Origin of the sequence: Tahibacter sp. (assembly GCF_032229445.1) — a bacterium.
Lineage (GTDB): Bacteria > Pseudomonadota > Gammaproteobacteria > Xanthomonadales > Rhodanobacteraceae > Tahibacter.
This window is the reverse complement of the sequence record NZ_JAVTWC010000018.1, coordinates 1-57,671: the sequence shown is the minus strand read 5'-3', so window position 1 is coordinate 57,671 and position 57,671 is coordinate 1. Positions and strand designations below refer to the sequence as shown.

44 protein-coding genes, 1 tRNA gene, 1 pseudogene and 1 riboswitch (1 of these 47 running past the window's edge) are annotated in these 57,671 nt (G+C 66.9%); of the genes and pseudogenes, 10 read left to right on the top strand and 36 right to left on the bottom strand.

The genetic code is table 11. The annotated features are described in order from the left end of the window. The 6 genes from RUU78_RS04095 to RUU78_RS04070 all read right to left on the bottom strand — a co-directional run. Nucleotides 1–302: the beginning of a hypothetical protein gene (locus RUU78_RS04095; protein WP_313913932.1), read on the bottom strand. Its footprint begins 1,225 nt before the window's first position; the window shows 302 of its 1,527 coding nt (coding positions 1–302); its start codon is at nucleotides 300–302; the stop codon falls past the left edge of the window. A gap of 423 nt (nucleotides 303–725) precedes the next feature. Further along, nucleotides 726–1,901, bottom strand: coding sequence for an ABC transporter permease (locus RUU78_RS04090; protein ID WP_313913930.1), 1,176 nt, complete (start codon nucleotides 1,899–1,901; stop codon nucleotides 726–728). A 157-nt stretch (nucleotides 1,902–2,058) separates the two neighbouring features. After that, nucleotides 2,059–2,790: an ATP-binding cassette domain-containing protein gene (locus RUU78_RS04085; RefSeq protein ID WP_313913929.1), complete on the bottom strand. Its 732-nt coding sequence runs from the start codon at nucleotides 2,788–2,790 to the stop codon at nucleotides 2,059–2,061. Then, the gene (locus RUU78_RS04080) at nucleotides 2,787–4,274 is read right to left on the bottom strand and encodes an alpha/beta hydrolase (RefSeq protein WP_313913927.1); all 1,488 of its coding nucleotides are present in this window, start codon (nucleotides 4,272–4,274) and stop codon (nucleotides 2,787–2,789) included. The genes RUU78_RS04085 and RUU78_RS04080 overlap by 4 nt, the downstream gene beginning before the upstream one ends. A 131-nt stretch (nucleotides 4,275–4,405) precedes the next feature. Next, entirely contained in the window at nucleotides 4,406–5,176 is a 771-nt protein-coding gene (locus RUU78_RS04075; RefSeq protein ID WP_313913925.1) for a hypothetical protein, read from the bottom strand. 224 nt (nucleotides 5,177–5,400) lie between these two features. Next, on the bottom strand, nucleotides 5,401–5,697 hold the full coding sequence (locus RUU78_RS04070; protein ID WP_313913923.1) for a hypothetical protein: 297 nt from the start codon (nucleotides 5,695–5,697) through the stop codon (nucleotides 5,401–5,403). 57 nt (nucleotides 5,698–5,754) lie between these two features. On the opposite strand from RUU78_RS04070, the gene RUU78_RS04065 reads away from it, so the two are divergent. Continuing rightward, nucleotides 5,755–6,315 carry an ECF-type sigma factor gene (locus tag RUU78_RS04065; protein ID WP_313913921.1) on the top strand — a complete coding sequence of 187 codons (561 nt, stop codon included), beginning with the start codon at nucleotides 5,755–5,757 and terminating at the stop codon, nucleotides 6,313–6,315. On the opposite strand, the gene RUU78_RS04060 is transcribed toward RUU78_RS04065, so the two are convergent. Next, nucleotides 6,312–9,017 carry a serine/threonine-protein kinase gene (locus tag RUU78_RS04060; RefSeq protein WP_313913920.1) on the bottom strand — a complete coding sequence of 902 codons (2,706 nt, stop codon included), beginning with the start codon at nucleotides 9,015–9,017 and terminating at the stop codon, nucleotides 6,312–6,314. The genes RUU78_RS04065 and RUU78_RS04060 overlap by 4 nt on opposite strands. 259 nt (nucleotides 9,018–9,276) lie before the next feature. Between RUU78_RS04060 and RUU78_RS04055 the strand changes: the two genes are divergently transcribed. Then, entirely contained in the window at nucleotides 9,277–11,706 is a 2,430-nt protein-coding gene (locus tag RUU78_RS04055) for a right-handed parallel beta-helix repeat-containing protein (protein WP_313913918.1), read from the top strand. A gap of 113 nt (nucleotides 11,707–11,819) precedes the next feature. Here RUU78_RS04055 and RUU78_RS04050 read toward each other — a convergent pair whose 3' ends face one another. From RUU78_RS04050 to RUU78_RS04005, 10 genes are all read right to left on the bottom strand, one after another. Further along, nucleotides 11,820–12,827, bottom strand: a complete 1,008-nt coding sequence (locus tag RUU78_RS04050) for a pyridoxal-phosphate dependent enzyme (protein ID WP_313913916.1) — start codon at nucleotides 12,825–12,827, stop codon at nucleotides 11,820–11,822. A gap of 212 nt (nucleotides 12,828–13,039) precedes the next feature. Beyond that, nucleotides 13,040–13,279 carry an ACT domain-containing protein gene (locus tag RUU78_RS04045; protein WP_313913914.1) on the bottom strand — a complete coding sequence of 80 codons (240 nt, stop codon included), beginning with the start codon at nucleotides 13,277–13,279 and terminating at the stop codon, nucleotides 13,040–13,042. Further along, nucleotides 13,276–14,958: an acetolactate synthase 2 catalytic subunit gene (gene ilvG / locus RUU78_RS04040; protein WP_313914042.1), complete on the bottom strand. Its 1,683-nt coding sequence runs from the start codon at nucleotides 14,956–14,958 to the stop codon at nucleotides 13,276–13,278. Before ilvG ends, RUU78_RS04045 begins: the two co-directional genes overlap by 4 nt. A gap of 43 nt (nucleotides 14,959–15,001) precedes the next feature. Next, on the bottom strand, nucleotides 15,002–16,045 hold the full coding sequence (gene ilvC, locus RUU78_RS04035; protein WP_313913911.1) for a ketol-acid reductoisomerase: 1,044 nt from the start codon (nucleotides 16,043–16,045) through the stop codon (nucleotides 15,002–15,004). 178 nt (nucleotides 16,046–16,223) lie between these two features. Next, complete coding sequence (gene ilvD / locus RUU78_RS04030; RefSeq protein ID WP_313913909.1) at nucleotides 16,224–17,873, bottom strand: dihydroxy-acid dehydratase; 1,650 nt, start codon at nucleotides 17,871–17,873, stop codon at nucleotides 16,224–16,226. Between the two features lie 192 nt (nucleotides 17,874–18,065). Next, the gene (gene leuB, locus RUU78_RS04025) at nucleotides 18,066–19,139 is read right to left on the bottom strand and encodes a 3-isopropylmalate dehydrogenase (protein ID WP_313913907.1); all 1,074 of its coding nucleotides are present in this window, start codon (nucleotides 19,137–19,139) and stop codon (nucleotides 18,066–18,068) included. Further along, nucleotides 19,136–19,735, bottom strand: a complete 600-nt coding sequence (gene leuD, locus RUU78_RS04020) for a 3-isopropylmalate dehydratase small subunit (RefSeq protein ID WP_313913904.1) — start codon at nucleotides 19,733–19,735, stop codon at nucleotides 19,136–19,138. The genes leuB and leuD overlap by 4 nt, the downstream gene beginning before the upstream one ends. Further along, entirely contained in the window at nucleotides 19,732–21,144 is a 1,413-nt protein-coding gene (gene leuC, locus RUU78_RS04015) for a 3-isopropylmalate dehydratase large subunit (protein WP_313913902.1), read from the bottom strand. The genes leuD and leuC overlap by 4 nt, the downstream gene beginning before the upstream one ends. Continuing rightward, a complete protein-coding gene (locus RUU78_RS04010; RefSeq protein ID WP_313913900.1) occupies nucleotides 21,144–22,091 on the bottom strand; it encodes a branched-chain amino acid transaminase in 948 nt (315 codons plus the stop codon). Before RUU78_RS04010 ends, leuC begins: the two co-directional genes overlap by 1 nt. A 9-nt stretch (nucleotides 22,092–22,100) precedes the next feature. Then, nucleotides 22,101–23,690: a 2-isopropylmalate synthase gene (locus tag RUU78_RS04005; RefSeq protein ID WP_313913898.1), complete on the bottom strand. Its 1,590-nt coding sequence runs from the start codon at nucleotides 23,688–23,690 to the stop codon at nucleotides 22,101–22,103. 522 nt (nucleotides 23,691–24,212) lie between these two features. On the opposite strand from RUU78_RS04005, the gene RUU78_RS04000 reads away from it, so the two are divergent. After that, nucleotides 24,213–25,262, top strand: a complete 1,050-nt coding sequence (locus RUU78_RS04000; RefSeq protein ID WP_313913896.1) for a LacI family DNA-binding transcriptional regulator — start codon at nucleotides 24,213–24,215, stop codon at nucleotides 25,260–25,262. Here RUU78_RS04000 and RUU78_RS03995 read toward each other — a convergent pair. From RUU78_RS03995 to RUU78_RS03985, 3 genes are all read right to left on the bottom strand, one after another. Beyond that, entirely contained in the window at nucleotides 25,213–26,856 is a 1,644-nt protein-coding gene (locus RUU78_RS03995) for an alpha-amylase family glycosyl hydrolase (RefSeq protein ID WP_313914040.1), read from the bottom strand. The genes RUU78_RS04000 and RUU78_RS03995 overlap by 50 nt on opposite strands. An 86-nt stretch (nucleotides 26,857–26,942) precedes the next feature. Further along, nucleotides 26,943–28,424, bottom strand: a complete 1,482-nt coding sequence (locus tag RUU78_RS03990; protein WP_313914038.1) for an MFS transporter — start codon at nucleotides 28,422–28,424, stop codon at nucleotides 26,943–26,945. Between the two features lie 137 nt (nucleotides 28,425–28,561). Next, nucleotides 28,562–31,306 carry a TonB-dependent receptor gene (locus RUU78_RS03985; RefSeq protein ID WP_313913894.1) on the bottom strand — a complete coding sequence of 915 codons (2,745 nt, stop codon included), beginning with the start codon at nucleotides 31,304–31,306 and terminating at the stop codon, nucleotides 28,562–28,564. 426 nt (nucleotides 31,307–31,732) lie between these two features. Here RUU78_RS03985 and RUU78_RS03980 point away from each other — a divergent pair, with 426 nt between their 5' ends. Continuing rightward, the gene (locus tag RUU78_RS03980; RefSeq protein WP_313913892.1) at nucleotides 31,733–33,334 is read left to right on the top strand and encodes an alpha-glucosidase family protein; all 1,602 of its coding nucleotides are present in this window, start codon (nucleotides 31,733–31,735) and stop codon (nucleotides 33,332–33,334) included. Between the two features lie 209 nt (nucleotides 33,335–33,543). Here the strand turns inward: RUU78_RS03980 and RUU78_RS03975 are convergent. From RUU78_RS03975 to RUU78_RS03930, 10 genes and pseudogenes are all read right to left on the bottom strand, one after another. Beyond that, nucleotides 33,544–33,837, bottom strand: a pseudogene (locus RUU78_RS03975) (low molecular weight protein tyrosine phosphatase family protein); the annotation flags it as partial. 82 nt (nucleotides 33,838–33,919) lie between these two features. Further along, on the bottom strand, nucleotides 33,920–34,291 hold the full coding sequence (locus RUU78_RS03970; protein WP_313913891.1) for a hypothetical protein: 372 nt from the start codon (nucleotides 34,289–34,291) through the stop codon (nucleotides 33,920–33,922). Then, complete coding sequence (queF, locus tag RUU78_RS03965) at nucleotides 34,288–35,112, bottom strand: NADPH-dependent 7-cyano-7-deazaguanine reductase QueF (protein WP_313913889.1); 825 nt, start codon at nucleotides 35,110–35,112, stop codon at nucleotides 34,288–34,290. Before queF ends, RUU78_RS03970 begins: the two co-directional genes overlap by 4 nt. A 47-nt stretch (nucleotides 35,113–35,159) precedes the next feature. Beyond that, the gene (locus RUU78_RS03960) at nucleotides 35,160–35,582 is read right to left on the bottom strand and encodes an acyl-CoA thioesterase (protein WP_313913887.1); all 423 of its coding nucleotides are present in this window, start codon (nucleotides 35,580–35,582) and stop codon (nucleotides 35,160–35,162) included. Between the two features lie 18 nt (nucleotides 35,583–35,600). After that, nucleotides 35,601–36,560: a ribonucleotide-diphosphate reductase subunit beta gene (locus tag RUU78_RS03955; RefSeq protein ID WP_313914036.1), complete on the bottom strand. Its 960-nt coding sequence runs from the start codon at nucleotides 36,558–36,560 to the stop codon at nucleotides 35,601–35,603. Nucleotides 36,561–36,806: 246 nt separating this feature from the next. Next, nucleotides 36,807–39,161 carry a ribonucleoside-diphosphate reductase subunit alpha gene (locus RUU78_RS03950; protein WP_313914034.1) on the bottom strand — a complete coding sequence of 785 codons (2,355 nt, stop codon included), beginning with the start codon at nucleotides 39,159–39,161 and terminating at the stop codon, nucleotides 36,807–36,809. A gap of 328 nt (nucleotides 39,162–39,489) precedes the next feature. Continuing rightward, nucleotides 39,490–39,699, bottom strand: a riboswitch (cobalamin riboswitch). A 199-nt stretch (nucleotides 39,700–39,898) separates the two neighbouring features. After that, on the bottom strand, nucleotides 39,899–40,459 hold the full coding sequence (locus RUU78_RS03945; RefSeq protein WP_313913885.1) for a type II secretion system protein GspG: 561 nt from the start codon (nucleotides 40,457–40,459) through the stop codon (nucleotides 39,899–39,901). Between the two features lie 228 nt (nucleotides 40,460–40,687). Continuing rightward, entirely contained in the window at nucleotides 40,688–41,995 is a 1,308-nt protein-coding gene (locus RUU78_RS03940) for an amidohydrolase (protein ID WP_313913883.1), read from the bottom strand. A 239-nt stretch (nucleotides 41,996–42,234) separates the two neighbouring features. Further along, nucleotides 42,235–43,320 carry a cell division protein ZapE gene (gene zapE, locus RUU78_RS03935; RefSeq protein ID WP_313913881.1) on the bottom strand — a complete coding sequence of 362 codons (1,086 nt, stop codon included), beginning with the start codon at nucleotides 43,318–43,320 and terminating at the stop codon, nucleotides 42,235–42,237. A gap of 1 nt (nucleotide 43,321) precedes the next feature. Then, nucleotides 43,322–44,002, bottom strand: coding sequence for an alpha/beta fold hydrolase (locus RUU78_RS03930; RefSeq protein ID WP_313913879.1), 681 nt, complete (start codon nucleotides 44,000–44,002; stop codon nucleotides 43,322–43,324). 304 nt (nucleotides 44,003–44,306) lie between these two features. Here RUU78_RS03930 and RUU78_RS03925 point away from each other — a divergent pair, with 304 nt between their 5' ends. Next, complete coding sequence (locus RUU78_RS03925; protein WP_313913877.1) at nucleotides 44,307–46,262, top strand: reprolysin-like metallopeptidase; 1,956 nt, start codon at nucleotides 44,307–44,309, stop codon at nucleotides 46,260–46,262. 63 nt (nucleotides 46,263–46,325) lie between these two features. Here the strand turns inward: RUU78_RS03925 and RUU78_RS03920 are convergent, their stop codons facing one another. Continuing rightward, nucleotides 46,326–46,889, bottom strand: a complete 564-nt coding sequence (locus tag RUU78_RS03920; protein WP_313913875.1) for a hypothetical protein — start codon at nucleotides 46,887–46,889, stop codon at nucleotides 46,326–46,328. Between the two features lie 35 nt (nucleotides 46,890–46,924). Here RUU78_RS03920 and RUU78_RS03915 point away from each other — a divergent pair, with 35 nt between their 5' ends. Beyond that, nucleotides 46,925–47,521, top strand: coding sequence for an ACP phosphodiesterase (locus tag RUU78_RS03915; protein WP_313913874.1), 597 nt, complete (start codon nucleotides 46,925–46,927; stop codon nucleotides 47,519–47,521). Between the two features lie 235 nt (nucleotides 47,522–47,756). On the opposite strand, the gene RUU78_RS03910 is transcribed toward RUU78_RS03915, so the two are convergent. Then, nucleotides 47,757–48,275: a c-type cytochrome gene (locus tag RUU78_RS03910; RefSeq protein ID WP_313914033.1), complete on the bottom strand. Its 519-nt coding sequence runs from the start codon at nucleotides 48,273–48,275 to the stop codon at nucleotides 47,757–47,759. A 277-nt stretch (nucleotides 48,276–48,552) separates the two neighbouring features. Between RUU78_RS03910 and RUU78_RS03905 the strand changes: the two genes are divergently transcribed. Next, nucleotides 48,553–48,629 (top strand) — tRNA-Arg (locus RUU78_RS03905). Nucleotides 48,630–48,824: 195 nt separating this feature from the next. Here RUU78_RS03905 and RUU78_RS03900 read toward each other — a convergent pair. Next, nucleotides 48,825–49,730 carry a ribose-phosphate pyrophosphokinase gene (locus tag RUU78_RS03900; RefSeq protein WP_313913872.1) on the bottom strand — a complete coding sequence of 302 codons (906 nt, stop codon included), beginning with the start codon at nucleotides 49,728–49,730 and terminating at the stop codon, nucleotides 48,825–48,827. Then, nucleotides 49,727–51,265 (bottom strand): thymidine phosphorylase family protein, encoded by a 1,539-nt coding sequence (locus RUU78_RS03895; RefSeq protein ID WP_343232311.1) that lies wholly within the window; start codon nucleotides 51,263–51,265, stop codon nucleotides 49,727–49,729. Before RUU78_RS03895 ends, RUU78_RS03900 begins: the two co-directional genes overlap by 4 nt. A gap of 389 nt (nucleotides 51,266–51,654) precedes the next feature. Between RUU78_RS03895 and RUU78_RS03890 the strand changes: the two genes are divergently transcribed. Both RUU78_RS03890 and RUU78_RS03885 read left to right on the top strand, forming a co-directional pair. After that, a complete protein-coding gene (locus RUU78_RS03890; protein ID WP_313913870.1) occupies nucleotides 51,655–52,098 on the top strand; it encodes an Hsp20/alpha crystallin family protein in 444 nt (147 codons plus the stop codon). A gap of 47 nt (nucleotides 52,099–52,145) precedes the next feature. Beyond that, nucleotides 52,146–52,595 (top strand): CBS domain-containing protein, encoded by a 450-nt coding sequence (locus RUU78_RS03885; RefSeq protein ID WP_313913868.1) that lies wholly within the window; start codon nucleotides 52,146–52,148, stop codon nucleotides 52,593–52,595. A gap of 173 nt (nucleotides 52,596–52,768) precedes the next feature. Here RUU78_RS03885 and RUU78_RS03880 read toward each other — a convergent pair whose 3' ends face one another. Both RUU78_RS03880 and RUU78_RS03875 read right to left on the bottom strand, forming a co-directional pair. Then, a complete protein-coding gene (locus tag RUU78_RS03880) occupies nucleotides 52,769–53,128 on the bottom strand; it encodes a response regulator (RefSeq protein WP_313913867.1) in 360 nt (119 codons plus the stop codon). A 227-nt stretch (nucleotides 53,129–53,355) separates the two neighbouring features. Further along, complete coding sequence (locus tag RUU78_RS03875; protein ID WP_313913865.1) at nucleotides 53,356–53,688, bottom strand: pilin; 333 nt, start codon at nucleotides 53,686–53,688, stop codon at nucleotides 53,356–53,358. A gap of 718 nt (nucleotides 53,689–54,406) precedes the next feature. Here RUU78_RS03875 and RUU78_RS03870 point away from each other — a divergent pair. Further along, on the top strand, nucleotides 54,407–57,268 hold the full coding sequence (locus tag RUU78_RS03870) for a winged helix-turn-helix domain-containing protein (protein ID WP_313913863.1): 2,862 nt from the start codon (nucleotides 54,407–54,409) through the stop codon (nucleotides 57,266–57,268). The last annotated feature ends 403 nt before the right edge of the window (nucleotides 57,269–57,671 follow it).

The following is a 57,671-nucleotide window of genomic DNA, read 5'->3' as shown; positions in this document are numbered from 1 at the left end:
AAGGCGCCGCTGCGCCCGCCGTCGGTGCCGATCGCGCCACTCCAGCTGTCACGCCCGGCGAGGTAGATATTGAGCACGAGCGCGGTGTCGCCGATATTGCCCTCGGCGACACGCAGCTGCACGATCCGGCCTTGGTCGCTGTTGTTGGCCAGCGCAATCAGCGTAGTGTTGCCCGCGCTCGCGGTGTAGTACGGAAAGATCAGTACCTGTCCCTGGTCGCGCACACCCAGTACGACAGCATGCGCGCTCGCGGCAACGCCGAGTCCGGCAGCCAGCAGCAGTCCCTGCAAACCCTTGTGCATCCCCTTCTCCTCGATCACGGTGTCTACGCGACACAGACGATGCCGCGTGCGCGATGACGACTCACGGCGGTATGGGCTGTGACGCACGAACCGGGGATTTCCCCCAGTGTTCCGGGACAGACGCGGAGAACCGCGCAAGATCTGATCAAAAAGATTCCGACTTTTACACACGCACTCGCTGGTCGCGCGCCGGACGCCGGTGGTGCTGCCCGAGCGCTCCGTCGATGGCTGCAAGCGAACGCTCCTTGCGCACGTCGGGGGAGATCACCAAGGCGGTTCGCGACACGGCCGCGGCGCGATGACATCGCGGCACGACGTCACGGCCCCGATCCGCAACGCCGTGCAGCAGATCGTCGAAGCGCGCATGACGACATCGCGTGTCGATGTCCGGATCGCGCGAACCGGCGGGCCGCGCCTGGCGCGTCAGCCCGAGATCGCGAGCCGCTCCGAGCGGTATACCCACGCCGTCAGCAGCGCCGCGACGGCGGCGGTGGCGCAACCGCAGGCCAGGCACAGCAGCAGTTGCTGCGCACTGACCGGTTCGGCGCGGACCAGCCGCGTGATGATCAGGTGCTGGCTCAGCAGCGGCACCGCGAACATCCAGGCCTGCGCCTTGATCGGCAGCACCGCAAGCATCGCGGAGGGCAGCATCGGCACGAGCAGCAGCAGCGACAGGTAGGTCTGCGCCTCGCGATAGCTTTTCGCGAACGCGGCGATCAGCGTCTGCAGGCAGCTCGCGAGCAGCACGAGTGGCACCATCACGAGCAGCGCGATGGCGGCGAAGCGCGGCCCGAAGTCGAGCACCATGCCGATCTTCTCGGTCGGAATGAAGCGGCCGGCCTGAGCGAACGCGAGCAGCGACAGCGCGAGACTCGCCATCGCAAACGCGAACGTGGCGGCGAGCTTGCCCGCCAGGATGCGCCAGCGTGCAACCGGATTGGCAAACAGCGGTTCGAGCGACTGGCGTTCGCGCTCGCCGGCGGTCGTGTCGATGGCGAGATACATGCCGCCCATGAAGGCCGACAGGATCAGGAAATACGGCAGCATTGCGAACAGCAGCGCGCTGCGACCCTGCGGCGTGGACTGGTCGCGCGAAGCGACCACGAGCGGCGAGGCGACCGCCGGTGACAGCCCGCGCGCCATCAGGCGCATGGCACCGCTCTGGCTCGAATAGGCCTGCAGCAACCCACGCAGACGTTCGACCGGCGTAGCGGAGTCGCGCTGCGACGAATCGAACAGCAGCTCGACCTGGGCGGTCTTGCCAGCGCGCCAGGCCTCGCCGTAGCTCGGCGGAATGCGCAGCACCATGTCCTCGTCCTGCGCGCGTACGCGCGCCTCGCCGTCGTCGACCGGCGGCTTCGGACGCACGCCGTTCTGCTTGAGGAACTCGACGAGGTTGGGCGCGTGCTCGACACCGACGATCGACACCTCGATCGGCTTCTCGCCGCGGTCCAGCTCGCGCGTGATCATCAGCGAGGTCAGACCGGCGAACAGCAGCGGGCCGAGCAGCGGGCCGAGGATCAGCGCGTTGGTGATGGTGCGGCGGTCGCGCAGGTTCTCGATGACTTCCTTGAGGAACACGATCATCACGGTATTCATGCGAGTAGTGACTCGGCAGTTCATTGAACGGAGATTTCGGATGGATTTCGCCACGAGACTAGGCGCGGCGAGGAGACGTACGGGATAGTACGGCGACGAGCTGCAACGACGTATCGCGGCGAAAGACGCCGAAATCGTTCGGTGAACTGCCGAATCACTACTCTAGTCCCTCGTCGCTGCCGATGATGCGCACGAACGCTTCCTCGAGGTTGCTTTCGCCGGTTTGCGCGCGCAGCTCGTCGGCGCTGCCGCTGGCCACGACACGGCCCTTCGCGATCACGACGATGCGATCGCAGAGCGCGGCGACCTCCTGCATGATGTGGCTGGAAAACAGCACGCAGCGGCCTTCCGCGCGCAGCTGCAGCAGGAAGCGGCGCATCGCGCGCGTGGCCATCACGTCGAGGCCGTTGGTCGGCTCATCGAGGATGATGTTGCGTGGATCGTGTACGAGCGCGCGGGCGATCGCGGTCTTGACGCGCTGGCCCTGCGAGAAGCCCTCGGTGCGGCGCGCGGCGATATCGCCCATGTCCAGTGCGGCGATCAGGCTGTCGCAGCGCGTCTTCATGGTCGCCTTGTCCAGTCCCTGCAGACGCGCGAAGTATTCGATGTTCTCGCGCGCCGTCAGGCGCTTGTACAGGCCGCGCGAATCCGGCAGCACGCCGAGACGGCGGCGTACCACGTCGGGCTGCTTCGCCGCATCGGTGCCATCGACGCGCACGGCGCCGCGGTCCGGCGTCATCAGGGTGTAGAGCATGCGCAGAGTCGTCGTCTTGCCCGCGCCGTTGGGACCGAGCAGGCCGGTGATCTCGCCGTCGCGCGCGACGAAGCTGACGCCGTCGACGGCCTTTACCGCACCGAACGCCTTGTGGAGATCATCGACCTCGATCATGGGCTGGCTCCGTTGTAGTCGAGGAAGAACGGCGTCGCGCCCATGTCACCGACGCAGCCGGCGTCGAGTGTGTCGGTCTCGAGCTTGTCGATGAAGCGCGCGAGCAGGCGCGGGATGCAGCCGCGGCCGATGACGTTGTGCCCCTGCCCCGGCGCGACCAGATGGCGCGAGCGGCTCAGGCCCTTGGCGACCTGATCGCCATAGCGCGCCGGCGTGACCGGATCGTACTGGCCCGACAGCAGCAGGCTCGGAATGTCCGACTTCAGCGGCTCGTGGAAATCGGCCGGACGCTGGCCGCGCGGCCAGACCTCGCACTGGGTGCGCAGCGCCGCAGTGAAGTCGTCGCCGAGGATCAGCGCTGCCTGCTCGGGCTGCGCCACGAGCAGGTCGGCATCCTCGGCACAGATCACCGACAGGCCCATGCCCGAAGTCAGTGTCGCGCCGAGGTCGGCCGTGATGAGGTTCGCCTGACCCATCAACGGCGCGGCGTTGCCCGCGGCGGCCTCGTGGATCGCGAGCGGCAGCAGCGCCGCGGTTTCCGGCGCGTAGGCATACAGCCGCACGAGGCCGGCGAAGGTGTCCGCGTCGAGCGTGGCACTCAGCAGCGCGAACGTCTGCGGATCGCGCAGAGTGACCGCGAGCGGGCTTTCCTTGAGCCGCGCGCGCAGCGCGTAAAGATCCTTGTATACATCGCCGAAACGTTCACGGCAGGCCGCTGCCGCGTCGCAGAGCGCGAAGCGCGCGCGCAACGCGTCGTCGAGCGAACGCGCGAAATCCGCGCCGAGCACCACCTCGTTCGGCGCCACGCCGTCGAGCACGAGGCTGCGCACGCCCTGCGGATGGCGCCGTGTGTACTGCTGCGCGACGCGCGTACCGTAGGAGATCCCGATCAGGTTGTACTGCACCCCGCCCAGCGCCTGGCGCAGCGCTTCGAGATCCTCTACGGCGATGCTGGTCGTGTACTGCGTCGCATCGGCATTGGCCTGGATGCGGCGCAGGCAGTCCTGCGTCATCGCGCGTGCACCGGCCGCAGCGGGCGCGTGCGCGTGCGCCGCCTTGACGACGTCGCCGCCCTGCTTCGCCGTGTCGTCCTCGCAGCGCAGCGCATTCGATCCACCGGTACCGCGCTGGTCGAGCAGGATCACATGCCGCGCGCGGCGCGCCAGCGCGAGCGCTCCGGCCACCTGCGACCACGATTCGGTCGCCGCCTGTCCCGGCCCGCCGGCAAGCAGGACCAGTGGATCGCTCTTGACCGGAACCGCGTCGCTCCGGATCAGCGCGAGCCGGAACGCGATGCGCGGGCCGTCCGGCTGGGCGCGGTTCTCCGGTTGCGAGAAGTCCGCACACCAGGCCGCCGTCGTCGCTGCCGAGCGCGGTTGGCTCAGCTCGCAGCGGCGGAACTCAAGGCTGCCCAGCGGCAGCACGTCGTTGGCTGCGGCCGGCTGGGCCAGCGACAGCATCACCGCGCCGAGAATCGCGAGCATCTGCATTCCTTGAGAGGCGAGCAGCGAAGTTTAGCCGCTGTCCCCGCTGCCGCCGCATCGGTCGGCAGTCATGTTCCGTCGCAGCGCCATCGGCGCGCGGCCATCCCCGGCGGGTGTCGCGTCGCCGCGAATCAGCAGGCACTCGCCGTCGCCGCGGAACCGATCGCCGACAGGAACAGGTTGACGACGCTCGTACTGGCGCGCGCGCGGTTGAACAGCAGGTCGGCGACCAGCGCACCGACGACCGCGAGATGGACGAAATAGCCCCAGCCAAGGTAATCGCTGAACACGATCGCGTGCAGCCAGTCCTGCTGGAACAGGTACAGATAGCCCACGCTCAGCGCCGTCAGCAGCAGCACGGCGACCGGCAGCAGCAGCTGCGACCGCGCACCGCGACGCACGTAGAGCACGACGCCGAGCAGCGCGAACATCAGCGCGTTGGCGCCGGTGAAGATACGGAACTCGCGCAGCAGTGCGACCCGGACCTCGGCGTACTTGCCCTCGATGAACGTGGTGAGGCGGCCACCGGGCTGCAGCAGGTCGGCGAGTCTCCCGGGCGGCAGCGTCGCATCGAGCATCTGCGAGAGCTTCTGCCGGCACGGGCAGGCTGGGTCGCGCATCTCGGCGACCACGGCCTCGACCAGCGGCACGACGCGCTGCGTCACCTGACGCTTCAGCGAGGCGACCTGCTCGGGATGCTTTTCCGCCAGCCGCTGTGCGAACTGGCCGACGGCCGAACGCTCCACGGCGCTCAGCGAATCACCGACACGCGCGGCGACTTCGCGCTTGAGCAGCTCCTGCGCGAACGCCTCGATGCGGATCGGGCTTGCGAACGACAGCAGCAGCGCCGCGCCGAACAGCAGCGTGCCGACGAGACTGATCAGGCCGACGAACAGACGCATGGTGGAAGCCCCTGGGTGGCGAGGGCCGAATGTACCGGACTCAAGAGCAATTGAGTAAGGGCAGGGAGCAGCGGGAAACGAGTGTGGCAAAGCCCACTCGCCGCGGTCACTCGATGCTCACTCCCCTTGCCGGCTTGCCAGTGGAGAGTAGAGAGGACCGCGAGATCACTGGAAAGCAAAGCCCGTCGCCGCCGCTAATCGTTTCTCACTCCTCTCTACTGTTTCTAGCTCGCAACCACCTGCTCCCCTTGCCAGCGCGCCAGATCGCCGAGCGTCACGACCTGCCCGCCGCAGACCACGGCGACGGCGTGACGCACGCCGGCCAGCGCCCGATGTCGCGCATACAGCGGGACCGGTGCGATGCCGCAGGCGGGCTCGATCATCTGGCCCGGGTCTTCGGCCAAGCGCACGCAGGCGGCCGTGGCCTCGGCGTCGCTGACCGTCAGCGGCGCGACCTCGAACTCGCCGCACTCGGCGATCGACGAACATCGGCTGCCCGCCGCGCGGACGTCACGAGTCATCGCGCCGCGGGCGGCGCGCGCGGCTACACTCAGGGTCCACCGCCGAGCGGAGCGCCGATGAGCCGACCCGAGTTGACCAACCTGCTTGCGGGCCTGGATCGCGGCGATCCTGCGGCGCAGGAGCAGTTGTTCGCGCTCGTGTACGACGAACTCAAGCGTGTCGCGCGCGGACATTTGCGCCGCGCGCAGGGCGGGCTGACGGTGAATCCCACCGCACTGCTGCACGAGGCGTGGATCCGCTTTGCGCGCGGCAACGGCGAGATCCACGGCACCGCGCATTTCTACAACGTCATCGCGCAGGCGATGCGCCAGATCATCATCGACACGTCGATCCGCAAGTCCACGCCGCGGCATGGCGGCGGCCTCGTGCGGACCGAACTGACCGACCGCATCGAGCAGCCGGACAAGCCGCTCGACGAACTGCTCGCGCTCGAAACGGCATTGGTGCAACTCAAGGCGTTCGATCCGGAACTGGCCGAACTCGTGGAATGGCATTCGTTCGTCGGCCTGCCGCTCAACGAGATCGCCCGCGTGCGCGGCGTGAGCGAACGCACGACCAAGCGCCACTGGTCGATCGCACGCGCATTTCTCGGCGATGCGATTCGTCGCGGGGGTTAGCGCAGCGCCGCCCGCAGCGCCGTCAACAGCGGATCGCGCGGCGCAAGACGTTCGAGCTCGGCGATGCTGCGCGACCGCAGCGCGGGCGCTGCGGTACGCGCCGCAGCGTCCGCGCCGGGCGTCAGTCCGTCGAGCGCGAGTTCGGCATCGGCGCGCGCCTGACCCAGCGCGCCGAGCCAGCCCAGCTGCTGCCGCAGCGCCGCCGCGCGTCGATGCGCCTGCAGCGCGGCAGCGATATCGCCGCGGCGCCGCGCCGCAGCACCGGCATAGGCCGACAGATCGACCAGTTCGAATCCGGCGTGGCGTTCGGGCCGCATCAGTTCGCGTATCGCCTCGTCCAGTTGCGCATCGCCGCCCGCGGCGCCAAGCAGCCCGTGGGCATACCAGCGCTGCGCGTGATCGCCGCGACCGTTGGCCAGGAACAGCGCTTCGGACTCGCGCAGCCGGAGCTGCGCCGCGTCCGTATTGCCGAGCGCGAGTTCGATGCGACCGCGAGTGATCAGGCTGCCTGCCACGCTCACCGGACTTCCGCTGCGCATCTGCGCCAGCGCCGCATCGGAGTGCTGCACAGCACGCGCGTAGTCGCTGCGATAGAAGTCGATCGCGGCCCGCACGTGAGCGGTGTTCACGATGCTGGGTGTGGCGATTGCGCCGCTGGGCCGCAGGACGGCGTCGGCATGATCGAGCAGCGCGCTCGCCGCGTCGAATTCGGCGAGATGCGTCAGCGCGAAGGCAAGGCTGCATTCAAGGAATGCCGTGCGCGCGTGCTGCTGGCCGAGGTGTTTGCGTGCCACGTCCAGCGCCCGCCCGAACGCCTCGCGCGATTCGCCGAAGCGGCTCAGATTGAACAGGCCGGTGCCGAGGTTGCCGTAGTCCATGGCGATGTCGGCGCTGTTGTCGCCGGGCAACGCCTGGCGCAGGCCGAGCACGAGACGGTAACGGCGCAACGACGCTTCGGCATCGCCGCGCAGGCTCGCAAGCTTGCCGTGGCTCGTATGCGCCTGGATCATCCGGCGCTCCTGATCGCCGGCGCGTTCCAGCTGTCGCACGGTGTCGTCGAGATGGCGCGCCGCGTCGTCGAGGCGGCCCATTTCGATTTCCAGGCTCGCCAGCTGCTGGCTGACCGCGGCCAGTTCCAGCGGTTCGGAATCGGCGGTCCGGAAACGCAGTTCGTACGCCTCGTTGGCCGCGGAAAGCGCCGCTTCCAGCTTGCCGCGATGCTGCAAGGCCAGACTCAGCTGGCTCAGCACGTCTGCGCGCACCTCGGGCTCGTCGCGCAGGGCCGAACGCGCCTGCGTCACCGCGCGCTCGATCACTTCTGACAGACTGTAGTCGCCGCGGTTGGCATCGCTGAACACGTCGGTGATGTCGAGCGCGGTGAGCAGAAACCGGTTCGCCACTTCCGCGCGATGCGCATGCCGTTTCGCCTCGTGCGCCGCGCGCAGGCTGAACGCCGTGGCGGCCAGCAGCAGCAGCGTCGCCAGCACGCTCGCGGCCACTGCATAGCGATGGCGCTGCACGAACCGCTGCAGCAGATAGGCCGCGCGCGGCGCGCGTGCGCTCACCGGCGTGCCGCGCAGGAACGCAGCGAGATCGGCGCCCATTGCGTCGATCGAGCGGTAGCGGTCGGCCGGCGCCTTGGCCAGCGCCTTGCGCACGATCGCGTCGAGATCTCCACTCAACTGGCGCCGCAGCCGCGGCAGGTTCGGCGCAGCCTTCCACGCATGCGCGGCGTCGAGCGCGCGAGCGAGCGACTGCGGCTCCTGCGTGCTCACCGCTTGCGCCCAGGCCAGGCTGTCGGCGACGCTGGCGCGGTAGGGCAGGTTGCCGGTGAGCACGCGAAAGCAAAGTGCGCCGAACTGATACACGTCAGTGGCGACCGTTACTTTATCATTGTGGAATTGTTCCGGAGCCGCGTATTCCGGCGTCATCGGGCCGAACGCGGCGTGCGTGTCGTCGGCATCGACGCCCACGAGCTTGGCGATGCCGAAATCGAGCAGTTTCACGCGCCCGTCGGCGGTCACGAGGATGTTCGACGGCTTTATGTCGCGATGGACCACGAGGTTCTGGTGCGCATGCGCCAGCGCTGTCGCCACGTCGACGAGCAAGGCCACGCGCGTTTCCAGCGACAGGTCGGCTTCGCGGCAGTAATCGGTGATCGGCACGCCTTCCACGTATTCCATCGTGTAGTACGGCTGGCCCTCGGGCGTCTCGCCGCCTTCGAACAGCGTGCCGATGTTCGGGTGCACGAGGCCGGCAAGAATCTGCCGTTCGCGCTCGAAGCGCTCGCGCATTGACGGCGACGTCATGCCCTGGCGCATCACCTTCAGCGCCACGCGATGGGTGAAGCGCTGGATCTTGCGTTCGGCGCGATATACCGCGCCCATGCCGCCGGTGCCGATGAGTTCGAGCAACCGGTAAGGTCCGATCTGTTCGCCGACGCGGTCGCGATCATCGTCGCGCGCGGTCTGCGCGGGGCCGACCAGACGCGTTGCAGCCAGCGCGATCGGATCTTCCCAGGCACGCGCGTCGGTGCGCACGTGCTCGGCCAGCAGTCGCAGCAGGTCGTCGCGCAGGTCGGCGTCGCCGGCCGGCAGCGCGGCGACGAATGCGGCGTGGTTGGGCAGGTCGAGATCCAGACCGCGGTCAAGCCAGCTGCGCAGCCGCTGCCAGCGCTGCGGGTCCATCGGTAGGGAAGTCATGTGGTACTCGCGAGGCGTTCGGTGTGCGGCACCCCGTCACGTATACCGAAGCGGTGCACGGCGAGGCAATCGTTGCTCATCGGTGAGTACGGGTTTTTTGGCGAAACGGGACAGCGCATCGGGATTTCATCAGGCGTGTCCCCTTCCCGGACAAATCCCGTACTGGAACGACATGGGCAATCCGCCCGGCTCTCGGAACGCAACCATGTCGCCTCGCGTCTTCTTCGCCTCCCGCCACGATTCACGCTCGGCACCTCGAATGCTGACGATGCTGCTCGCACTGGTCTTCATGCTGCTGGGCAACGCCGCCCACGCGATACAGCTGTGCGTCAACTCCAACGCCACGCTCGACACGGCGTTTTCGGTGGCGGGCATCTCCCCGGATGCGACCACGATCCGAATGGCGACGGGCACCTATCAGCTGGGCGGACGCTTCGCGAATCTCGCGCGACCCACGACGCTGCTCGGTGGCTACAACGCCGATTGCAGCGTGCGCAAACCCATCGTCAGCGCGGCGGAAACTGTCATCGACCTCTCGGGCGCGGGACTCACGCTGCAACAGAACACCACGTCCGACAACCTCGTCGCGATCGACGGGCTGAGCATCGTCAACGTCAATCCGCTCAAGATCTACACGGGCACGTTCGGCAGGCAGGGCGCGATCCAGCTCAGCCATACGCATATTCGCGGCATTCCGCCGTCGGCCGGACCCGGCGACCTCGTCGCCTACGGCGGCGGCTCGATCACCCTCGACAATGTGCTGATCGACCAGATGGCTTCGGGCATGCAGATCGGCACCTGCGCCCAGGGTTTCAATCTCGTGGAAGGCGGCGCGCTGCTGGTCAACAACAGCACGATCGATATCGCGCCCAATCGCCAGCTGTGCATGTCCGGCTCGTCGGACAGCGGCGAAGGCTATGCGTCGTTCGCCAACAGCATCCTGTGGTCGTCGGTACAGACATCGGAGATCAGCTCGGTCTTCATGTCCACGATCAACATGATCAACACCACGTACTTCTCGCTCGATCGCAACGGCGCGGGCGGCACGACGGTCGCGCCGGGCCAGACCAACCCGCAGTGGGTGAACGCGGCCAACGGCAACTACTCGCTGCAGAGCACTTCGCCCGCCGTGAATACCGGCGCCGTGGTGTTTCCGGGCGGATTGTCGTCGACAGACATTCTCGGCCACACGCGCTGGCTCGGCAGCTTTCCGGATCGCGGCGCGTTCGAATCGGCGTTCAACGACGCCACGCAGTACTCGGTCATCACCACCGCCGACACCGGCGTCGGTTCGCTGCGCGATGCGATCACGCAGGCGAACGCTTCGGCGAATCCGGCCACGATCACGTTCAACATTCCCGGCAACTGCCCACGCGTGATCGCGCTGGCCTCGACGCTGCCGCAGATCACGACGCCGATCGTCATCGACGGCACGACGCAGTCCGGCTCCAGCGTCAACGGCGACGCCGACAGCTTCGACGCCGACCTGTGCGTGCTCGTGAAGCCCGCGAGCGGCACCTTGTCCTACGGTTTCAACGTGCCGACCGGCGCTACGGCCGGTTCGCTGACATTGCGCGGCCTTGGCATCGGCGGCTTCAGCCAGCCGGTGATGCTGCTCGGGGGCAGCAATCACGTGATCGCAGGCAACCAGTTCGGCGGCAGCGTGACCGGCATCGCGCTGCCCGGCGCGAGTTTTTCGGCGATCTCGATCGGCGTCAATGCCGGCGGCAGCTTGATCGTGGGCGGCAACAGCCTGGCCGACCGCAACGTGATCGGCGGTGCCGAATTGGCCGGCATCAACGTGGCGAGCACGGTGTCGAGCAGCGTCGACCGCTGCCAGTTCGTCAACAACCTGATCGGCGTGGCCGCGAACGGCACCACCGCACTGCCGAACTTCACCGGAATCAATCTCGCTGGCAGCGGCTGTCTGGTCGATCGCAACCGCATCGTCGGCAACACCCGCGACGCGGTCTGGATCAACGGCAGCAGCAACCACGTGGTGCAGCGCAACCGCATCGGCTACACCGTGAACGGCAGCGGATTCCTGAGCGGCGCGGGCGTGCGCGTCAGCGGCAGCAACAACACCATCGGCGCGCCGGCCACCAGCAACGTCACCGGCGGCCTGTACGCCAACACCATCCGCAACATGCTGCAGGGCGGCGTGCTGGTCGAAGGTGGCACGAACAACGCGGTGCGCACCAACCTGATCTACGACAACGGCGCCAGCAACAACGGCATGGACATCGACCTGGACGCCAGTGGTCCGCTGGCGAACGATGCGGGCGACGGCGACGACGGCGCGAATCGTCTGCAGAACTTTCCCACGATCACGGCGCTGGTGCTGATGCCGGTCGCGAGTCCGTCCATCGACGTGAACGCCACGGTCAGCGCCACGCTCGACGCCGCGCCCGGCACGTACCGCATTGACGCGTACTTCTCCCCGAAGTGCGACAACGTGAGTTCGGCCGGCGGCCGCCCGCATGCCGAGGCGTTCATCGGCACCGCACAGATAACACTGCCGGCGTCAGCCGGTGCGCTGAAGGTCAACGTGGTGCTGCCGACGATTTCGGGCAATCCGCTGATCGGTCTTACCGCGACCGACGCGGCCGGCAACACGTCGGAAATCGGCACCTGCTTTGCGATGGGCAATGCCACGTACGACAAGATTTTCCGGGACGGTTTCAACTGATCGCACAGGCGCCACACCGGCAAAACCGGTGCGGCGGCGTCGTAGCCCGACTATCACGCGGCAAGCCTGGCACTTGGCGCAATCCCGCGCCCGGCGCCCCTTTCCCTTCTTGTCTAGTCGGCAGCCGGCTGCTCTCTCTGCCAGCGCGCCAGATCGCCGAGCGTCACGACTTGGCCGCCGCAGACCACGGCGACGGCGTGACGCACGCCAGCCAGCGCCGGATGTCGCGCATACAGCGGGGCCAGCGCGGTGCCGCAGGCGGGCTCGATCATCTGGCCGTGGTCTTCGGCCAGGCGCACGCAGGCGGCCGTGGCCTCGGCGTCACTGACCGTCAGCGGCACGACCTCGAACTCGGCGCATGCGGCGATCAGCGCCGGTGCGATGCGTTTGACGCACAGGCTGGTCGCCAGGCTGCGCGGCGCACTGAGTTCGACGACGTGTCCGCGTGCCAGGCTCGGCGCGAGCGAGGCCGAGCCCTCGGGTTCGACCGCGAACACGCGCGTACGCTGCCAGCCGACACGCCGCAGCCCTTCGAGCACACCGAGCAACAGGCCGCCGCCGCCGACGGCGACCAGGATCGCCTCGGGCGGCGTGACGCACTGCAGCGCGAGTTCGTCCACGAGCGAGGCATGCCCTTGCCACAGCAGCGGATCGTCGAATGGCGGAATGAAGGCCGTGCCGGGTGCTTCGGCGAGCTTCAGTGCCGCCGCATTCGCCTCGTCCCAGACGCTGCCTTCGCAGCGCAGCTCTGCACCCAGCGCACGGATGCGCGCACGCATGAATGCCGGCGTGGTTTCCGGGATCACGACGGTGACGGGGATACCGAGCGCGCGGCCGGCCCAGGCCACGGCATAGCCGGCATTGCCGGCCGAGGAACACACGAAGCGGCGCACGCCGCGGCGCGCATGGTGCTGGCACAGATGGCCGATGCCGCGCAGCTTGAATGAGCGCGCCGGCTGCAGGTTGTCGAGCTTCAGCCCGACATCGACCTCACCGATGCGCGTCTGCAGCAACGGCGTGACGATATGCAGCGGTGCCAGGCGCGTCGCGCCGGCCGCTGCGGTGAAAGCGGGGGCGAGTTCAGCGCGATACGGGTTTGCAGCGGCGGTGGACAGGGTCATGGCGGCGTTCGCAAGGGAGGGGAGGAGTGCGGACTGCGGACGACCCCGGGGTAATTCGGATGCTGCGCTGCTGGTTCATGGTTTTCTCCCAATTGATATGAATTGAATAAAGAATCGAAATCGACGAAATCACCGAATTGAGCGCTGACTAACAACCCAACGCGAACTGGCCCTCTCGCCCACTCGCGTGGGGGAGAGGGCAAAAAAACCCGTCATGCCAACGGACTTTCACTCAGCAGCTTCACCTCCCGCACATCCACCAGCCGCTGCAACTGCCGGCACAGCGTTTCCGGGTCGCGCGCACCGTCCAGCGTGACGTTTACGGTATACGCGTGCGCGGTACTCGCTGCGTTTACGCTGAGCACGTTCCAGCCACGCCGCTCGATGGTGCCAAGCACGCGCAGCAAGGCGCCCTCGGCCCGATCCAGCGCGAGCTCCAGGCTGCAACTCATGCGGCGCACCCCATCATTTCGGCGTTCGACTTGCCCGGCGGCACCAACGGCCAGACGTTTTCGCGCGCGTCGATCTTGACGTGGCAGAACAACGGCCCGGGTTCTCGCAGCAGGCGCTGCACCGCGCCGTCGATCTGGTCGCGCCGTTCGATCGCAAACGCCGGGATGCCGAATGCGCGCGCCAGCTCGGCGAAATCAGGATTGTCGGAAAGATCCACTTCGCTGTAGCGCTTGTCGAAGAACAACTCCTGCCACTGCCGCACCATGCCGAGGCTGGAGTTGTCGAGCAGCACGATCTTGACCGGGATGTTGTAGCGCTTGAGCGTGGCCAGCTCCTGGATGTTCATCATGATCGAGCCGTCGCCCGACACGCAGATCACCGTCGCACCAGGCCGCGCGAGCTGCGCGCCGATCGCCGCCGGCAGGCCGAAGCCCATCGTGCCCAGGCCGCCGGAAGACAGGTGCGCCGCGGTATACGGCACGCGCCAGTGCTGCGCGACCCACATCTGGTGCTGGCCGACGTCGCTCGCGACGACGAGCCGGTTGCCGCCGGCCTCGGACAGTTGCTTGAGCAGCGCCGGCGCGTAGATGCCTTCGCCGGGCGCGTCGTAGCGCCACGCGTGCTGCTGCTTGAGCACACGGCAGCGGCGCTGCCACGGCCGTATCGCGACCGGATGCACGAGACGTGGCAGCAGCTCGCGTAGATCGCCGACGAGACCTGCGTCGCAGGCGCGCAGCTTGCCGAGTTCGGCGGCGTCGACATCGAGATGGATCACGCGGGCTTCCGGTGCGAACGTCGCCAGGCGGCCCGTCGCGCGATCGTCGAAGCGCGCACCGACGACGAGCAGCAGATCGCATTCCTGCACCGCGAAATTCGCCGCCGGATTGCCGTGCATGCCGAGCATGCCCAGATAGTGCGTGTCGTCCGGATCGCAGGCGCCGAGTCCCTTCAGCGTCGACACGGCCGGAATGCCGGTCAGGCGCGCGAACTCGCGCAGTTCGCGTTCGGCGTTGGCGAGACCGACGCCGCCGCCGACGTACAGCAGCGGTTTCTTCGCGCGCGACAGCAGCGCGTGCGCCTCGGCGATGCCGGCTTCGGTCGCCGCCGGCAGACGCGTCGTCACCTCGCGCACGGGGCGTGCAACGGCGCGCGCGTTCGCGATGTCCTTGGGCAGATCGATCAGTACCGGCCCGGGCCTGCCGCTGGTCGCGATGGCGATCGCTTCACGCACGACGGCATAGACGTCCTCAGCACGACGCACGATGTAGCTGTGCTTGACGACGGGCAGGCTCATGCCGAACACGTCGACTTCCTGGAACGCGTCCGTACCCATCAGGCTGGTCGGCACCTGGCCGGTGATCGCGAGCAGCGGCACCGAATCGAGATACGCGTTCGCGAGCCCGGTCAGCAGGTTGGTCGCGCCGGGTCCGGAGGTCGCGAGGCACACGCCGACGCGGCCGCTCGCGCGCGCATAGCCGTCGGCGGCGAGCGCCGCTCCCTGCTCATGCCGCACGAGGATGTGCTTGAGCCGCGAATCCACGAGCGCGTCGTAGACCGGCATGATCGCGCCGCCGGGATAGCCGAAGATCGTGTCGACGCCTTCGGCTTCCAGCGCGTCGAGCAGATGCTGCGCGCCGGTGCGCACGCTGCCGGCCTGGGCCGGCGTCGCCGCTGCCATAGCCGCCGCGGCGGTGTTGCGAGTGTCGCGCCCCCCATCCATGTCAGGCACTCCGTTTAAAAGGGGCATCCGCCGCAGGCGGTGCCACCGTGGTCAGGGTCGGCTGCGCCGGGTTCAGCCAGGGCATGCGCGCGCGCAGGCTGGCACCGACCTGTTCGATCGGATGGGCCAGGTCGCGCTGCTTGAGCGCGCGGTAGTTGCCGTTGCCGGCCTTGTATTCCGCGGTCCATTCGCGCGCGAACTGGCCCTGCTGGATCTCGGTCAGGATCTGCTTCATGCGCGCCTTGGTGTCGGCGTCGACGACGCGCGGACCGCGGGTCAGGTCGCCGTACTGCGCGGTCTCGGAGATGAACTGGTGCATCTTCGCAAGCCCGCCTTCGTGCAGCAGGTCGACGATGAGCTTGAGCTCGTGCAGCACTTCGTAGTACGCGATTTCCGGCTGGTACCCCGCCTCGGTCAGGGTCTCGAAGCCGGCCAGCACGAGTTCGGTCGCACCGCCGCAGAGCACAGCCTGTTCGCCGAACAGGTCGGTCTCGGTTTCCTCGGCAAAGCTGGTCTCGATGAGCATCGCACGCGCGCCGCCGATGCCGGCCGCATAGGCCAGCACCTTGTCGCGCGCGCTGCCACTGGCGTCCTGCTCGATCGCGTAGATGCACGGCACGCCGTGGCCCTTCTCGTATTCGCGCCGCACGAGTGCGCCCGGGCCCTTCGGCGCGACCAGGATCACGTCGATGTCGGCACGCGGTGCAATCTGCTTGAAGTGCACGTTGAAGCCGTGCGCGAACAGCAACGCCGCGTTCGGCTTGAGGTTTGGTGCTATCGCCTCGTCGTACAGCGCCGGCTGTACCATGTCGGGCGTCAGCACCGCGACGAGATCGGCACCCTTCACCGCCTCCGCGGGTTCGGCGACCTTGAGGCCGTCGGCCCGCGCCTTGTCCCAGGAAGGACCGCCGCGGCGCACGCCGACGGTCACGTCGAGCCCGGAATCCTTGAGGTTGAGCGCGTGCGCGCGACCCTGGCTGCCGTAGCCGAGGACGGTGATGCGGGCGGACTGCAGGGCGGCGGTGGTCGGTACGGTGGTGGTCATGCGGCGTCTCCGGGAAGTTGTGGAACGATGGATTTATTTGCAACGCCTGCTGCAGTCGCAGAAGCAGTACGTAGAAACAGAAGTCGGAATGCGAGGAAAGCGCGCGGATCGCTGCGCTGCCTCTCCCCCGACGCGGTCGGGGGAGAGCGCCAAAGCGCGGGACAGCTCGCGCGGCGGGCTACCCATGCGTCACCGCGCCGTGCGCCGCCGAGCCGACGAGACGCGCGTACTTGGCGAGCACGCCGCTGACGACCTTCGCCGCCGGTGGCTGCCAGCTGGCGCGGCGTTCCTCGAGCGGCGCGTCGGTGGACAAGGTGCGTGATTCGGCATCGATGACGAGGTGATCGCCTTCCTGCAACAGCCCGATCGGCCCGCCGCGCGCGGCTTCCGGCGCGATGTGGCCGACCATGAAGCCGTGCGTCGCGCCGCTGAAGCGGCCATCGGTGATCAGTGCGACGTCATTGCCGAGGCCGCGGCCGACCAGCGCCGCCGTGACCGCGAGCATCTCGCGCATGCCGGGTCCGCCAGCCGGGCCTTCGTTGCGGATCACGACGACGTCGCCGGCCTTGATCGCGCCGGCCATCACGGCGGCGAAGGCCAGCTCCTCGCTGTCGAACACGCGCGCCGGACCTTCATGGCGCAAACGTCCCTGGCCGGCGAGCTTGAGCACGCAGCCCTCGGGCGCGACGTTGCCGTAGAGGATCGAGTAGCCGCCGCGCGGCTTGAGCGGCGCGCTGGCCGGACGCACCACGTCCTGGCCGCCCATCGTAGGCGCCGCCGCATCGAGTTCGGCGAACAGCGAAAGGCCGGTGACCGTCGGCGCGTCGTCGAGCAGGCCGCCCGCGCGCATCGCCGCGGCGACGAGGCCGGCGCCGCCGACCTGGGTCAACTCGACTGCGGTATAGCGGCCGCCGGGCTTGAGGTCGGCGATGACCGGCGTGTCGCGCGAGGCACTCTCGAAGTCTTCCAGCGTCAGCGCGACGCCGGCTTCACGCGCAATCGCGAGCAGATGCAGCACCGCGTTGGTCGAGCCGGCCGTGGCTGCGACCAGACGCGCGGCGTTGCGGAACGCGGTCGGCGTCAGCAGGTCGCGCGGCAGGCGCTGCGTGTTGAGGCAGTCGAGCACGAGCTCGCCGCAGCGGAACGCCGCCGCGCGCTTGGCCGGGTCGGTCGCGGCGATGTCGTTGAGGCCCAGCGGCGACAGGCCCAGCGCAGTCAGCACCATGGCCATGGTGTTCGCGGTGAACTGGCCGCCACAGGCGCCGGCGCCGGGGCAGGCGCTTTTTTCCACCTGGCACAATTTCTCGTCCGACAATTTGCCGGCGCCATGCGCGCCGACCGCCTCGAACACGTCCTGCACGGTGATCGAGCGGCCGTCGAGACGGCCATGCGCGATGCTGCCGCCGTACAGCGCGACGCCGGGAATGTTGAGCCGCGCGAGCGCCATGGCTGCGGCGGGAATCGTCTTGTCGCAGCCGCACAGCACGACCATCGCATCGAGGCAGTGGCCGTCGACGGCGAGTTCGATCGAATCGGTGATGATTTCGCGGCTGACCAGCGAGGCCCGCATACCCGACGTGCCCATCGCGATGCCGTCGGTCACGGCGATGGTGTTGAACTCGATCGGCGTGCCGCCGGCCGCGCGGATGCCGTCGCTGGCCGCGGCGGCGAGGTCGCGCAGATTGAGGTTGCACGGGCTGACGTTCGACCAGGTGTGCACGACCGCGATCAGCGGCTTGGCGATGGCCGCGTCGTCGAGGCCGGTCGCGCGCAGCATGGCGCGCGCCGGCGCGCGGTCGGGACCGTGTTTGATGGCGTCACTGCGCATGGTGAAAACCTTCCGTGGCGGAATTTGCCCGCGAAATCGCTGGCGGATTGAGTGTCACGTGGCGAGTCGCGGCGTCGCGGTTGCGGTGCGCAGGTCCACACGCAAATTGGAGATCACGACAAGTTGCCATCGCGACAGCAGTTGCGTCTTGCGCAACCCTGGTGCAATCACGCCTCAAAGCGTCGAAACCGTTCATGCCGCCTCCTGCGCCGCGGTACGCTCGCTCAGCGCGGCGATGACCGCTGCCGTGCTTTCGCGCGTACCCGCAGTACCGCCCAGATCGCGCGTGAGCACGCCTGCCTCGATGACGCGATCCACGGCCCGCTCGATCGTCGCGGCTTCGGCGTCCAGGCCCAGCGAATGCCGCAGCAGCAGCGCCGCCGACAGGATCGCGCCGAGCGGATTGGCGACACCGCGGCCGGCGATGTCCGGCGCGGAGCCATGGATCGGTTCGTACAGGCCGCGCGTACCTTCGCCGAGCGAGGCCGACGGGAGCAGGCCCAGCGAACCGGCCAGCGCAGCGGCTTCGTCGGTCAGGATGTCGCCGAACAGGTTCTCGGTGACGATGACGTCGTACGCGGCCGGGCGCGTCAGCAGCAGCATGGCCATCGAATCGACGAGCTGGTGTTCCAGCGCGACGTCGGGAAATTCGTGCGCGACGCGCTGCGTGGTCTCGCGCCACAGGCGCGAAGTTTCCAGCACGTTGGCCTTGTCGACCGACGTGACGCGGCGGCTGCGCGTGCGGGCGAGCTGGAACGCGCGGCGCAGCACGCGCTCGATCTCCGCGGTCGTGTAGCGCGTCTCGTCGGTCGCCGTATCGTGCGTGCGCGTCTTTGCACCGAAATAGGCGCCGCCCGTGAGTTCACGCACGAACAGCAGATCGACGCCGGCGAGGCGCTCGTTTTTCAGCGGCGACAGGTCGGCCAGGCGCGGATGCACGCGTACCGGGCGCAGGTTCGCGAACACGCCGAGTTCGGCACGCAGCCGGAGCAGGCCCTGTTCCGGCCGCAGCTTGGCCTTGGGATCGGACCACTGCGGTCCGCCGACCGCGCCGAGCAGCACCGCGTCGGCCTGCTTGCAGACAATCAGCGTCTCGGCCGGCAGCGGGTCGCCGTGCGCATCGATCGCGCAGCCGCCGATCGCGTGTTCGCTGAACTCGAAGTCGTGACCGTGGCGCGCGGCGACGTGACGCAGCACGCTGACCGCCGCGGCCGTGACTTCCGGGCCGATGCCGTCGCCCGGCAGTACCGCGATGCGCGCCTTCATGCGGCTTCTCCGCGCAGTCGCTCGAAGTGCTCGATCGCGTCGTTGTGCGCGAGCAGGAAGCCGAGCTGGTCGACACCGGCCAGCAGGCAGTGCTTGGCGAACGCATCGAGCTGGAAGCTGAAGCGGCCGCCGTCGGACAGTTCGATGGTCTGCGCGGCAACGTCGATGGCGAGTTCGATGCCCGGATGCGCTAGCAGATAGCGGTGCTCCGATTCGCTGAGCACGACCGCGAGCAAGCCGTTCTTCAGCGCGTTGTTGCGAAAGATGTCGGCGATCTCGGAACTGAGCACCGCGCGCAGGCCGAAATCGAGCAGCGCCCAGGGCGCGTGCTCGCGCGAGGAACCGCAGCCGAAGTTGCGCCCGGCGACGAGGATCTCGCAGCCGCGCGCGGCGGGCTTGTTGAGTTCGAACGCGGGATCCGGCGTGCCGTCGGCGGTGTAGCGCCAGTCGTTGAACGCGAAGCGGCCGAGGCCGTCGCGCTGCGTCGTGGTCAGGAACCGCGCCGGGATGATGCGGTCGGTATCGATGTTCTCGTGCGCGAGCACCGCGGTGCGCGAGCGGATGTGCGTGATCGGACGGTTGGTCGACATGTTCATGCGGCCTGTTCCTGAAGCAGCGATTGCGGATCGGCGATGCAGCCGGCGACGGCGGAGGCGGCGGCCACGGACGGGCTTGCGAGCACGGTGCGTGCGCCCGGTCCCTGGCGGCCCTCGAAATTGCGGTTGGACGTGCTGACGACCAGTTGTCCCGGCTGGGCCAGATCGCCGTTCATCGCGATGCACATCGAGCAGCCCGGTTCGCGCCATTCCGCGCCGGCAGCGCGGAAGACCTGGTCCAGCCCTTCGCGTTCGGCTTCGCGCTTGATCGCGAGCGAGCCGGGCACCACGAGCATGCGCACGCGCGAGGCGAGCGTGCGTCCGCGCAGCACGTCGGCCGCATCGCGCAGGTCGCTGATGCGTGAGTTGGTGCAGCTGCCGATGAAGACCACGTCGACGGCCATGCCGGCCATCGGCTTGCCCGCTTCGACCCGCATATAGTCGAGCGCGCGTCGTTCCTGCAGCGTCGCCGGCAGCGGCACGCTGGCCTCGAGCGCGACGACCATGCCCGGATGCGTGCCGTAGGTGACGGTCGGGCGCACGCGCGTCGCGTCGATGTGCACCGTGCGGTCGTAGCACGCGTCGACATCGCTCGCGAGCAGGTTCCATCCGGCCACAGCCGAGTCCCAGTCCTCGCCCTGCGGCGCGTACGGACGGCCGCGCAGATAGTCGTAAGTGACCTCGTCCGGCGCGATCAGGCCGGCGCGCGCGCCGGCTTCGATCGCCATGTTGCACACGGTCATGCGCTGCTCCATCGACAACGCCCGGATCGCGCGGCCGCGGTATTCGATGACGTGGCCGGTGCCGCCGTTGACGCCGATCTGGCCGATGACGTGCAGCACGAGATCCTTCGCGCTGCAGCCGGCCGGCAGTTCGCCGTCGACCTCGATCGCAAGCGTCTTCGGCTTGCGCTGCAGCAGGCATTGGGTCGCAAGCACATGGCCGACCTCGGTCGTGCCGATGCCGAACGCCAGCGCGCCGAACGCGCCGTGGGTCGAGGTGTGACTGTCGCCGCAGACGATGGCCATGCCAGGCTGGGTCGCGCCGAGTTCCGGGCCGATCACATGCACGATGCCGCGGTGCTCGCTGCTCCAGCCATTGAGGCGGATGCCGAACTGGGCGCAGTTCTTTTCCAGCTCGCCGACCTGGGCGGCCGCGTCCTCGCTCGCATACACCGGCTGGCCGAGATCGTCGAACGGCGCGGTCGGCGTCGAATGATCGAGCGTCGCCAGCGTGCGTTCGGGACAGCGCACGCTCAGCCCGCGCGCGCGCAGTTCGGCGAAGGCTTGCGGTGAGGTCACTTCATGGATCAGGTGCAGGTCCACGTAGAGGATGCCCGGCGTGGCCGGTGTCGGTGCCTTGACCAGATGCGCATCCCACAGCTTGTCGAACAGCGTGCGCGCGGCCATCACGCAGCCTCCTGCGCATAGGCGCGGGCGCGCACCGGCGTGAGCCAGCCCCAGTGGTCTTCGGTGCTGCCGTCGAACAGGCCGAAGAACGCGCGCTGCAGCGCTTTCGTCACGGGGCCGGGCCTGCCCGTGCCGACCGGCTTGCGATCGACCGAACGCACCGGCGTGATTTCCGCCGCCGTGCCGGTCATGAACACTTCGTCGGCGAAATACAGCATCTCGCGCGGCATGGGTTGTTCATGCACTGCGTAGCCCAGCTCCTGCGCGAGCGTCATCACCGTGTCGCGTGTGATGCCACACAGGATGCTGGCCCCGGCCGGCGGGGTATAGATCTTGCCGTTGCGCACAATGAACAGGTTTTCGCCGGCGCCTTCGCTGAGCAGGCCGCCAGGCGCGAGCGCGATGCCTTCGACGAAACCGCCGTTGACCGCTTCGCGTGCGATCAGCTGACTGTTGAGGTAGTTGCCGCCGGCCTTGGCGCCGCTCGGATACGTATTCGGAGCGGCGCGGTTCCACGAGCTGACGCAGACATCGACCCCGCTTTCCAGCGCCGCGGCGCCGTGCATGCTGCCCCACTCGATCGCGATCACCGCGACGTCGACCGCGGTGTCCAGCGGCGGCGCCAGGCTGAAGGTGAAGCCCGAACGGTAGACGATGGGTCGCAGGTAGGCGCTGCCGAGCTTGTTCGCCAGCATCACGTCGGCGCAGGCCTGGTCGATCTCGTCGGCGCTGTAGGCGATGCCGAGGTCATAGACGCGCGCGGAATGGAACAGCCGCTCGGTGTGGTCGCGCAGGCGGAAGAACATCGGTCCCTGCGGCGTGGCATAGACGCGCTCGCCTTCGAATACCGACGAACCGTAGTGCAGCGCGTGCGCGCCGACGCTGACGCTGGCGTCCTGCCAGGGTTTGATGCGGCCGTTGTGCCAGATGTAAGCGGGCGTCTTCATGCGATGTCCTCAGGCGTGGTTCGCGGCCGCGTGCGCGGCCGTATCGGGTTTGCTGCGTTCGATGCGGTTGACGATTTCCAGTGCCGCCAGCGCGGCCGCCTCGACGATGTCGGTGGAGATGCCGCGGCCGCGCAGTTCGCGGCCGGCATGGCGTACGCCGAGCGTCGCCTGGCCCTGCGCGTCGCCGCCTTCGGACAGCGCGCGGATCTGGAAATCAGTCAGTTCGAAGTCCTGACGTACGGCACGGCCGATCGCGCGCAAGGTCGCGTCGACCGGACCATCGCCAATCGCGGCCTCGCTGGACTGGCTGCCGTCCTCATGCTGCAGCCGCACCGAGGCCGACGCGCTGCCGCCCAGGTGCGAGGCCGCATGCAGGTGCACGATGCGCCACGGTCCCAGCGCCTCGGCGTCGCGGCCCAGCGCGAGCGCCTCCAGATCGCTGTCGAACACTTCGCGCTTCTTGTCGGCCAGGGTCTTGAAGCGGGTGAAGATCTGGTCGAGCTCCGCCTCGTCCGGCGCATGGCCCAGCGCTGCCAGGCGCTCGCGCAGCGCGTGCCGGCCGCTGTGCTTGCCCAGCACCAGCTGCGAGCGCGCGAACCCGACGTCTTCCGGGCGCATGATTTCGTAGGTGCCGCGATGCTTGAGCATGCCGTGCTGGTGGATGCCCGACTCGTGCGCGAACGCGTTGTCGCCGACGACCGACTTGTTGCGCGGGATCGCGTGGCCGGTGATCTGCGCGAGCAGGCGCGCCGTGGGGTACAGGCGCGGCGTGCGCAGGCCGGTTTCCACGCCGAACAGCTCGGCGCGCGTCTTGAGCGCCATTGCGATCTCTTCCAGCGCCGCGTTGCCGGCGCGCTCGCCAATGCCGGTCAGGGTGCATTCGACCTGGCGCGCGCCGGCCGACACCGCGGCCAGACTGTTCGCCACGGCCATGCCCAGGTCGTCGTGGCAATGCACCGACAGCACCGCACGCTCGACACCGCGCACGTGCTTGCGCAGGTAGCCGATGCGCTCGAACATTTCCGCCGGCGTGATGTAGCCGACCGTGTCAGGCACGTTCAGCGTCGTCGCGCCGGCCTCGACGACGGCGCTGAACACCTCGGCCAGGTAGTCCGGTTCGGTGCGCATCGCGTCTTCCGCGGAAAATTCCACATCGGCGCAAAGTTCCGCGGCACGCCGCACACCGGCGATGGCGGCGTCGATGACCTGGGCGCGGCTCATGCCGAGTTTGTGCTCGCGATGCAGCGGGCTGGTCGCTATGAACACATGGATGCGTCCGCGCGCAGCCGGTTCCAGCGCACGCGCCGCGGTCTCGATATCGCCGCGCTGGCAGCGTGCCAGCGCGCAGATCGCCGCGCTGCGGACTTCGTGCGCGATCGCCTGCACCGAGGCGAAGTCGCCGTCGGAGGCCTGCGGGAAGCCGGCCTCGATGATGTCGACGCCGAGTTCGGCGAGCGCATGGGCGATGCGCAGCTTCTGCGCCCGCGTCATGGAGAAGCCCGGTGCCTGCTCGCCATCGCGCAGCGTGGTGTCGAACACGCGTACGCGTTCGCGCGGGACGGGAGTGATGCTGGCTACGTTGGAATCTGTCGGTGTCATGGCTGCTTCATTCCGGTTGTTGAAAAAGGGCTTTTGCCCTTTTTTCAATCGAACGGTGCAAGCGGAGCTTGCCCACGTTCTCCGGGAACCAATCGCATCCGCGATTGATCCCCGTGCGATCCAGGGCAATAAAAAACCCCGCACTCGTTGCCGGGTGCGGGGTTTTTTTAGTGTTCGTGTCGTGGTGTTCTATCGACGCGCGCCCTAACCCGCACCTCCGGAGGTAATAAGAAGTACGAGTACAAGTACGAGCGAAATTCGCGGCTCGACCACGCGCAGGAGGGCCGGCACGAGCGGCTGCTCGGTGCGGGCGATCTGGCGGTGGTTGGTGCGCTGCGTCATGGGAACCGACGCTATTCGCCGCGTCGAAGAGGTGTCAAATGACGCCTCTTCTTTTGACGTATTACGGCGCAAAGGCGATGTTATACGACAAAACAGGACGCTTATGCGCTAGTCTCGCGCCCGGAATTTATCCGGACAACTGTCCGCGCCGCGCGTGCAGCCCATGCGATCATCGGCCGGATGAAATCGAAACCCACGTCGTTCGACATCGCTTACCGCGCCGGCGTATCGCAGGCGACGGTGTCGCGCGCACTGCGCGGCAGCCCGCTGGTCAACGAGGAAACGCGCCGGCGCGTGCAGGCGGTGGCGAAGGAGCTCAACTACACGGTCGACAAGCACGCCTCGAGCCTGCGCCGGCAGAGCTCCGCGACAGTGGCGCTGCTGCTGTTCGAAGACCCGACCGCCGACGACTCGCTGATCAATCCGTTCTTCCTGTCCATGCTCGGCTCGATCACCCGCGCCGCCGCGCGGCTGGGCTACGACCTGCTGATCTCATTCCAGCAGCTGTCCGACGATTGGCACGCGGACTATCAGGACAGCCACAAGGCCGACGGGCTGATCCTGCTCGGCTACGGCGACTATCTCGTTTCGCGCGGACGCCTTGAACGACTGGTGCAGCAGGGCACGCATTTCGTGCGTTGGGGCGCGGTCGTCGAGGGCCAGCCCGGCGTGTCGATCGGCTGCGACAACCGCCAGGGCGGCGAGGCCGCGACCACGCACCTGCTTGCGCTGGGCCGGCGCCGCATCGCCTTCGTCGGCACCGCGTCGCCGCACTGCCCCGAGTTCTTCGAGCGCTACGCCGGTCACTGCGCGGCGCTGCGCGCCGCTGGAATCGATGTGGACCCACAGCTGCAGGCCGACGCGGGCGATTCCACCGAACTCGTCGGCCATGCCGCGACGCACGCGCTGCTCGCGCGAGATATTGCGATCGACGCGGTTTTCGCCGCGAGCGACCTGCTCGCGATCGGCGCGCTACGCGCATTGGCCGAACGCGGCCTGCGCACGCCGGAAGACGTTGCCGTGATCGGCTTCGATGATATCCCGATGGCGCGCTTCGCCGCGCCGCCGCTGACGACGGTGCTGCAGGACACCAAGCGCGCCGGAGAGCTGCTGGTCGCCAGCCTGTTGCAGCAGATCCGCGGCGAACCCGTGGAGAGCCGCATGCTGCCCGCAACGCTGGTCATTCGCCGGTCGTGCGGCGCGCCTCCCGCACCAGCGGGTCCAGCCTGAGCCGCAATCGCGCGTCGCTGACGGGCGCATCGAGCAGCCAGACCTGCACGCCATGCGCCGGTACTTCCGCGCTCAACATGCCCTGCGGTCCGATGCGCTGCTCGCTGCCATCGACCGCTGAACGCCAGGTGCCGGCCTGCAGCAGCTCGGTGATCCGGAACGCCTGTGCGGCATTGCCCTTGTTCAGCAGCACCAGCGCGATCTGCTGCGCATCGCCGCGCTGGTAGACGCGGTAGAACGCGGCGCGATCACCGGACAGCTCCAGGTTGAGCTGCAGGCCTCTCTGCAGCGCCGGCGACGCGGCCCGGATGCGCGCAATGCGGCGCAGGTTCTGGTAGATGGTCGACGACTTCGCCGCGGCTATGCGTTCCTGGCCGAAATAGTTGCGGTTGCCCGCATGTTCGGCGCGGCCGCGCATGAAGCCGACCTCCGAGCCGTAATAGATCACCGGAATGCCGCGCGCGGTAAAAAGGAAATTGTGCGCATCGATGAAGCCGGCATCGTCGGCATCCAGCCGCGCCATGTCATGGTTGTCGTAGAACGTCATGAGCTCGTACGGATTGCGATACGGCCCCCCCTCGAGGAACAGCGCTTGCGCGAGGGCCGCGTAGTCGCCGCCGGTTTTCCCGAACACCGTGGCCAGGCCCTGCTTGAGCGGGAAATCCAGCACCGACATGCCGCCGCCGTCAGGCCAGGTGTATTGCGCGATGGCGGCCGGATCGTAGTTGAACGCCTCGCCGAAAAGAAAATAGCCCGGATGCCTGGCGCGGATGCGTTCGCCGAAGGCCTTCCAGAACGCCGGCGGCATCAGGCTCACGGTATCGATGCGGAATGCGTCGGCACCTTGCTCTATCCACTGCAGGTAGGCGCCGACGAGATAGTCCATGACCTCGGGCGAGGTCTCGTCGAAGTTGGACAACTGGGCCAGTTCGACCTCGCGCTTGTAGAAGCGGTGCAGTGGCTCGTGCACGGGATCGAGCTGCGCCGGCGCGAGATTCTGGTGATCCGCGAGCAAAGTGCCGTCGGCGCAGTAGACGCGGCCGAACTTCGGCTGCGGCGGATCCATTCCGAACGCCGGCGAGCCGTGGTTCGCGACGATATCGAGCACCACCTTCAGCCCGCGCGCATGCATGGCCTGCGTGAAGCCGGCGAAATCGAGGCCCGGGCTCGGCAGGTGTTCGTCGAGCCGATAGAAATTCACGCCCCAGTAGCCGTGATAGCCGGTCTTGCCCTGGTCGGTCCACTGGCTGCCCCAGCTTGGCGCATCGCCACCGCTGAAGGCCTCGTCGGGATTGTCGACGATGGGCGTGATCCAGACCGCGGAAAAGCCGAGATCCTTCAGATAGTCCGCGTTGTCGAGCACGCCGCGGAAATCCCCGCCGAGGTAGCCGATGTTGTCGCTCTCGCCGTCGGGCCCGGCAATCGGCCGGTCGAAGGTATGCCAGCGGCCGGCCGCCTGCTCACGCTGGTCGTTGCCGGTATCACCGTTGACGAAGCGATCGGTGACGACGAAATACACCGCCTCCGCCGCAAACGGTTCCGTAGTGCCGTAATACTCCCGCGACACGCCACGCGACGCGCAGCCACCGAGCATCACGCCGGCAACGACCGCTGCGCCGGCCCGCGCAGCGGACACCGGGTGCAGCGCCGCGCGCCATCGCGTCGACCCGCGACACCGCTTCACGACGCCACCGCCGCTGACCCCGCGCTGCGCACCCGCAGCATGCACACGGCCGCCAGCACCAGACTCGCGCCGCCGAGATTCAACGCCTGCACCGACTCGCCGCCGAAGAACGTATTCAGCACGAACCCCAGCACCGTCGCCGCCACCAGCTGCGGCAGCACGATGAAGATATTGAAGATACCCATGTAGACACCCATCTTGCGCGCCGGCAGGCTGTCCGCCAGCAGGGCGTACGGCAGCGACAATATCGATGCCCAGGCGCAGCCGACGCCGATCATGCAGACCAGCAGCCAGTGCGGATCCCGCAGGAGGCCGACGCCGACCAGGCCCGCCGCACCGAGCCCGAGGTTGAGCATGTGCGTCGTGCGCAGCCCATGGCGCCGTGCCAGAGGGGCGATGACCAGTGCTGCCAGCATGGCAAAGCCGTTGTAGGCCGCGAACAGCACGCCGACCCAGTCCGCGCCGCTGTTGTAGGCCGCCGACTGCACATCACGCGCGCCGAAGTGCAACTGCGCCACGGCCGGCGTCATGAAAATCCACATGGCGAACAAAGCAAACCACGAGAAGAATTGCACCACGGCCAGCTGGCGCATCGCCGCGGGCATCTGGTTCATGTCGGCAAGGATCTGGCTGAACATGCCGCGTACGGGACGCCCCGCGAAGATGATCTGGGTCAGACCGACGACAGCGAGGCCGCCCGTCAACAGGTAAAGCTGCCGGTCCAGCGCATATCGCGCGACGGCAATGCCGCCAAGCACGCCCACACCGAGCCAGATCGCTCCGTTGCGCCGCAGCCGCGTCAACGGCAGTGGTTGGACGGCTTCGACCACTGCCGTATCGGTGGCAACGAGTTCGTCCGGCGGCAATTCGCGCGTGCGCAGCACGGTCCAGCCAACCGTCAGCAACAGCACGGCACCACCCGCGTAGAACGCGTAGCGCACGACATCCGGCACGACGCCGGGTGCGGCCGTGTTCGCGACGCCGGCCTGGGTCAGCAACCACGGCAGCGCGCTCGCGACGACGGCACCGAGGCCGATGAAGAAACTCTGCAGCGCGTAGCCGCGCGCACGCTGCGCGCTCGGCAGCTGATCGCCGACGAAGGCACGGAACGGCTCCATAGCGATATTGATCGATGCATCGAGGACCCAGAGCAGGCCCGCGGCAATCCAAAGCGCCGGTGAGAGCGGCATCGCCACAAGCGCGAGCGAGGCCAGTACCGCGCCGACGAGGAAATAGGGACGGCGCCGGCCCAGGCGCGTCCAGGTGCGATCCGACCAGTAGCCGACGACGGGCTGCACCAGCAAGCCGGTCAGCGGTGCGGCGATCCACAGCAGCGGCACCGCATCGAGCGATGCCCCCAGGGTCTGGAAGATGCGGCTGACATTCGCGGTCTGCAGCGCGAAGCCGAACTGGATGCCGAGGAAGCCGAAGCAGAGGTTCCAGATCTGCCAGAAGGCCAGCGGCGGTCGCTCGCGCACCAGCGTCACTGACGTGGTCACGGCACGACCGCCGGCGTGTGTATCGCCGCGGCCCTCTCCCCCGAACGAAGCGCGGGGGAGAGGAAGCGGTGCAGACCTTCGCGACTGTGCGTCATCGGCAAATCCCGGCGGCGGTTTCAGAACTTCGCCGCGAACTGTAGCCCGTAGGTGCGCGGGTTGTTGAGATAGCGCAGATTGACCGAGTCGTTGATGAAGCCCTTGCCGGAATACGCCTTGTCGGTGACGTTGGAGATGTAGCCGGACAGGCGGAACTGGTCCTGCGCACCGAGCGTGAGTCCGGCGGACACGTTGAAGATGCTGAAGCCGTCGACCTTGTCCTGCAGCGCGAGGCCGTTGGCGGGCGGACCGACCTGGGCCGGGTTCGATCCGTTGTTGACCGTCATCTGCGCGAGCGGGATCTCGACCACGTTGCCGGCAGCGTCGCGACCGAAACCGCGGTTGTTGAACGCGGTGAGATAGAACTCGGAGCGATACAGCATGTTCACGGTCCAGTCGAATGCGCGCACCGCGCCCCAGTCGAGATCGATGGTCTGGCTCAGCTGCAGGTTGAGGTTGTGCTTGGACGTGTTCGGCAGCTGGTTGCCGCCGATCGGCACGATGAGGTTGTTGCCTCGCGTGTCGAGGATGAACGCGTTCTTGAACGTCGAATCGACGTAGTTGTAGTTGAGGCCCAGGTCCAGCCCGTTGCTCCAGCGCAGCCCCGCTTCGAATTCGAGGCCGAGTACTTCGGCGTTCGCCGCGTTGTCGCTGAAGACCTGCAGCACTGTGGCGGCCGGATTCGTCGGTGTCGGCGCCGGTATCGCGATCAGGTTCTGCACCACCTTGTTCTGGTAGTCGTAGTAGAACAGCGTACCGTTGAGCCGCAGCGGCAGGTCGCCCCAGCGCAGGTCGTTCTTGATGCCGACCTCGTAGGACATCAGCTCTTCGGGCTTCCAGGTGCGTGCGAGTACGGTGCCGTTGCTCAGGATCAGCGGCCGGTTGATGCCGCCCGAGCGCGTGCCGGTGGAGACGGTCGCGTAGAGCATGGAGCGTTCGGCCAAGTCGTATTCCATGCCGGCGCGCCAGTCGACGTAGTTGTCCTTGTACACATTCGTGCTCTTGCCGCCCGGATAGTCGGAACGGATGATCACGTCGATCTGGTCGCGATAGCGACGCAGGAACTCGTCCCAGTTGTCCTGGTAGCCGAAGCTCTGTATGCCGTCGATGAAGTAGTCGACCGAATTGTCGGTGCCACCGTTGCAGGTGATCGTGGCCGGATCGAAGCCGTTGCAGATGCGTGGATTGTTCAGCGTGCGCCCGCCCGGGCTTTGCAGCACGAAACCGCTGGAGCCCAGGATCAGCCCGGTCGTATACGGATTCGTCAGAGTGTTCGGATCGAGGCCGAAATCGGCGAACAGCGCCTCGGGAATGACGAACTGGTATTTCATGTTCGATTCGCGCGCGGTCTTCTTGTCGTCGGTGAAGCGCAGGCCACCGATGAGCCGGAAGGCGTCGTTGACCTTGAAGCTGAAATCCGCGTACGCCGCATTGGATCGGACTTTGGAATCGTCGCCGCGGTTCTCGCCGCCAAGGCCGTCCTGCCAGCCGCAGATCGTGCCGGGTTGCCACCAGTCGCAATCGCCGAAGTAGCCGTTGCCGACGTCCCAGGACAGGTAGTCGTATTTCTCGCCGAAGAAGAAGCCGCCGGCCGACCAGATCAGACGATCGGTCTCGCCGTGGAAGCGCAGTTCGTTGATCGTGGAGCTGGACTTTTCGGCCTGGAAGAAGGTGTCGTTCCAGAGCAGGCGTTCGGGGTTGTGGTAGGCCTCGACCGCGGTGCCCGGATATTCGAAGCCGAGCTGCCATTCGCGCGAGGCATTGCGGTTGTAGAAATCGTATTCGCGGTAGGAGCCGTTGTATTCGAGCGCGAACGCGCCGAAATCATAGGTCATCGTCGCGGCAATGCCTTTGATGTCGTTGTCGGTCTGGCCCTGGGTGCGGAAGTACTGCCTGTACGGATCGTCGATATCGTCGATGTCGTAGCCGGCGGCGAGCGCGCGGTTCGCGAACACGCCGGGATCGCCGGTGCCTTCCTCGGCGACGCGGTCGACCATGACGTTCGCGCTGAACTGCTCGTTCGGTTGCCACAGCAGCGAGACTCGCGCCGCCTGATTGTCCACCGCACCGGGCGGCTCGAAGCTCCCGGGATACGCGTTGGTGTAGTACGAGTCATGCCGCTCGGAAAACAGCGCCGCACGCAACGCCGCGGTCTGCCCGAGCGGGATGTTGATGACGCCTTCCTGAGTGCGTGCGTCGTAATCGCCGAAGCCGATCTTGACGTTGCCGTTGAAGGCGCCGAGCTCGGGCGGATTCGGGATGATGTTGATCGCACCGCCGGTGGCGTTGCGTCCGCGCACGGTGCCTTGCGGCCCCTTGTTCACCTCGATGCGCTCGACGTCGAAGAACATCGGCCCGATCGAGCGCGGCCGCGGCAGGTAGATGCCGTTGTAGTACGTCGCCACCGACGGATCCGACGAGAAGTCCGAATCCGCCGCGCCGATGCCGCGCAGGAAGATCTCGTACTTGCCTTCCTGGCGAGTGATCTGCAAACCCGGCACGGCGGTCTGCAGGTTCGTGAAATCGGTATTGATGCCGAGCTTCTCGATCAGATCGCCGCTGAAGCTCTGGATAGTGCCGGCGTACTCCTGGATGCTCTGCACGCGGCGGTTCGCAGTGACGTTGACGCTTTCGAGCACGGTACTGTCGGCCTCACCGCCGTCGGCGGCCGCCTCCGCCGGTTCGATCTCGGCAGGCGTCGCGGCAAGCACGACGCCGCCATGCAGCACGGCCAGCAACGCCAGAGTCAGCAGATTCTTGTTCAAACGCATATCCCCTCCCGGATCGGCGCCGATGCGCCGCGCGTAATGCAACGATGGCGGCGGATCGTAAGACGCTTGTGCGGCCACGCCCATGCCATTGCATACGTATTCATTGCCGCCGATTGCGCACGCCAGGTATCTGCCGGTGCCGTGAGATCCGTGTGCATTCGCAACATGAACACGAGGACGCAGCGGCGCATACCCCAGCGTGCGACCAGCCATAGCCGCATTGACTGCCCTGCGTCGGTCCATGCCGCACCGCGCCATGAAATATCCACAAGCACGCGAATTTGCCTCTCCAGCGCACGCACGCGCCGACGCAACCCGGCGTATGAATACGATTGCAGTCGCCGCAGCAGCGGAGCGCGCCGCCGCTATGCTGCGCCCCGAACCCGCACGGCGGGCAGCCACGTCAACGGACGCGCGAACATGAGTCAATCACCGTGGTGGCGCGGCGCCGTCATCTACCAGGTCTATCCGCGCAGCTTCCAGGACGCGAACGGCGACGGCGTCGGTGATCTTCCGGGGCTGCTGATGCGGCTGCCCTATATCGCGGGCCTCGGCGTCGATGCGATCTGGATCTCGCCGTTCTTCAAGTCGCCCATGCACGATTTCGGCTACGACATCGCCGACTACCGCGCGGTCGATCCGCTGTTCGGCACACTGGAAGACTTCGACCGCGTGCTCGCGCGTGCCCACGAGCTCGGGCTCAGGGTCATGATCGACCAGGTGCTGAGCCACACCTCCATCGAGCACGACTGGTTCAAGGAAAGCCGCGAGAACCGCGACAACGCCAAGGCCGACTGGTACGTGTGGGCCGATCCGCGCGAGGACGGCACGCCGCCGAACAACTGGCTGTCGATCTTCGGCGGCGTCGCCTGGCAGTGGGAACCACGCCGGCGTCAGTACTACCTGCACAATTTCCTCGCGAGCCAGCCGGATCTGAATTTCCACAATCCCGAGGTGCAGCAGGCCGCGCAGGACAACGTGGAGTTCTGGCTGGACCGTGGCGTTGACGGCCTGCGCCTGGACGCGATCAATTTCTGCTTCCATGACGCGCAACTGCGCGACAACCCGCCCAAGCCCGCGGCGCTGCGCACCGGCCGCGGGTTCACGCCCGACAACCCTTACGCGTTCCAATTCCACCACTACAACAACACGCAGCCGGAGAATCTCGGCTTCCTCGAACGCCTGCGCACGCTGATGGATCGCTATCCCGGCGCCGTCTCGCTCGGCGAAATCTCCGCCGAGGATTCGCTTGCGACCACGGCCGAATACACCCGGCCCGGCCGCCTGCACATGGGCTACAGCTTCGAGCTGCTCGGCGACGAATGCTCGGCCCGTCACATACGCGACACGGTAGAACAGCTCGAAGCGCAGATGACCGACGGCTGGCCCTGCTGGTCGCTGTCCAACCACGACGTGCAGCGCGTCGTCACGCGCTGGGGCGGCAGGAATCCGTCGCCTGATCTGGCCATCCAGCTGCTGATCCTGGTCTGCTGTCTGCGTGGATCGGTATGCATCTACCAGGGCGAGGAACTCGGCCTGCCCGAAGCGGAAATCCCGTTCGAGGCGATACGCGATCCTTACGGGATCGCGTTCTGGCCGGATTTCAAGGGACGCGACGGTTGCCGCACGCCGATGCCGTGGGACGACGGCGGCGGCGGCTTCAGCACCGCCGAGGCCTGGCTGCCCGTCGCCGCGGCGCACGCCTCGCTGTCGGTTGCCCGGCAGCAGCAGGAAGGATCTGTGCTGCAGCGATTCCGCGAGTTCCTGCGCTGGCGCCGCGAGCAGCCGGCCCTGTGCGGCGGGACGATCCGCTTCCTCGACGCACCGGAGCCGGTACTCGCGTTCGAGCGTGGCGCCGAGGCACAGCGGCTGCTGGTCGCCTTCAATCTCGGTGATACACCGCAGCGCGTCTGTTTTCCACTACCGACGACGACAGCAATCGTGTACGAATCTGCAGCGGCTGCGCAGGACGCCGGCTCACTCGTGCTGCCGCCGCGCGGCGCCTGGATAGCAATGTACTGAATCGCGCCCGTGCGGTGGCCAATGGACCGGCGTCGACCCCATCGCCGTCCGCCGATCTGCGCCGCCACGATCGCCGTGTCGCTTGAACAGCGACCGACAGCGGCCGGTCATGACTCGTCGCGCCCGTCCTCAGTCGCGCGAACTTCCGGCTCGACCGCGTCCGTGGCGGCGATCACCGGCGTGGTCCTCAGCGCCGGCAGATGGCGCGGCACGCGAGCCTTCAGCAAGCGGATCAGGCCTTCGTCCATGTATTCGAATTCATCCGGGATGTCGAGACAGATGACGCGCTTGCCGCGTAGCTGCGGACGGAACTTGTGACTGAGCTTGCTACGCTGGCGGCGCTCCATCACGAAGATCAGGTCCGCCCAGGCGAGCAACTCCGGCGAGACCGGAACGCTCGCGTCGCGGTTGATGCCGGCCGATGCGGTTTCCACATCCGGCCATTGCGCGAACACCTGTTCGGCGGTCGGGCTGCGCAACCGGTTCTGGGCGCAGACGAACAGAACCTTCAGCACGACATGTCTCCGGATCGAATATCGTTGCAGTACGACACGCCCGACGGACGTCCTGCTTCAGGCCCGGACTTCAGGCCCGGAACACCAGGGCGACCAGTCCGACGATGACACCGATGGCGAGCAGGGTCAGTCCCGAGACCACCAGGGCGATCATCGGAAAGACACGCGAGCGTCCTTCCTGGCGCAGCGCCGCGAAGGCGAGTCCGACGGCCGTCATATCGAGCGCAGCCAGCACGCCGATCGCGCCGGCGGCAAGTTCGCCGCCGCTCGTCGCCAGGCCGAATAGGCGCGGCAGGATCTGCAGGACAAAACCGAACGGCACCACGATCATGGCCAGCAGCATCGCCAGGAGTGCGATGACGAACGCGGCGATGCCGAGGCCCGAATGATCGAGCGTGGATCGCGGTCGTCTTGCGACGCCGCGTGCGTGTATGTCGGTCATTGCCGCGCGCCGCGCGGATTGTCCGGCGCGTCGGCGGCGTTGTTGCTGCGGAACGGATTGATGTCGAGGCCGCCGCGCCGCGTATAACGCGCGTAGACGGCGAGTTCGCCCGGTGCGCAACGCTCGCTCACATCACGGAAGATGCGCTCCACGCACTGCTCGTGGAAGTCGCTGTGACGACGGAACGAGACCAGATACCGCAGCAGCCCGGCTCGATCGATGCGCGCACCGCGATAGCGGATCTGCACGCTGGCCCAGTCGGGCTGGCCGGTGACCGGGCAATTGGACTTGAGCAGATGCGAGACCAGGGTCTCGGCCGCCTCGTCGCCCGCGTGGGCGTGCAGAAACTCCGGCCGTGGTGCTGTGTACTCGTCGATCGCGACATCGATCCCGTCGATGCAGTCACCGTCGAGTTCGCGCAGCACAGCCTGCGCAAACGCTGTGGCCGGCTGCAGCGCGACGCCGACCTCGGCACCCGCCGCCGCCGACAGGTCGCGCCGCAACAGCGTCGCCACGGCATCCGCGTCTGCCATGTGGCTTTGTGCAAACGTATTGAGGTACAGCTTGAAGGATTTGGATTCGATGATGTTCGGCGACCGCGCCGGCACACGGAATTCCGCCAGCGCGACCACGGGCTTGCCACGCGGGTCGAGCCAGGACAGCTCGTAGGCATTCCAGATATCCACGCCATCGAACGGCAGCGCATCGGCGAGACCCAGCTCGGCGCGCTTGGCCGCGCGCGGAATCGGGAACAGCGGCGCAGGCGAATATTCGTCGGCGTAGGTGACGCTTTTGCCCAGGGGCGAGAGTTCGGGATTCATCGGGCTAGTCTATCTCGCCGGGCACAGGCGCTGAACCGTATCGCGCGCTATGCGTCCGCGGTGGCGCTAGCCGGCAGCGGCACGACAGCCGTCGGCGTGCCATGCGCGTCGAGCGCAATCATCGTGAAGCGGCCGCGCGTGCACAGGCGCGCGTCGCCGGTCAGCAGGTCTTCGGCAATCAGATCGACCTCGACCTGGATCGAACTGCGTCCGGTCGCGACGACACGCGCGATCAGCTCGACCAGTTGGCCTTGCCTGACCGGCAGGCGGAAATCCACCTGGTCCGAACGCGCCGTGACCACGGTGCGGCGCGCGTAGCGCGTAGCGACGACGAACGCAGCTTTGTCCATCCAGGCCAGCGCCTGCCCCCCGAACAAGGTGCCCAGGTGATTGGTGTGATCGGGAAACACGATCTCGATCAGGCGCGCCTCGGTCACGCCGGCGGGGCTCGCGCCGAGTACGGTATTCACCATCCGCTCGCGACCCACTCAGAACGCGACGTCGAACGCCACTTCGCCTTCCACGCCGACCTGGTACGACGACACGCGGCGCTCGAAGAAATTCGTCAGTTCCTGCACGTCCTGGAGGTCCATGAACGCGAACGGATTGCGTGCGTGGTAGCGCTTGGGCATGCCGAGCTGGGCGAGACGCTGGTCGGCGACGTATTCCAGGTACTGGCGCATGTCGCGCAGCGAAAGACCGGCGACGCCACCGGACAGCACGTCCTCGGCGAACAGCTGCTCGCAGGCGATGGCCTCGTCGAGCATCTGCGCGATATCGGCCTGCAACGCGTCGTCGAACAGCTCCGGCTCTTCCTCGCGCGCCACGCGGATCACCTCGAAGGCGAAGGCCATGTGACCCGACTCGTCGCGGAACACCCAGTTGGTGCCGGCGGCCAGGCCGTGCAGCAGACCGCGCGAACGCAGGTAATACACGTAGGCGAACGCGGCAAAAAAGAACAGCCCTTCGATGCAGGCGGCAAAGCAGATCAGGTTGAGCAGGAACTGGCGGCGCTGCTCACGCGTCTCGATGCGGTCGAGCTTGCCGATCGAATCCATCCACTTGAAGCAGAAGTCGGCCTTGTGGCGAATCGCCGGGATGTTTTCGATTGCGTCGAACGCCTTGGCACGCGCTTCGGGCTCAGGCAGGTAGGTATCGAGCAGCGTGAGGTAGAACTGCACATGCAGCGCCTCCTCATACAACTGGCGCGACAGATACATGCGCGCCTCGGGCGCGTTGATGTGCTTGTACAGGTTCAGCACGAGGTTGTTCGCGACGATGGAGTCGCCGGTCGCGAAGAACGCCACCAGGCGCTCGATCAGATGCCGCTCGGCCGGACCGAACTTGTTGCGCAGATCGTTGACGTCGAGCGAGAAATCCACTTCTTCGACGGTCCAGGTATTGCGGATCGCATCGCGGTACATGTCGTAGAACTGCGAATACCGCATCGGCCGCAGCGTCAGGTTGAAGCCTGCGTCGAGCAAGCGCGGTGCCTGCGCCGAGGAAGCGCTGATGCCGAAGGAAGGAGTCTGCTCTGACGAAGGCATGGTCATTTTCGTTACCGGTTGGCTATGGTGCTTGGCTGTCTGTTGGTACTTTTGATATTTATTGCAAATGCGTCATGCGAAACGCCTGTGCGCACGGCTCCCTCCCCCTCCAAGCTCGCTTGGGGGGAGAGGCCTTTCACCTGTTGCCTACTGACACGCCTCGCAATATTCAGGATTTTCGAGCGAACAGAACACCGCCGCTTCCGCCTGTTGCTGCGAAACGACCGGCGCGGCGGGCGCCGGCGCAGGTGTCGCGGCGGCCGCTGTCACCGTGGTCTTCTGGATCTTCGTGGCCGGGCGCGAGCGCATGTAGTACGTGGTCTTCAGGCCGGCCTTCCACGCGTACATGTACATGGACGACAGCTGGCCGATGTTCGGGCTTTCCATGAACAGGTTCAGCGACGCGGACTGGTCGATGTACGCGCCGCGCGCGGCCATCATGTCGATGAGCGAACGCATCGGGATTTCCCAGGCCGTGCGGTAGATATGGCGCAGGCGCTCCGGAATTTCCTTGATGTCCTGCACCGAGCCTTCGGCCAGCTTGATGCGGTCGCGGATTTCCGCGGTCCACTGGCCGAGCTGCTTGAGTTCTTCGACGAGGTACCTGTTGACCTGCAGGAAATCGCCCGACAGCGTCTCGCGCTTGAACAGGTTGGACACCATCGGCTCGATGCATTCGTAGCAGCCGGCGATCGAGGCGATCGTCGCGGTCGGCGCGATTGCGATCAGCAGCGAGTTGCGCAGACCTCCGGTGCGGATGTTCTCGCGCAGCGCGTTCCAGCGCGTCGTGTCCGACGGCGTCACGCCCCAGGCGTCGAACTGCAGTTCACCCTGCGCCGCGCGCGTGTCGGCGAAGGCCGGATGCGCGCCGCGTTCGAGCGCGAGCTCGTGCGAGGTAACCAGCGCGTTGTAGTAGATCTCCTCGGCGATGCGCGTGGACAGCGTGCGCGCCTCCTCGGAATCGAACGGCAGGCGCAGCTTGAAGAACACGTCCTGCAGGCCCATCACGCCGAGACCGACCGGGCGCCACTTGAGGTTGGAGCTGCGCGTGGATTCGATCGGATAGAAATTCAGGTCGATGACGCGGTCGAGCTGGCGCACGGCCACGCGCACGGTTTCGGCGAGCTTGCCGTAGTCGAAGCCGTCGGCGTTCATGTGCTGGCCGAGGTTGATCGAACCCAGGTTGCACACGGCGGTTTCGCCGAGCGAGCTGACCTCGATGATCTCGGTGCACAGATTGGACAAGTGGACGACGTTGCCTTCCTTTGCGGTCTGGTTGCAGGCGCGGTTCGACTTGTCCTTGAAGGTCATCCAGCCGTTGCCGGTCTGCGCCAGCGTGCGCATCATGCGTGCATAGAGGTCACGCGCCTTGACCTGCTTGTGCGCCAGCCCAGCGGCCTCGGCCTGCTCGTAGGCCGCGTCGAACGCGGCGCCCCAGCGATCGACGAGGTGCGGCACGGCCTTCGGATCGAACAGCGACCACATCGCATCGCTTTCGACGCGGCGCATGAAGATGTCCGGGATCCAGTTGGCGAGATTGAGGTTGTGCGTGCGGCGCGCTTCATCGCCGGTGTTGTCACGCAGTTCGAGGAATTCCTCGACGTCCGCATGCCAGGGTTCGAGGTAAACGCAGGCCGCGCCCTTGCGCTTGCCGCCCTGATTCACCGCGGAGACCGATGCGTCGAGCGTCTTGAGCCACGGCACGATGCCGTTGGACAGGCCGTTCGTCGACTTGATCAGCGACCCGCGCGCACGGACGCGCGTGTAGGCCAGGCCGATGCCCCCGGAGAACTTCGACAGCATGGCCACGTCGGCATAGCGCTTGTAGATCGACTCCAGCGAGTCGTCGGGCGAATCGAGCAGGAAGCACGAGGACAACTGTTCGTGCGTGGTGCCGGAGTTGAACAGCGTGGGCGAACTGGGCAGGTAGTCGAGGCTGCCCATCAGGCGATACAGCTCCAGCGATTCGCCGACGTCCTCGCACAGCGCGCAGGCGATGCGCAGGAAGAACTGCTGGGGTGTCTCGATGACCTTGCGCGTCTTCGGATGGCGCAGCAGATAGCGGTCATAGACCGTGCGCAGGCCGAAGTAGTCGAAGCGGCGGTCGAGTTCCAGGTCGAGCGCGCTGTTGAGCTTGCGCGCATTGGCCTGCACGAACGACAGCAGGCGCTCGTTGATGAGGCCGAGTTCGTGACCGCGCGTGACCGACTGCGAGAACGCGTGGATTTCCTGGCCGGAAACTTCCTTGGCGATGTAGTCCGACAGCAGGCGGGCGGCGAGGCGGCCGTATTCAGGCTCTTCGGCCGTGAGCATTGCCGCGGTGCGGATCGACAGCTCGTCGAGTTCCCACGTGGTCGCGCCGTCGTAGAGGCCGGAAATCGTGCGCGTGGCCACGCGCATCGGATCGATGGAATACAGGCCGTCGGCGGCGCGCGTCACGGCGCGCACGATCTTGTTCAGATCAACCGGCTCGCGCTTGCCGTTGCGCTTGGTCACAGCCATCGCGCCGGTCGAATGCGGCGGGGTCAGCGCGAACTGCGGCGCGCGGGAATCGGTGCGAGTAGCGCTGGTGCGAGCCGTGGCGCTGGCGACGTCATGTTCTGTGGTGCTCATGGAACTCCCTCCGGTGTAGTGGAGCACGGCTGCCGTCCTGTCCCGGGAACGGCAAAACGAAGGGACGGCGACGCCGCGGTTCAGGCCGCAGTCGTAGCCACGCCCCCTCGGGCGTGCGGAGTGGCGGAATACGGGTAACGCGTCGCCAGGGCTGCAAGAGCCGGCGACTGCGCTGGACCCGTCTCCCCGCGGAGACTCCTGGCCGTTACCACGCGGTGTGCAACGCGCGGTTGCCGGCAGGTATTCGGGCTTGCGGACACGGATCCGGAACCCCGGACCCACCTACTGGTTCTCGCTTCCCAGCCCTTGCGGGCCAGTGCTCATGAGGACGTTCGTTTCCACTGACCGCTGCGGGGCAGCTCCGGAATTGCACCGGATTCCCGTTTAATCCCGGCCGTGACCGGGAACCGACGGAACACAACATATAGAGGTTGACAGACCTGGGTCAACACAATTGGCTGTGAATTCGTCGGCAATTCGCGCTTTCAGTTTCGTGAAGAAAAGTAGCGCGAAGGGCTTGCAATCGGCCTGGGGACTGGGTCGTGCCGGTGATGGTCGGTGATGGCTGCGAGACGGCACCGACCATGCGAAACGATCGTCCGCCGCGATGCGCCGCCTCCGGCACATCAGCGCGAGCCGAGTTGCACCACACAACGGGCCAGGCGCCAGAGCGCCCACAGGCCGAGGAACACCGTGTAGGCGGCAGATGCCACCAGCGCTATCAGCACCAGCAGTGCAAATGTGCGTTGCCCGATGACCTGCCAGTTCCTGGGTCGCGGCCATGGCCACTCCCAGTCGCCAGTCGAAACGTCGTCGGCACTTCCATAGACGCGGTCGCGACCGATCGAGCGCACTTCGAACGCGCTGCCATCCGCAGCTCGCCAGTAAACCATCGGCACGCCGAAGGGATCGACGAGCACGGAGGGGCGCACCGGATCGTTGACGCAGTTGCGTTCGCGCACGACACCGGACAATTCGTCGAGACTGTCCGGCAATCGGCCGCAGTCGAGCCGGAACATCGCGATCACCCTCTCAAGCCTGATCGCAGCCGCGCGTACGGCGTGAAATGGACGGCCCTGGTTGATGCAGCCGTGATTCACGATAAGGCCTGCGAGTCCGGCAACCACAGGCAACAGCACGAGCGGCCACAGCAGCACTTTGCCGGCAACGCGATTCGATCGGTACACGATGCGGTTCCTGCGAGGCGCACGCTGCCAGCGGCGTCGCGAATGCGCCGCCGAACGAATCAGCATGCAGGAAAGGGGAATTGCGGGGAGTTCGCCGCAGCACGGCTCCCCTATCGACCCGAGGTATTCGCAGCGAGTTCCGACGGAGCGCGAAAATACGGCAGTGGAGTGAGAAAGAGGGAGAGCGGCGGAACGATTCGCTGCTACTCGTTTCTCACTGCTCTCCTCTCATTCCTGCCCGCTCGGCGTGCCACCCAGAAAATCCACCGCCACCTGCAGCATCGAGCGCGTACCGACATCGAGCGCTTTTTCGTCGAGGAAGAACTTCGGCGAATGGTTCGGTGCGGCCTTCGCCAGATCCTGGCCCGGCGGCACGACGCCGACGAAGAAATACAGGCCGGGCACTTCGTCGGCGAAGTAGGAAAAGTCCTCGGCGACCATGTTCGGCGGCACCTCGATGACATTCTGCGCCCCGACGGCTTTCTCGAGGCTCGGGCGCAGGCGCTTGGTCAACGCCGCGTCGTTGCGCGTGACCGGGTTGTGCACGTCGGGCATCGGCGCTTCGAGTTCGACGCGCGCGCCCTGCGCCTCGGCCACGCCTTCGGCAGTGCGGCGCAGGCGATTGAACAGGTCTTCGCGCATGCCGGCATCGAAGGTGCGCACGGTGCCTTCGAGTTCAACCTTCTCCGGAATGATGTTGTAGCGCACGCCGCCCTGGAACATGCCAAAAGTGAGCACGGCCGGCAATTTAGAAATGTCCATTTGTCGACTCACGATGGTCTGCGCCTGGCTCACGATCGCCGCGGCCGTGACGATGGGATCCACACCGCGCCAGGGCTGCGCGCCGTGCGTCTGCGCGCCGAACACGCGGATCTTGAAGCGGTCGGACCCGGCCAGTAGCGGGCCTTCGCGCACGCCGACCTGGCCGGCGTGCAGGGTGTAGAACACATGCAGGCCGAGCACCGCATCGGGCTTCCAGTCGCGGAACAGGCCTTGCTTGAGCATGAGCTTGGCGCCGCCCTCCTCACCGGGCGGCGAGCCCTCCTCGGCGGGCTGGAAGATGAACATCACTTCGCCGGGCAGGTCCTTCTTCATGCCGGCCAGCGCGGTCGCGACGCCGAGCAGGATGGCGGTATGCGCGTCATGGCCGCAGGCGTGCATGACGCCGACCTCCTGACCGCCGTAGGTGCTGCGGACCTTGCTCGCGAACGGCAGATCCACTTCCTCGGTCACGGGCAATGCATCGATGTCGGCGCGGATCGCAAGACGCGGCCCGGGCTTGCCGCCCTTGAGCCAGGCGATGACGCCGGTATGCGCGACGCCCGTCTTCACCTCGAGGCCGAGCTTCTTCAGGTGATCGGCGACGAGCTTGGCCGTGCGCGTCTCGCGGTTGCCGAGTTCGGGATGCTGGTGGATGTCGCGGCGCCATTGGATCACCTGATCGCCAACCGCTGCGGCGGCCTGTTGCGTATCCGCCGTGGCGAACGCGGGTGCCGCGGTCATGGCGGCAAGCAGAGCGAGACAGATTCGGCGCATGGCTGGGTTCTCCGCGAAAAATCCGATGGTAGGCCAAGCCGGGCGCGATGGCGCGGGACCGTGGCTATTGCGTCATGCCGGTCCGCAGTCGCAGCCGCGTAGGTTGGCGGTGAGCGCAGCGAATCCCAACATCGAGGTATTCACATCGCGAAGACCGTCGAACCGGGCGGATCTCCGCCACAACGACCGGCCGGATGCGAGGCCTCGATGTTGGGGTTCGCCCTCGGCTCGCCTCCAACCTACGGCAAATGCTCGCGCGCCAGATAGTCCTCGCTCTGCATCTCGATCAGGCGCGACTCGGTGCGGCTGAATTCGGCGCGCAGCCGGTCGCCGTCGTAGAGGTCGATGATGGGCACGGCAGCCGACAGGATCAGCTTGACGTGACGGTCGTAGAACTCGTCGACCATCTCGATGAAGCGGCGCGCCGCATCTTCCATCATCGGCGTGAACTGCGGCACGCCGGAGACGATGACGGTGCCGTAGTCCTTGCCGATCTCGATGTAGTCGGCGACAGCGCGCGGGCCTTCACAAATCGCCTCGAAGGCGAACCAGACCACGTCTTCGCCAAGCCGGCGCACGGGAATGTCGCGATCGTGAACTTCGATCTGCGCCTCGCCGCGCGCGACGCCATGGCTGATGCGCTGGAAGCAGTCGTTGAGCGCGCGCTCCGCATCCGGCCCGAGCGGCGCATGGAACACGCGCGCCTGGGTCAGCGCGCGCAGGCGCCAATCCTGGACGGAGACGATTTCGACGACCGCGCAATGCTGCTGGATCTGCGCGATGGCCGGCAGGAAGCGCTCGCGCTGCAGACCGTTCGCATAGAGTCTGGCCGGCGCCGTATTGGACGTGGTCACGAGGCAGACGCCGCGCGCGAACAGATGGCGCAGCAGACCCCCGAGGATCATCGCGTCACCGATGTCGCTGACGAAGAATTCGTCGAGGCAGAGCACGCGCGTATCGGCGGCGATGTCCTCGGCCACGTCGGACAGCGGATCTTCGCGCCCCTGCAGCGCCGTCAGTCTGGCCTGCACCTGGCGCATGAAGCGGTGGTAATGCACGCGGCGCTTCTGCGCGATCGGCAGGTGCTCGAAGAACAGGTCGATCAGGAAGGTCTTGCCGCGGCCAACGCCGCCCCAGAGATACAGGCCGAGTACTGGTTCGGGTGCGGCGAAGTGCGCGCGCAGGCGCGCGAACAGGCCAGCAGGCACACTGGGCTGCAAGGCCCCGCCGATACGGTCGAGCTCCACCAGCACGCTGCGCTGCGCGGCATCGTCCTGCCAGTCGCCGCGCTGCACGCCGGCGACGTAGTGCGACGTTGCGCTCACCTCAGCGGGTCCGCAGCGGCGGCAGGTTGTCGCGTACGCCGTTCTTGATCGCGCCGCGCAGATCCATGAGGCGGCGATGGAAGAAATGGCTGGTCTCAGGCATGCGCACCAGTTGCGGCGGCCTGGCCAGTCCTGCGACCCAGGCGAACACCGCGGCGGGATCGACGACCTCGTCGGCCTCGCCCTGCACGATCAACCACGGGCAATCCGGCAGATCGATCGCGTCGAAGGCCCAGCGTCCGACCGGCGGCGCGATCTGGATCAGCTGTTGCGGTGCCAGCGATTGCGCCGCACGCAGTGCTACGTAGCTGCCGAAGGAAAAACCCGCGAGCCACAGCGCATCGCCCGGACGCTCGCGGCGCAGCCAGTCGGCGATCGCGCGCAGATCCTCGGTTTCGCCGTTGCCGTCGTCGTATTCGCCCTGCGAATTGCCGACACCGCGGAAGTTGAAACGCACCGTCGACAGGCCCAGCTCGACGAGCGAGCGCGACACCATCGTGACGACCTTGTTGTGCATCGTGCCACCGTGCAGCGGATGCGGATGGCAGACGATCGCGGTGCCGCTGCGCTCCTCCTGATCGGGCCGTTCGATCAGGCATTCGAGCAGGCCTGCAGGGCCTGGCAGGTTCAGTGCGCCCGAGGACGCGGGAAAGCGGACGGCGGTATCGGGAGAGTCGGTCATCCGCGGATTGTAGCCAAGGCTCCTGCGGCACGGCAGCAGCGCGGTTGCAGGGCGATTCGCGTGGCCAGCAGGCGAGTCACCGTCAGCACTGCCCGTACCGCTGCGCCCGCATCGGTCGCGGCGGAGCTGTGCCGGGATCCGCTGCAACGAAATGCGAAGAATTGCGCCGGAGGTGCCAACCCGGCATTTTGCCGCGCGTTCACCGGAGACACTCGCCCCGGTTCCGCCGTGCGACGGATGCGCCGGCCACCGGCCGCTTGCACAGTCCACGACCCACGACCGATTCGTCTGCAGGAGACGCCTGATGATGCGCACCTCTTTCGCCCGTGTGATCTCGGTACTGCTGCTCGGTGCCGCCGCGGGCCAGGCGGCCGCCGCCGGACTCTGGACCGATGCCACCGCGCCGCTGCCGTTGGACGCGAACGGCCCGCTGCCGCGCAGCTATCGCAGCCTCGAGCTCGACGTCGCCGCGGCACGCATCGCGCTGCGCGACGCGGTGGCCCAGGCCAAGCCGTTCACGCTGCCGCGGCCGGACGGCAGCGTCGCGGAATTCGTGCTGGAAGACTCGGGCACGATGCCGGCCGAACTGGCCGCGCGCTATCCGCAGATCGTCAGCCTGCGCGGCCGCGACGAGGCCGGCAACCGGGTGCGCCTCGACCTTTCCGATCTCGGCCTGCAGGCGCTGGTGTTCGATCGCGACGGCAGCTGGATCGTGCAGCCGAACACGCTGGGCGGCGGCAGCGCCTACATCAGCTTCCGTCGCAGCGACAGCGCGAGCGGCGCGCGCTTCCACTGCGACGTGCACGGCACCGACGAAACCCCGGACGAGCACCTCGGTGCTGCACCGGTCGCCAGTACCGTGACCGGCGCGAACCGGCGCGTGCTGCGCACAGCGGTCGCCGCAACGGGTGAGTACACCGCCATATTCGGCGGCACCGTACCGCAGGGTCTTGCGGCCGTCGTCACCGCGATGAACCGCGTCAACGAGGTCTACGGCAACGAATTCAGCGTGACCATGCAGCTCGTCGCCAACAACAACCTGCTGATCTACACCAACGGCGGCACCGACCCGTACAGCAACAGCGACGGGGGGGGCATGCTGGCCCAGAACCAGACCAACCTGAGCAGCGTGATCGGCGCAGCCAACTACGACGTCGGCCACGTGTTCAGCACCGGCGGCGGCGGCGTGGCCACGCTGAACGCGATCTGCAACGACAGCACCAAGGCGCGCGGCGTGACCGGCCGCGGCAATCCGCAGGGCGATGCGTTCTGGATCGACTATGTCGCCCACGAAATCGGCCACCAGTACGGCGGCTCGCACACGTTCAACAGTACGACCGGCGCCTGCAGCGGCAACCGCACGGCCAGTGCGGCCTACGAAACCGGCAGTGGCTCGACGATCCAGGCCTATGCAGGCATCTGCAATACGGACGACCTGCAGCCGAACTCGGACCCGTATTTCCATGCCAAGAGCCTGGAGCAGATGCAGGCCCGCCTCGATGCGGTGCCGAGCTGCGGCAGCAGCTCGACGCCAAATCCGAGCAGTGCGCCGGTCATTCCGCCGATGACGGCCACTTACGCGATCCCAGCGCGCACCCCGTTCGAACTGCTCGCTCCGCTCGTCGCGGACGCGGACAACGATTCGCTGAGCTATACCTGGGAGGAATACGACCTGGGCGCATCGACCGCGATCAACGTCGACAATGGCAGCAGTCCGATCATGCGCTCGTGGAATCCGGCCCCCGTTCCCGGACGTACGATCCCGCGCCTGTCCAACCTGCTCGCGAACACGACCGCGCCCGGCGAAATCCTGCCGACCATGGACCGCGCATCGATGAAGTTCCGCCTGACCGTGCGCGACAACCATCCCGGCGGCGGCCGCAGCAGCAGCGTCGACATGCCCGGCATCCAGGTCGTCGGCAGCGCCGGACCGTTCCTCGTCACCGCGCCGAACACGGCGGTGAGCTGGACCGCCGGCGTGCCGCAGGCCGTGACCTGGGACGTCGCCGGCACGACCGCCGCGCCGATCAGCTGCGCCAGTGTCGACATCGACTACTCGCGCGACGGCGGTACGTTCTGGTCGCGTCTGGTCACGGCGACGCCGAATGACGGCAGCGCCGACATCGTGATTCCTTCCCGCAGCGTCACCACGCAGGGCCGTATCCGCGTACGCTGCAGCAACAACCTGTTCTTCGATATTTCCAATGTGAACTTTGCCGTCGTGCAGGACGATACGATCTTCCGCAACGGCTTGGAGTGAACCGACGCGACTGCCGCCGGTCCGGACGCGACGGGACACGAGGCGTCCCCTCCTCGCGCCGCCTCAGTCGCTGCCGCTGTCGCCGCGGTACGGATCGTTGCCCCAGGCCTGATGCACGACACAACCAAGCGCCACGGCAATGCCGCGCGGCAACGGCGTGTCAGCGATGCTCAGCCGTTCGCGCCAGTTGCCCTGGATCAGCAGTTCGGCCCGGTCGACGCCGTCGCGGCGCAGCATCAGCCGTCGCGGCACGGGTGCGTCCGTATGCACGCTCCAGGTTTCGCCGCCAGTCAGCGTCAATGCGACATGGCTGCCGCGCCCCCAGCGCACGACGTTGCGCAGCTGCGCCAATTCCAGGGTGTCATCGCGCAATGTATGGCTGCCGTCCGGCCGCAAGCTCGTCCAGAGCATCGACACGATGCCGCCTCGTCCTCTGGCCAGAGCGGCTGCGCGGTGATTGCACTGCAGCGTCAACGTCGTATCGCCAAGCTGCAGGCGGCGTTCGCCGGTGCGATCTGCGCGCGTGATGAAGCCACACTCTGCGCCATTGTCGCGCACGAGATAGTGCGCCTGAGCCTGATCGACGATTTCCAGTTCCAGCACCTGAAGCTCCTTCGGCGCGCTCACATCCCACCCTCACCACCGCGAGCTATGCTCGGCGCATGAACCATCTTGCGCACGCCGTGCTGGCCGGTCCGGACGAAGACCTGATCCTCGGCGGCCTGTCCGGTGATTTCGTGCACGGACCGGTGCCGACGGATCTGCGCCCCGGCGTCGCGCGCGGCATACGGCTGCATCGCGCGATCGACGTCTATACCGATGCCCATCCTGTCGTTGCCGAGTTGCGCCGCCTGTTCGACCCGCCGTTCCGACGCTATGCCGGCATTCTGCTCGATATCTGGTTCGACCATCTGCTCGCGCGCGACTTCGCGCGCTGGTGCGATACGCCGCTGGCCCTGTACTCGGCCGCGCTGCTGGCCCTGCTGCGACGCCACGCCGCCGAGCTGCCGCCCCAGATGCACGGTTTCGTCGCTTACATGCAGCGCAACGAGCTTCCGGCCGCCTACGCGGATGCCGCGATGATCGGCCGCGCCCTGGCCGGCGTCGGCACGCGCCTGAGCCGCGCCAATCCGCTGCATCAAGCCTTGCCGCTGCTGCTCGAACGCGACGCGGCGTTGCAGACCGGCTTCGAGGTGTTCTTCCCGCAGTTGCGAAGCCACGTGCAGGCGTGGCTGGCCGACAGGACCGCGCAGTCGTAGAAACGACGACACCGCCGGGTGGCGGTGTCGTGTGGAATCCTTCAGTGCAGTGCGTGGCGCGAGGCGGACCGGCGAGTGCTTCCGTGCTTTTTGCTGGCGAGATGGGCGTTGACTGACCGGGGACAGAAGCGGTTCGATGTCGGCAACCTTCCCTGGTGCTATCGCCTGCCGCTCATGCATGCCCAGCCTGAACGACACACGCGAGATGTGCGTCAACGCATCTCGCCAACGTGTGTCATTTGACCTGGTCAATCATCCAGAGCACTGACGCCTTGACTTGTTCGTCATTGAGCGACGGGTTGCCGCCGCGTGCCGGCATGATGCCAGCTCTACCCGTGTAGCCTTCGGTGGCATGCTTGACCAGGGTGTCGGCACCCTGCGCGATGCGCGGCGCCCAGGCCGCCTTGTCGGTGATGAGCGGCGCGCCGCCTGCACCGGAATTGTGGCAGGCGCCACAGAGCTGGTCGTAGATCACCTTGCCGTCCGTCGTGCCGCCGTAGGCGACGCGGCTCGCGGCTTCCTTCTTGCGAGCCTCCTCCGCGGCCAGCATCGCGGCGCGACCCGTTTCACCCGCATAAGATGCGCCGACCGGAGCCAGGCGATCCGCCACCACTTTCTCCGCGACCGGGCTGGGCGCCGCGGGATTCTTCGCATAGATATAGAGCGCGAGCAGGATGAAGGCCACGGCCATCAGTGCCAGCACGCCGATCAGCATCGAGAAGCGCTTAAGGAATTCCAGGTCGGTCTTGGTAATCGGGCTGCTCACAGAACACCTTTCCTAGCGGCGGCGTGGGCCGGAGAGGCACCCGGCACGGAAAAAAGACGGGCAAGTATAACGGCCGCCCCCCTGGCACGGAAGCGCAGGGCTAGCCCGGCGCCCGGCGGGGCAGCTATGATGCGCGCCGGGCCACATCGCGCGGTTCACGCCTCCCCTGTCACGACCATGCCCCATCGGCTGACCCGCGACTGGCACCGCTGCCGCAACCGACCCGCTTCCGCGGTGCAAGACCGCAACGCAACACCGTCACCACGCGCCCGTAGCTCAGCTGGATAGAGTACCGCCCTCCGAAGGCGGTGGTCGGGGGTTCGAATCCCTCCGGGCGCGCCAAATATCGCCAATTGTTGCCGTGTATACGCGGGAACCATCGGAGGGCGCCAACCTGACGCCGGCGGTAGCCGCTTGCGCAAAACATCCGAGCGTGAAACGCGATGACGACTTTCTTCATGTGCGGCCTGACCTGATCCAGCGACTGGCATGCGCTCGCGACAGACGCGGCGGGCGGAATTGACCAAGGTCGACCGTTCAGGCTAGCGCCACACTGTCATGCATCGTTTCTATGGTTCGGGCCAATAGCGCCGCGACATCTATGCCACCGCAAGGGCTCGGCACGGTATTGGTTGCCTTGATCTCGGCAACGCCGGCGTCGCGCAGCAGCTCGATGGCGCCGGCGGCAAACAGCCCATGGACAGCAACGCAATACGGGGCAGGCATGCCGGCGTCCCGAAGGCACCGGCTTGCCATGGCCAACGTGCCGCCGCTGGCGATGATGTCATCGAGCAGGACCGGCGTGTGACTCTTCCATGCACTCAGCGTCGGCAACCGGATCGTCACATCGCGGTCCCCGTGGCGCTGTTTGGCCAGAACCGCACTGGGCGCACCAATTCGGGCCGCCACATCGTCCACCCATTGGCGGCTTTCTTCGTCCGGGCCGAGGAGTACGGGACGTTCGACATGCGTTGCTATCCATTCCGCCAGCGCCGGTGCCGCGTGGGTGACGCCGCTGCGCAACGTGTAGATCGCATCGAGCGACCGATAGCGATGCAAATGAGGATCCACCGTCACCAGCCAGTCAAAATGCCGGGAGAGCACGGCGGCGAAAGGCCTCGACGAGATTGATTCGCCGGGATGGAACCGCGTGTCCTGACGCATGTAAGCCAAGTACGGAGCGATGAGTCCGATGCGACTGGCACCCAGTTCGCGCAGCGTGTCGGCAGCAAACAATAGCGGCAGAACCTTGGCATCGGGGTCGTGCAGACTGGCGACGATGGCGACAGGCGCACCGGAGGCGGGCTTTTCCAACGTCACCCGCGATTCGCCGTCGGGAAAGCGGTGCACCGCCAGCCCGGCGGTTTGGGCTTCCAGGCAACTTGCGAGCGCCATACACATCGCCTCGTTGCCCGGCATTGCGTAAAGCTGCATTGGCTTCATGGCATCACATCGATCAGCTTCATATGGTTCTTGACGAAGGCCAGCGCATAGGCCAGTTCGCCCCGGGACTCCGCGTGCAACGTGAACAGCGGATCGCCAGCGTCAACATGATCGCCAACGCGAACATGCAGGTACATGCCCGCCGTAGGGTCGAGCGGCGCACCGGCGAGCTTGGCGGTGCGGGCGATCAGGCGATTGTCGATCGAGCCGATCATGCCCGAATGCGGAGCCACCACATCGTGTTTGTGCTTCGCGTGGCCCGGCACGCGCATGCCGCCCTGTGCGGCGCAGATTGCCTCGAACTTTGCGTTGGCGCGCCCATCGTCGAGTACCGCCGTGGCGATGGCAAGGCCACCGCCCGGCGGTGCGAGACCGCCCATCTCAATGATCGACGCAGCCAAAGCCAAGCCACGCTCGCGCAGGTCGGCCGGGGCCTGCACCGCCCCGCGCAATACGGCCAGTACGTCATGTGCTTCCAGCGCGGGCCCGATGCCGCGACCAACGGGCTGGGTGCCGTCACTCAGCAGACATCTGACCTGCAGTCCCATCCGCGTGCCGACTCTTTGCAACGCGCCCTCGAGGGCTTGCGCTGCCAGTGGCGAACGCAGTTTGGCGCTGGGTCCGACCGGTATGTCGAACACGACATGAGTGGCGCCGGCAGCGACCTTCTTGGATATCACCGATGCGATGAGCTGGCCGGTCCCGTCGATATCCAGGGCACGCTCGATGCGAATCAGCAGATCGTCGGCGGGACTCAGGTCGACTGCTCCGCCCCAGACAATGCAGCCGCCTTCGCGCTCGACCACGCCGCGCATCTGGGCCAGGCTCAGGGATACAGGAGCCAGTACTTCCATCGTGTCTGCTGTGCCCGACGGCGAGGTGATGGCGCGCGACGAGGTTTTTGGAATGACCAGTCCCAGCGCAGTCACGATGGGCACAGCGATCAATGTCGTGCGATTGCCCGGAATGCCGCCGACGCAATGTTTGTCGACAACGATGGCGCTATTCCAGTGCAATCGGTTGCCCACGCCGACCATGGCACGCGTGAGATCCAGTGTCTCGTCTTCCGAAAACGAAGGGTGCGCGCACGCGCTGACGAAGGCGGCGAGCTGTGCGTCGGAATAGCGTTGAGCCACGACGTCTTGCATGATCGCGTCGAACTGCGCCCGCTCGAGTTTGCCGCCATAGATCCGGGTCCGCACTGCACTCATCGAATCAAGCGGCGGAGACGGCGAAAATGTGACCATTTCGCCCGGGGCGGGCGAAAGCAGAGCCCACGCTGCCTCCGAAAAGCCGGCCTGATTCACGTCCAGCAGTTGCCCCGATACGACGTCGAGCAAAGCCACGATGCTTCGTGCGCCGACATGTACCTGCAACCGCGAGTGCCCCTGCAACCCCTCGGCGCAACAAACGACCGAATCCCTGTGCAGGAAGACAACCGGCTGGTGATTCGCATCGATACCGAGGCGCAGAGGAATCAAGCCACTGCTCGAAGCCGCGATTGGACGCGAGTTCGGCTTTTCCATGTGGCTCATGGATGGGCCGGACTACGCGCTTGGCTGGACGTTTCCATCCTGCCCTCCATCGTCCGGCTCGGCGAACGCCGTCCGATCGCATCGAGACACTCGGGAAGTTCGGCGGACACATGAGCGCCGCAGGATGTGTACATGACATTGTCCGATCGGTGATAAACGCATGGTGACGTCCACAACAGAACACTGGGCCGGTTTCGACGTTCGTCCCATTGTCGACGGACGGCTGCGTACCGGCTTGAGCTGGATCAAGGGTAGCGGCACCGGGCGCCCCGAAGACTGAGATTGACCCAGATCAACGCGCAGGGCGCCGTAGGTGACTATGGTTCCAGTCACGACGGCGCAGACATTGGCGCGGTCGTTGATCACAATCACCCCTGGAGGAATCAGTCATGCAATTGCCAAGTCTATTCCACCCGTTTCGCCGGACCCAGTCGAATTCGCTGGCGGATCTGGCGTCCTTGCTTCCTGACATGACCTTTGGCCAGCTCGGCCGCGGCTACGAAAAGACACTGGCGATGCAGCTGGACGTGTCCGAAGAAGCCAATGCCTATCACGTCACCGTCGATGTGCCTGGCGTCAAGAAGGAAGATATCGACATCGCCGTCGATGGCAATCAGGTGTCCATCAGTGCGGAAGTGCATCGCGAGAAGTCCGAGGGCTCGGACAAGAAGGATTTGTATACAGAGCGCTTTTTCGGCAAGGCGTTCCGCAGTTTCCTGCTGCCCCAGGAGGTCGACAGCAGCAACGCACAGGCTCACTACGACGGCGGCGTGCTCAGACTGACCTTGCCCAAGAAGGCGGGTGGTAGCAGCGCCAAGATCAAGATCGCCTGATACACATCGCTCCTTCTCCCCACAGCGCTGCCGCATCGGGTCCTTCCATGCGAATTTTCGATATCTGCACTCGACGCGTCATCGGGATCACGCCGACCTCCAGCGTCGCGGAGGCGGCGCTGGCGATGGCTCATCACCAGGTAGGTGCCGTGGTGGTGATGGAGCAATGCGATGGCCGCGACATCCCCTTGGGGATTCTTACCGATCGCGATATCGCCCTGGCCGTGGTGGCGGAGCATCGGGATCCGGTGCGAGTCCCGGTTGCCGAGGTGATGTCGTGCAGCATCGTGACATGCCGGGATGATGCGGATCTCGTCACCGTCTCGCGCATGATGCGAGGACGCGGTGCACGCCGCCTTCCCGTCATGAATGCTCGCGAGCAACTCGTTGGTTTGGTCACGGCGCATGATGTGCTCAACGCCTTGAGCGAAGAGTTGTGTGCACTGACCCGCACCTGGGTTGACGAATCGCGCGATCCTGCATCGAACAGCAAATAGGCGTCTGATCGAAAGGCGAAGTACCAGCGCGCCACGGCGAGGAGGACCGCACCGCGGCCTTCCTCGCCGGAATTGGCATCGCAGCCCGGCGCACGACGGCACAATCAGCGTCGCATCGACAGCCGGAAGCACGCGTCGTTTCGAGGTGCGCGTCCCGCAGCCCTGCCGCCGGCTCAGGCGCCGAGCAGTCGCAGCAGTTCCGCCGGTTCGGCCGGCTTGGTGCAATGGGCATGAAACCCGGCGGCGCGCGAGCGTTCGCGATCGCCGGCAGAGGCTCGGCCGCTCAGCGCAACCAGTCGCGCCGGGCAGCGTTCATCGGTCACCGTCAGTGCTGTTGCGACATCCCATCCCGTGAGGCCGGGCATGTCGATATCGAGCAACACCGAGTCGGGCGTTTGCGCGCGGCACAAAGCGAGGGCCTCTATGCCGTCGTGAGCGGTGTGCACGGTGTGCCCGCCCAGGCGCAACAGTTGCGCCAGCGAAGTCAGCAAGGACTCGTCGTCATCCGCTACCACGATCGTCAGGGAATTCATCACCGGGTCCGGGAAGGCCGACCTGCAGTGTGGACACGGCGCGGTGAAAGGCGGGTGTCCGGTGTTGCACCAAGGGGAAAGTCGTCCGCACATTGTTGGAGCGTCGCTCCCTGCGATCCACGTCAGGTCCCCGCAACCCTCGCCGACGCTGCGCGTTGGCCACCCCGACTCAAGGGCGCTCCAGGAGCAGGCTGATCTGAGTTCGCAGAGCCCTGGCGATTCCTGCACTACGGCGCGGCGACGCGCTCGGTGCGGCACACGGTCGGCAGGAAGCGGTCGTCGACCGTGGTCCTGTTGTCGCCCACGGCCTGCATGCCCTCGGGCACCGACGCATGGCCGCAGATCCACGACACCGGACTGACCGGGCTGCCCTTGACGACGATGGGGCGCAGGCTCAGCACCTGGCCCTTGAAGTGCTTGTTGATCCTATGGCCGAGGCGCACGTGCATCGCGCCGTCGGCAACATCGATGCGGTCGAATCGTGTGCCAGCAGCTCGAGAGCGGAGGTCCGGGTGATCGCCATCAGAGATCTGCGCGCACAGCGTGTCGCCCTGCCGCACGAACGTTCATCCGTACCGATCGATACGGCGCCAGTGCCTGGCTCGCCTCTCTCACCCCTTTTCTACTGCGGCCGCCGATACGCTCGCCCCGACGCGCACTGCTCCCTCGTGTCGGCTCGACGTAATGTCGACTCCGCCTTCGCCATCACTCGGGCGGCGCGCATCAGGACGGCGTCTCGACGGCCTCGCTACAAACGGGTGTGGGAAGGGCGGGCTAGGCGGTGGGTGTTTCCCCCGGACATCCGGGCACATGCTGCCAGATCGGTGCGCTGGCGCACAGCCGTTCGGTTCGCTGCCATTTGTTGCTTAGTTGCCTTTTTGACTAGTGATATGCCTTTTCGTCGTTAGACAACACTTGCGCTAGAGGGCTAATACCTGGATGGATTTATTGCTACGACCTGAGCGACTATCGCTCGGTGCCCGGGGGGGCTCCCAAAGGAATGGCGCGCACGCTGCACCGCAGCATGCGCGTTGCGCTGCGGCCGCATGACGCGGCCGGCGACGGACAGCATTGCGGTTTCTTCCTGCGTACCAGTCAGCCTGCACGGGTTGCTGCATAGCGCAATGCGCTGGACATCTGCGTGACAGGCGCGCGTTCGGCCATGAGTTACCGGCTGTTGCGCACAGCAGGAAGTTGCAGGTTTCGTCACCGAACAGCAGGCCGCAGCGGTAGTACCGTCGGCGGTCGACGGCGCAAGCCCCTCGCAAGGGTAAGAGCATGGCCGACGTAAAAACGCTTCCCTGGCCCGCCGACACACGGCTGGTCCGTCTGGGCGAGATCGAAATCGATCCGCGCTACCGCTGCGTGAGCCGCGCGGGCGTCGCCTACGAACTGAATCCGCGCTGCTTCGACCTGCTGCTGCTGTTCCTGAGCGAACCGCGCGTGCTGCATACCCGCGACGCGATCTTCCGCAAGGTCTGGCGCGGCGCCGTGGTGGAGGACGCCAACCTCACCACGTCGATCTGGCTGTTGCGCCGTGCACTCGGCGGCGCGGCCAAGCAATGGATACGTACGGTATCCAAACAAGGTTACATTTTCGATCCGCCGCCGACGCTGGAATTCGAGCTGGTGTCCGCCGACGAGCCGACGTCTGTCGCGTCGCCGGAAATCGGAGCCCTCGTCATCGACGCCGCGACCCGCGCGGACGTCGTGAACGACGCCGCACCGCTGGAGGTATCGGCACCCGCGGTCGCTGCACGTTCGGCGTCGACGATTCCGCGCGGCTGGGCATTGACGCTGGCGACCGCGGCAGCCTGCCTGAGCCTGATGCTGCTGACCGGGGGTCTGCTCGGTGCGCGCAGCCGCGGCACGGCGCCGACCCATGTCGTCCTCGTCGCGACGACCGATCCGAGCCTGCCGGAAAACCTGCGCTGGCCGGCGCGGCTGCTGCAGCACTGGCTGAGCTGGCAGCTGAGCAGCGTGCCGCACGTCATCCTCAGGACGCCGTCCGAGTCCGTGGCCGACGGCAACGAAACCATCGTGCTGCTGGAAGTCGGTGCGCCGGCGCAGGGCACTGAGTGGCGGGTGTCGGCGCATTTCCGTGGCTCCGCCCCGCAGGCCGCCATCGTCCGGCGCGCCGACAGCGCCCACCTGGTTTCGGCGATCGCCGCGGTCAGCGCGGACGTGTTCGCGCGCCTGGCCGCGACCGATTCGAACCATGCGCCGACGCTGAACCTGGATGCGGCGACGGCACAGCAGCTGGCGGAAGGACTCGAAGCCGAACAGCAGCATCGCTGGGGCGACGCGGTCCGCGCCTATACGACGGTGCTGACTGCCGTGCCCGCGATGGGCTTTGCCCGCTTCCGCCTCGCGCGCTGCCTGACGCGGCTCGGCCAGCAGGGCGCGGCGCAGGCGGAGTTGAGCCGCACGACCGGCTGGATCGACGGCCTGCCGGCGTTCCTACGCGAACCGGTGCAGGCGGAAGCGTTCGTGATCCGGCAGGACTACACCGCCGCGGCAGATGCCTATGCCGCCTTGCAGAAAAACGTCGCCGACGGCACGGGCTATCGCCCCGCCGAGGCGGCCAGCCTGCGTCGCGCCGGTCGCAGCCGTGAAGCGGCCGAGCGCATCGGCGAGGCCTTGCCGCCGGTTCCGGCGCAGGCCATCGACTGGCTGATCGAACGCGCCGAAACTGAAATCGCCAATCGCGACTTTCGCGCCGCCGCGGCCAGCGCCGCGCAGGCACGGGAGCTGGCGCATACGATGGGTTGGGAACACGAACGGGCGTTGGCCGCCCTGGCGCTGGCCGAGGCGCGCAGCGCCAGCGGCGACACAAAGATCGGCGACCTGCTGCGCGAGGCCGAACAGGGTTTCGCCGCCATCGGCGACCGCCTCGGCGTGCTCGGCGCGCGCATGCGCGCGGAACTTGAGCGCGGTGCACCGGCCGTCCCGGAAAGCACGCTGAACCAGCTGCTGGCCGAAGCGCGCACCGCCGGCAACAGCGCCGCGGAGATCGATGCCCTGCGCCGGGTCGCGCTCGCGCATTACCGCGATGGCGATACGCGCGAAGCGCACCGGCGCTTCGCGCAGGCGGCGGCCATCGCCGAGTCTGCCGGCAATGCAATCGAACGCCGCCGCATCGACCTGCATCTGTTGCAGCAGGACACGCTACGCCTGGATTTCGCGGCCCTCGAAAAGCGCCTCACGCTGCTCGACGGCGAGCCGCAGCAAGGTGGAATGGTCTATGCGGTTGGACTCAATCGCGCGCGACTGCAATACCTGCGCGGCGACCTCGACGGCGCGCTGCTCACGGTGGAGTCGACGGAGAGCCGGCTGCGCGAAACGCCCAGCGGAAACCTGCCGCAAAGCACGGCGCCGCTCAACTGCATCCGCGCGACCGTCCGCCTGCTGCAGGGGCGCACGGCGGACGCGCGCTCGGAATTCCGCAGCTGCCGCACGGCCGGCAATCCGGCACTGAACCACTTTGCCGACCTCGGCGACGCGGAGCTCGCGATCCAGGCCGGCGACGTCGCCGAGGCGCGCCGCCTGCTGGCCCCGCTGCTGACGCCAGCGCAGGACACGCAGGTGGAGCCGGATCGCTGGGGGCTCGCGATGGAAGTCGCGCCGCTGCTTGCGCGTGTCGGCGATTTCGAAACCGCCAGCACGATCATCGACCGCACCCTGCCGCTGATCCGGGATTCAGGCTATCGCATGATCGAGGCGAACCTGCGCATCACGCGTGCCGAGATCGCCCTGGCCGAGGGCAAGGCGGACGACGCGGAGCGCGAGATCGCCCTCATCGAGAACATGCTGCCGCCTGACTATTGGTATGAGCGCCGACGCACACGCACCGTGCGCGCGCTGATCGCCCAGGCGCGCGGCGAGATCGAACTGGCCGCGCAGGGACTCGAAGCACTGCACACCGACACGCGAGTCCACGGCGACGTGCTGGGCGAGCTGCTCGTGCACAGCCTCATGGACGCGAACACCGCCGTGCCGCGCTGCCCCGACGAGCGACGCCTGCATCTGCTCGCTGCAAGCGGGATGCGCGGCGCGTCCGACCTGTGGATGAATCCGGCCGGACGCGATCGCGCGCATCTGGTCAGCGCATCGCAGGGGGCGAACTGGGCCACGCCGTAAGGTCTGTGACAGCGGGCTGAGGCGCTATGGTTTTCTCGCTCCGCTTGCGTGTTTGGCGGTCAGGTGGAGAGCAGTGAGAAACGAGTGACAGCAAAGCGCAGCCGGTTCGGCCCGCGCGATGCCATCGTCGACGTCGATCCGACACGCGATAACGGCTGAGCGGGTGCCGCGCCAGACAACCGCGCCACCCGTTGTGCAGGAAGGCCGTCCCTGGCCGAATCACCCTGCTTGACGTGTCTGCCATGCGTACGTGGGTTTCAGATCGTGGTCCGTAGCCACAGTCGTTGCCGGCGACCCCGGCTCACGCCGCGGGCGCGGTTGGCAGGACTAGCCCGCCTTTATGGCACCCCAAAGTAGCGGGGCCCGCGAGACCCCCTCCCGGTGCGCGCCGCCGGCGTCCGGG

Bases quoted from the DNA above. Each gene is read 5' to 3' on its own strand.
- RUU78_RS04090 (WP_313913930.1), bottom strand. From the start codon at position 1,901: ATGAATACCGTGATGATCGTGTTCCTCAAGGAAGTCATCGAGAACCTG.
- RUU78_RS04085 (WP_313913929.1), bottom strand. From the start codon at position 2,790: ATGATCGAGGTCGATGATCTCCACAAGGCGTTCGGTGCGGTAAAGGCC.
- RUU78_RS04080 (WP_313913927.1), bottom strand. From the start codon at position 4,274: ATGCTCGCGATTCTCGGCGCGGTGATGCTGTCGCTGGCCCAGCCGGCC.
- RUU78_RS04075 (WP_313913925.1), bottom strand. From the start codon at position 5,176: ATGCGTCTGTTCGTCGGCCTGATCAGTCTCGTCGGCACGCTGCTGTTC.
- RUU78_RS04070 (WP_313913923.1), bottom strand. From the start codon at position 5,697: ATGACTCGTGACGTCCGCGCGGCGGGCAGCCGATGTTCGTCGATCGCC.
- RUU78_RS04065 (WP_313913921.1), top strand. From the start codon at position 5,755: ATGAGCCGACCCGAGTTGACCAACCTGCTTGCGGGCCTGGATCGCGGC.
- RUU78_RS04060 (WP_313913920.1), bottom strand. From the start codon at position 9,017: ATGACTTCCCTACCGATGGACCCGCAGCGCTGGCAGCGGCTGCGCAGC.
- RUU78_RS04055 (WP_313913918.1), top strand. From the start codon at position 9,277: ATGCTGACGATGCTGCTCGCACTGGTCTTCATGCTGCTGGGCAACGCC.
- RUU78_RS04050 (WP_313913916.1), bottom strand. From the start codon at position 12,827: ATGACCCTGTCCACCGCCGCTGCAAACCCGTATCGCGCTGAACTCGCC.
- RUU78_RS04045 (WP_313913914.1), bottom strand. From the start codon at position 13,279: ATGAGTTGCAGCCTGGAGCTCGCGCTGGATCGGGCCGAGGGCGCCTTG.
- ilvG (WP_313914042.1), bottom strand. From the start codon at position 14,958: ATGGCAGCGGCGACGCCGGCCCAGGCCGGCAGCGTGCGCACCGGCGCG.
- ilvC (WP_313913911.1), bottom strand. From the start codon at position 16,045: ATGACCACCACCGTACCGACCACCGCCGCCCTGCAGTCCGCCCGCATC.
- ilvD (WP_313913909.1), bottom strand. From the start codon at position 17,873: ATGCGCAGTGACGCCATCAAACACGGTCCCGACCGCGCGCCGGCGCGC.
- leuB (WP_313913907.1), bottom strand. From the start codon at position 19,139: ATGAAGGCGCGCATCGCGGTACTGCCGGGCGACGGCATCGGCCCGGAA.
- leuD (WP_313913904.1), bottom strand. From the start codon at position 19,735: ATGAACATGTCGACCAACCGTCCGATCACGCACATCCGCTCGCGCACC.
- leuC (WP_313913902.1), bottom strand. From the start codon at position 21,144: ATGGCCGCGCGCACGCTGTTCGACAAGCTGTGGGATGCGCATCTGGTC.
- RUU78_RS04010 (WP_313913900.1), bottom strand. From the start codon at position 22,091: ATGAAGACGCCCGCTTACATCTGGCACAACGGCCGCATCAAACCCTGG.
- RUU78_RS04005 (WP_313913898.1), bottom strand. From the start codon at position 23,690: ATGACACCGACAGATTCCAACGTAGCCAGCATCACTCCCGTCCCGCGC.
- RUU78_RS04000 (WP_313913896.1), top strand. From the start codon at position 24,213: ATGAAATCGAAACCCACGTCGTTCGACATCGCTTACCGCGCCGGCGTA.
- RUU78_RS03995 (WP_313914040.1), bottom strand. From the start codon at position 26,856: ATGCTCGGTGGCTGCGCGTCGCGTGGCGTGTCGCGGGAGTATTACGGC.
- RUU78_RS03980 (WP_313913892.1), top strand. From the start codon at position 31,733: ATGAGTCAATCACCGTGGTGGCGCGGCGCCGTCATCTACCAGGTCTAT.
- RUU78_RS03970 (WP_313913891.1), bottom strand. From the start codon at position 34,291: ATGACCGACATACACGCACGCGGCGTCGCAAGACGACCGCGATCCACG.
- queF (WP_313913889.1), bottom strand. From the start codon at position 35,112: ATGAATCCCGAACTCTCGCCCCTGGGCAAAAGCGTCACCTACGCCGAC.
- RUU78_RS03955 (WP_313914036.1), bottom strand. From the start codon at position 36,560: ATGCGGTATTCGCAGTTCTACGACATGTACCGCGATGCGATCCGCAAT.
- RUU78_RS03950 (WP_313914034.1), bottom strand. From the start codon at position 39,161: ATGGCTGTGACCAAGCGCAACGGCAAGCGCGAGCCGGTTGATCTGAAC.
- RUU78_RS03940 (WP_313913883.1), bottom strand. From the start codon at position 41,995: ATGCGCCGAATCTGTCTCGCTCTGCTTGCCGCCATGACCGCGGCACCC.
- RUU78_RS03930 (WP_313913879.1), bottom strand. From the start codon at position 44,002: ATGACCGACTCTCCCGATACCGCCGTCCGCTTTCCCGCGTCCTCGGGC.
- RUU78_RS03925 (WP_313913877.1), top strand. From the start codon at position 44,307: ATGATGCGCACCTCTTTCGCCCGTGTGATCTCGGTACTGCTGCTCGGT.
- RUU78_RS03915 (WP_313913874.1), top strand. From the start codon at position 46,925: ATGAACCATCTTGCGCACGCCGTGCTGGCCGGTCCGGACGAAGACCTG.
- RUU78_RS03900 (WP_313913872.1), bottom strand. From the start codon at position 49,730: ATGAAGCCAATGCAGCTTTACGCAATGCCGGGCAACGAGGCGATGTGT.
- RUU78_RS03895 (WP_343232311.1), bottom strand. From the start codon at position 51,265: ATGAGCCACATGGAAAAGCCGAACTCGCGTCCAATCGCGGCTTCGAGC.
- RUU78_RS03890 (WP_313913870.1), top strand. From the start codon at position 51,655: ATGCAATTGCCAAGTCTATTCCACCCGTTTCGCCGGACCCAGTCGAAT.
- RUU78_RS03885 (WP_313913868.1), top strand. From the start codon at position 52,146: ATGCGAATTTTCGATATCTGCACTCGACGCGTCATCGGGATCACGCCG.
- RUU78_RS03880 (WP_313913867.1), bottom strand. From the start codon at position 53,128: ATGAATTCCCTGACGATCGTGGTAGCGGATGACGACGAGTCCTTGCTG.
- RUU78_RS03870 (WP_313913863.1), top strand. From the start codon at position 54,407: ATGGCCGACGTAAAAACGCTTCCCTGGCCCGCCGACACACGGCTGGTC.